Genomic DNA, 57,671 nt, shown 5'->3' on the forward strand with positions numbered 1-57,671 from the left:
TTACAAGGAACAGTTCAAGTGACTTCACAAGGACCTTATCTTTTCCTGCAGGGACCATCCTCGCCGCTCTTCGCAAAAATTGCTGGACACCTCACGCGGGCTGGACATGCGTGCTACCGCATCAATCTCAATGTCGGCGACCAGATCTTCTGGCGCAGGGGCGGGGCGGTCAATTATCGCTGCCGCTTTGAAAACTGGGGTACCTTTATCCGCCAGTTCCTTAGCGATCACCGTATCAGGACTATTATTCTGCTTGGTGAGGAGAGACCCTACCACAAGGAGGCGGTGAAGGCGGCCAAGGAGCATGGCGCAACTGTCGTCGTTATCGAAATGGGGTATCTGAGACCCGATTGGGTGACGGTTGAGCGGGATGGCATGTCATCCAACTCTCACTTTCCCAATGACCCCGAGGCAATCCTAAAAGCAGCAGAAAACCTTCCCGAGCCGGATTGGACGCGTAAGTTTACGCAGACATTTCTTGCCGAAGCGCTTTTCGATCTCGGCTATTATCTGCCGGCTTCTTTTCTATGGTTTCTGTTTCCCCATTATCGGTTTCACGGCATTTACCATCCCCTTGCTGAATATGCCGGATGGATTGGTCGCTTGGCGACTAAACGTCGGCGTGAAAACGGGGCGAAGCTCGTTCAGAACCAGTTGAGGTCGTCTCCGGGCTCCTGGTTCGTATATCCGTTGCAGCTCGAAACCGACTATCAACTGAGAGCGCATTCGCCGTTCAATTCGCAGAAAGAAGCAATAGCGCTCGTTCTGCGATCCTTTGCAGGAAACGCAGACAAAGCTGCACGGCTGGCGATCAAAGTTCATCCGCTCGACAATGGCCTTATATCGTGGCGGCGGGTTATCCAATCGAATGCCGAACAGTTAGGGATTGCCGACCGCGTTTTCTTTCTCGATGGAGGCGATCTTGGCGTTCTCTTGGAAGGCGCAGGGGGGATAGTTACGGTGAATTCGACTGCTGCACTCGCCGGTCTCACTCTCGGGATCCGGACAAAGGTACTTGGTTCAGCGATCTACGACATTCCGGGCTTGACGGAGCAACGATCCCTCAATGAATTTTGGCGGTCAGATATCGAGCCTGACAGCGCCTTGAGAGATGCGTTCTTCCGTTTGGTTGCGGCGTCTGTTCAAGAACGAGGAAATTTCTACGGGCGCGAAGGGGTGGATGCTGCGGCAAAAGGCATCGCGTCGCGTCTGATTGAGAACTGGCTGAACGGGAAAAGCAGAAGCTCCGGAGCGGGATTGTGATCACAACCAACCAAGTTCACCAGAAATTCGGTAGGCTGAGCCAACGTTCTTGCTTGTCCTTTACCGGGTGTCTGCTTAGGGATCACGTTTAAGGTGTATTGACATAGGGCCTTCAGGAAGGTCGATCATTTTACCTGTCGAGTAAAAGAGTCGGCTTTCTGATATAGCAAACTTTGGGGATCGTTGTCTGGTGTTGAAATTAAACGTTGTGCGGCATCTGTCCCAGTTACTCGTTCCCCGGAAGAACAGGAAATCTCACCTGGAACGGCAAGTTGCTCACCTGAAGAAGTTCGTAAGTTACGAACCGTCAGGCGGAGCACCACCAGAAACGGCATTTGACATAAACCGGATGGACATTACTTGGATTATCCCGGATTTCAAGCCAGGCGCCGGCGGCCATATGACGATCTTTCGGATCGCCAGCTATCTGGAAAAGTTCGGCCATAATGTGAGGTTTCTGATTCAAAACCCAAGCGTGCACAAGACCGGTGACGCCGCGCGCAACACGATTAATGCTCACTTCCAGCCTTTTTTTGGCACGGTGGAACTTTTTTCTGGAGAGACACCGACGGTGTCCGGTGATGCGCTGATTGCGACGGATCGGTACACCTGCTACGCCGTCAACGCGATGGAGCAGTTTAGAAGAAAGTTCTATTTCGTCCAGGATTATGAACCCTTATTCTATCCTGCCGGGACCGAGGCGTTACTGACTGAAGCAACCTATTCGTTTGATTTTGACTGCCTGTGCGCTGGGGAATGGTTGCATAATATCATGTCTGAGAAGTACGGACGGTGGTCGATGCATTGGCCCCTTGCTTTCGACAAAGCCGTCTATTCCCCTCGTCCTGATGATGGAGTTCGACCGAACAATCGGATCGCGTTGTATGCTCGTTGGGTAACACCTCGCCGTGCGGTTGAACTTGCATTCATGGCGCTCGAAATCCTTAGAAAGCGAGGTGTCGAGTTCGAGGTTGATTTCTTCGGCTGGAAGCTCGGTCCTCAGCAGGTCGGGTTCCCCTATCGGGACCACGGCATTCTAGATGGCCCCGAACTCGCCGAGCTTTATCGGCAAAGTACATTTGGTGTCGTCTTTTCCGCTACCAACCACTCTCTCGTGAATCGTGAGATGATGGCCTGCGGACTTCCCGTCATCGATCTTGATCTCGATACCGTGACCTCAATCTTCCCTGTCGGCACAATCGCTCTCGCAAAGCCCAACCCGGAAGGTATCGCGGACGTGATGGAGAGGCTTTTAAAGCGTCCGGAAGAGAGGGCGGCGCTTTCTCTCGCGGGCAAGAGTCATGTCTCTGATCTTTCTTGGGAAACGTCTGCCAGAATGGTTGAAAAAGCTGTTCAAGAGCGGGTTACTCTTGTGGTGGGGGAGCGTGCTTAATGGCGAGTTTTAAGTGTGCCGTGGTCATTCCCGTGAAGAATGCGATCTCGATAGTGCCGCAGGTTCTATCGCACGTGCTTGCACAGCGGACGGATTGGCCATTCGAGATCATTGTCATCGATTCTGGATCGCGCGACGGTACGGCAGAATATCTTCGCAGTCTTGACTCGATCCGATTGATCGAAATTCCTCCCTCTGAGTTTGGGCACGGAAAGACGAGAAACCTCGGTGCGAGTGCTGCAGAGGACACCGAATTTGTTGCGTTTTTAACTCATGATGCTGTGCCGAAAGACGAATATTGGTTGGCAAATCTTGTGGCCGTTGCAGAGATAGATAGCCACATTGCAGGTGTCTTCGGCCGCCACATTGCGCGTGACGACGCGTCGCCTTTCACCAAAATTGATCTGGACCAACACTTTGCCGGGTTTAGCGGCTTTCCTCAGGTCCTCAGCAAGGACCTGGATGAAGAACGTTACAAAAGCGATCAGGGGTGGCGCCAAGTTTTACATTTTTACTCTGACAATAACTCCTTGCTGCGGAGGTCGGTATGGCAGACCATTCCCTACCCGGACGTGGAATTTGCTGAAGATCAATTATGGGCAAAAGCAATCATCGAGGCGGGTTATAAGAAAGCCTATAGCGCCGACGCGGTCGTGATACATTCACATGACTATGGCGTCAGAGAACAATTCAAACGCGCATTTGATGAGTCAAGAAATTTTAAAAAATATTTCGGCTATCAGCTGACACCGAGTCCGTTCCATATGGTCGAAGCCATGGTCAGGTTTTCCATTGAAGCGTTTCGCGCAAAATTAGAACCCCGCTATGGAGAAGTCCGAACACGAGACAGGATGAAACGCGCATTGCTGAGATCTGCGCTCGTTGCGGGACATTGCGCTGGGACGAACCACAAATTCTTCCCGTCTTGGTTCGCCAAGCGGATGTCTCTTGATCAAAGGCTTTTTGATGCCTAGCAGGAAACTCTTGAAAAGGATTAGATTCCAGATGATAAAATCGTGGGCGCGGACAGTCGCATTGGATTGCTATCGGCGCCTCAAGGATTTGCGCGAGCGTCATATTCCTCAGCGCGAAATGACGCCTGAGGATGAGGAGAGTCTCCGCAAAACGCTCAATTTTTCCTTCATGGCCGATGCGGAGAATATCAGATTGATGTCCCGCTTCACCCCTGAAAGCCGAGAAACCTTTGCTCTCAAGACGGGTTCGCTTGTCCTTTACCCTCCCAATGAAGCGCTCATAATCAAGCACCAAGAAGAAGAGGCGGCCTTGCGTGCCGCTCCCTCTGGCTACCCATTAAAGGTGTTAAACGGTATTAATATTGGCTGTGGCGACAGGAGGATCAGCGAGTATCTCACCCCTGTTGATATTATGCGAGAAGATGAAGGTTCGAGCGGTGCGCATCATGCTTTCCTTAAAGATGCAATTTTGGCAAATCCGGAAAATCTTCCTTTTAAGGCCGAAAGTCTCGACTATATCGTAGCTCTTCATATGTTGGAGCATGTCTCCAATCCTGTTGAGGTGTTGCTGTACTGGGAAACAGTGCTCAAGCCTGGCGGAGGGATCGGTCTCATTCTCCCCGATTACCGCTACACGTGGAATGCCGCCGGTGATCAGAGCCAATTCGGCCACAAGTGGAACTCCAGTGCGGAAATTTTTGAGCGTCTTTTTCGTGTGCACCTCGCTGATTATTTTGAACTGGAAGCAATCGACACGCTCCCTCACAAGATTAGCTTTGACGTGGTTTTAAGAAAGCAGGGGAAATTTGAACCGTTTTCCATATCGAATGCAACAAGTATGAACTCCGGTGCTGAGCTCGCTGCTTCTGGAAAAATGGTGAGTAATTTCGAGGCTCTCGGTTGATGGCAGTGGCTGCGCGAGGCGTGATGAAATCGCCGAAATCTGTAAGGAAATGATCTGAATGTACTTCAACGTCTATTCCGACACAGGCGAGACGATCGAAGGATATTTGATCCCAGACGGCTTTTCGACGAAGCCTATGATTACCGTGACGTGCAATTCGGAGACATACGGTCCGTTTAACTGTGATGTGTTCCTGGAAGGACCGCTTAAACATGGGCATCACGACACGGGTGTGGTGGGCTTTCGCCTCGACAACAAGAACGTTCCTGCGCTATCGACGTCGCTTGATCTGGAGATCGTCGACGATGATACGGGCTTTGTCATCTATCGGCGCTATAACCCTGGCAAGCATGTCGCCAAAAAATTGTTTAGGCTTGAAACCCAGTTTGCGCCTCATAGAGAGTTGGACAATAGCCTGAAAGGCTATTTCCAGTTCCACGCGGGGAGTGCTGAGTTATATGGCGGCGAGACAGTCCGGCAAATGTTGGAGATCGTCAATCAGCCGTCCGCCTATGTGAGCGGGCGGGTACTTCTACGAACCGTCCATCGCTATTTTACGGATGACACGATCAGAATAGCGTCTCTGAGAGACCCGTTCTACGAGCTTGCTATTCGATTGCTAACGGTTGCGTCCCATAAGAAGCGTCCGCTTAATTTTATGTCAGAACGCGATGTCATTCTATTTGAGCCAGCCATGCAGCATTTCGTTGACACCAATTTCAGCGACCCGCAGAACATAAAAGCGAAAATCCTTAGTGCGCATAAGGATATCCTTGGGCTCTTCGAGTCGCCTTTCACGCATCAACTCGTCGCCACCAATCCAACAGAAAAAGTGTCGCGTGATGGCGTCTCAAGCGCTCTCGATGCTTTGTCGCAGTTCGCCGTATTCGATCCGCACGAGACGGGTAGCGATATTGCGGACGCCATCAGCGAAAGCACCGGCATCGCGCGCGACGAAATTGCGTTTTCGCCGGTACGCTCGCCGTTTCTTGAATTGGCAGATGTGTTGCGTGAGATAAAAATCATTGAGCGTGTGCTTGAGAATGATCTCATTCTGCTCCATTTCATCCGAAAAGCCGAGCAGCGCGCCAGTTCCTAACTAGCTCTAAAGCGTTGTTGCCGTTATACAACCACAGGCGGGTGCTGCCATTGATGTTACATTGCTCAGGCAGCTCTATGGGGGAGTGTGATTGAGTAGCGTGAAATGCAGTCTTGTCGACATAAACTCAGGATAGGCGTGAAGAATGAACGTTAAGGTAGGTCACCTTACTCAAGCTGACGGAAGGATCGATGTTCCTCCTGCGGGCGTGACCGACAACGAAGAGTTCGGCGGCAGAAGTCATTTTTTCAACAAAAAAACTTCGTTCCTGATCTTCGTCATCTTGCCGAGCCTGTTGGCAGGGATTTATTATCTTTTTTTTGCAAGTAGCCAGTATATTTCCGAAGCCCGAATGGTTGTGCGCACTATTGGCGTCAGTGAGCAATTCGATACATCCGAGAAGCGAGACGGTCGCTCTATCATCGGTGGCGATTCGTTGACGCAGGACTCCTACATTGTTGCGAACTACTTGCAGTCTCCACAACTTGTGCGCATCTTGAACGAGCGTATCAAACTGCATGACCTCTTCTCTAAAGCGGATATCGACTGGTTTTCTAGGCTGCCACCCGACGCAAAATTCGAAGATCTCCACAAATACTGGACGGGGCAAGTCGATACCTATGTCGATGGCCCGTCTGGCATCATCATTCTGACAATCAGAGCATTCTCACCAGCCGATGCCGTTACCATTTCGAGAGCTGCGATGCAGGCAGCCAATGAGATGATCGATACGATTTCCGAGAAGGCCAAACATGATCTCATAAAGCGCGGTGAGAACGACATGGATCTCGCCTTGGCCGAATACCGCAAAGCGCTTGATGGCCTGAGAGAGTATCAGAATAAGACCGGTATTCTTGATCCACTCGCTTCAGCTAAGATGTCGAACGCCATCATTACCAAGTTGACAGAGCAAAAGCTCGCCCTGACGGTGAACCTGAACTCACTCACGGCGGCTGGTGCCGACAATTCTGCGCGCGGCCGTGAATTGAACCGTACGATCGAGGCGATAGATGACCAAATTCGGTTGCGGCAGGATAGTGTTGCCGGTGCGGCACCCGCGAGCGGCGTGCAGCTTTCGTCAAGCATGACTGAGTTCTCAAAATTGGAAACCCAGCGCATCGTCACCCAAGCACTCTACGAATCAACAGTCAGAAACCTTGATACCGCCAAGTCGACGGCACTGAAACGCACCACGTTTATTTCAGTGTTTTCCGATGCTCATATTCCAGAAGAGTCCCGCTATCCGGAGCGCTTTTCCCAGTGGCTCATTATCTTCGGTGGGTTGCTGACCTTGTGGATGACAGCAACGCTGATTTGGATGTCCGTTGAAGATCATAGGGTTTGACCGTGATTACCCTCGATCGAGTTACGAAATATTATAAGACCGCCGCACATCGCCGCTACATCTTGCGGGACCAAACGATGCATTTTGAAGCAGGCCGTTCTTATGGCTTGTTGGGCGTGAACGGTGCGGGCAAGTCTACGACGATGAGGCTTATTTCCGGAGCTGAGTTGCCGAATTCTGGCAAAATTTCGCGTAAGGTACGCGTGTCGTGGCCTCTCGGCTTTTCAAATGGCCTGAATTATCAACTTAGTGGCAAAGAAAACCTCAAGTTTGTCGCAAGAGCTTATGGTGAAGATTTCCGTCGCGTTCTAAGATTTGTTGCCGATTTCGCCGAGATTGGTAGCTATCTTAATGAGCCGATCAGGACTTACTCTTCAGGTATGATGGCGCGATTTGCGTTTGGCCTGTCTATGGCAATTGAATTCGACTGTTATTTGGTTGATGAAATCACGGCTGTGGGTGACTCGAATTTTCAAAGACGGTGCCGAGAGGCTTTTCGTCAACGGCGTGAGAGATCGGATGTCATCATGATCTCCCACGATATGGATACAATCAAAGACTATTGCGATGTCGCAATTGTTCTGATTGACGGTCATATGGTGCAGTTTGATAGCGTGGAAGAAGGCATCGCCACCTATATGCGTCTAAATCGATGAGAGGTCGAGTGGCAGGGGAAACGCGTGACGGACAATAACCAAATCGTGCAACAGGGCGTGCTGCCTCCCGCAGAGCGACGGCAGAAGATGGCATCTGCCTTGAGCGCTTACGCACGTATGTTGACGTTCGAAAATCGCTCCAGACGTAACCTTTATCGTTTGGCGGGGCTTGCACCACACACGCGTGATAAGGTGTTCTCGATCCTTCTTCTTTTCTGTTTCGCGCTGACTTTCGTGCTACCGATGGTGGCAAGCTCGGTATATTATATTTTCATTGCAAGCCCGCGATATGCTTCGGAGGTGCGCTTTGTACTCCGATCGTCCGCGCCCATGCTGAGCCGCGATCGGTATGCGAGTTCCACGATCGAGCCAAAGGCCAAGATCGTTCAGGATACTGCCGTTCTGCTGAACTATATCGACAGTCCGGCGATGATTCAGGATTTGGAGAAAAACATTTCTCTCAAAGATTTTTTCGGCCGTGACGGAATCGACCGGCTTTCACGGCTGAAATCGGACGCCAATCAGGATGATGTTCTCAAATATTGGAGAAAGCACTATACAGTCTCTGTAAATCCCAAGAGCGGCATTGTTGAGCTTGAAGTCTCAGGTTACACCCCTCAGCAGGCACACGACCTGCTTCAGCTGGTTCTACATCTGTCGGAACAGCAGGTTAATAAGCTTAGTTCTGGTATGTGGGACGATCTCGTGCGCACGACGCAGCAGGATGTCGATCGTTCAATGCGCGAGGTGGGGGAGTTTCGTGGCAAACTGCGCGATATTCAAAATGCTACCGGGGTTTTTGATATCGATCTCTCAGCCGAGCGGTTGAGCACCGTTCTAACAGGTGTGGAGGCGAATATTGCTGATCTTGAGAGCCGCCGGACCGCCTTAATGCAGACAGTGGGGCGGGGCGCTCCGCAACTTTCCGAAATAGAAAGACGACTTAAGGGGTTGGAAGCGCAAGCTAAGGAGCTGCGAGAAAGTGCCACTGGTGGGCAAAAAGACAGCCTATCGGGCTACGCCACGGCTTTCGAGAACGCGCAACTCAACCTGAAACTCGGTGAAGACAAGTTGAAGTCCGCTATCACGGATCTGGAAAAAGTGAAGCTGGTTAGTTCTTTGCAGCTCGTATACGTGGATAATTTCACACAGCCGACGCTGCCTGATTATCCGAAGTATCCGAAACTTGCGGTAAATTTATTCCTCGCTTTGTTGATATTCGGATCAGTTGCCGCGGCGACTTGCGGCGCCATAGCGCTGATGCGGAACAAACTGGATTGAAGGCACATTTAGGGTGCAAGCAACGCAACAGTCACTTCAACCCTATTGTAATGAAGCGCTTCGGACGTAGAATAGGTTGGCATGGAAAGCACTTCCCATATTGTAAATCATCGTGATGAAAGTGTTTCGATTGGTGAGGCGCTTCAGCGAAAACTAAACGTGATGCACGCCGTAATTTTGCGTGATATTCGCAGCCGTTATTTTGATCACGGGTTGGGATTTTTAATTGTTCCCCTTTTTCCTGTGGGGCATATGGCGATGTTGCTTGCGATCTATAAAATCATTGATCGTCAAGCGGTGTTTGGGGATGATCTTGTTTTGTTTTTTGCTACGGGTCTCATACCGGTTTTGATGTTTAATTACGTTTCCAGGTTCATGTCTGTGTCTTTGATAGCAAACAAAGGGATGTTGGCGTTTCCTGCGGTTAAACTACTTGACATTATTTTAGCGAGGTCAGTCTTGGAACTGTTCGGGGTTGTTTTGGCCACACTGTTCGTCATCGCCATTATTTTGTCGGTTGGATCGAGTCCAATGCCCCGCTCAACTGTCGATGTTGTTTCGGTGCTTGCGCTCGTAGCGGTTTTGTCAGTCGGCGTAGGCATCGTCGTTAGTGTGATTTCTGCAATATGGCCATTTTTTGCAATGTTTTATGCGCTTTTTACCGCAGTCATATATCTTAGCTCGGGTGCGCCAATATACCTGCATTCGTTTCCTGATATCGTTGCCTACTACTGTTCATTTAATCCAACATTCCATGCCGTAGAATGGGTAAGATCTGCTTATTACCTCGGCTACCCTGCGTTTCAACTAAGTAAAACTTACTTGGTTGGTTGGGCATTTGGTAGCTTGGCGATTGGTCTTTTGATGGAGCGTTCTCTTCGGCGGCATCTCGCAAACTAGTGGCGTTTGCCACTGCATGTCGTCATACTTCGTGGCGTCGCTTGCAGAAGGCTGTATCGCCGTCTCTGAATTTGAGGCAGAATCAACGGAGAACTCTAAATCCCGATTTGAGTTTTGGTCTCAAAGCAAAGTTGGGAAAGCTCCAGATCCCGCTGGCTTACATTCGCGGCAAACTCACTCTGGAGAGCAGATTAATCTCAAAGAACGGACATTGCAGGAGCGGGTCGTTTTAGGGATTTCCTTCGCCCCAAAAGAGATTTTATGGGTTAATCGAGAATCTGTACCCAAATTCACAATGTTCCCGCTGATAATGGCTTTCCTTAAAAAGTCTGCCGAATTATTAAATATCCTATCCCTTCGTCAGGAAGGGAGAACCTCACCCCCAAAATTAGGGAGATTTCTAATAATACGATGAGGAAATGGCTGTGTCGTGCGCTCAAATTTCTAAAAATCACCAAAACTTTATATTTTGATACCTTTTTTTCGGGCTATTCCAGCGGCTTTTTCTCGACCGTAGGGGCTTGGGTTTATGGCAGGAGAACTGATAATTGGCGTTGCTCAACGTCGCCATTCTTTGATGGATTATATTACTACAAAGCTAATCCAGATGTCGCTGCTGCGGAGTTAGAGCCCATAGCGCATTACCTCGAATATGGACGGAAAGAGTTACGCTCTCCCTCTAGATATTTTGACGCAGAAGGTTTTGCGGAGGCGTATCCTGAATATAAGAACAAGAAACTCGACCTTGCTGAGGTTTGTTTACGACTTTATGGCTCGTATGCTTGGAAGGTTGATGGCCTGGTTGCGCCTACGCTGTCCGTTGATCGCGGTAATGCAACCAAGCCGTTCAGTTCATGTGAACTCAAATCATTGTTTAAACAGTGGAGAGTATATCAGGCGCATTTTGATGCTAAATTCTACCTTAGAGAATATCCTGAAGTAGCATCGAATCCGGTAGACGCTTTTGTACATTATATGCATAGAGGATTTACGGAAGATCGGCAGCCTCGCTCCGACCTTGATGGTTATATGTATAGAAAACATCATGGTTTGCCGCGAAACCAAAACCCTTTGCGACACTACGTCGATAACCTTAAAGACGGTGCGAAGCCTCGGACGCTAGAAGACCGATGGATATTGCCGCCCGCCTTAACGGCATGCGATAATGCATTGCGTCTTTGTATTCATCTCCACTGCTATCATTTGGAATTACTGGAAGAGGTAGCAATCAGGCTTTCTTATATTACTTTCCCGTTCTCACTTGTCGTGACGGTGTGCAGTGAAGATGACTTTTCTAAAGCCGAGGCTTTGCTTGGTAATCTCAACAATTCAAGATCAACTCGTATCCAAGTATGCCAAAATAGGGGGCGCGATATCGCGCCATTCCTAATCGATGCTAGCCAGATATGGCGAGACTACGATTTCGTGCTGCATATTCATACCAAGAAGAGCCCCCATATATCTTGGGGAGATAACTGGCGTAGATATTTACTTGATCAGACAATTGGACAGAATCAATTATTAGAGAGCATAGTCGAATATTTTCGACAGAACCCTGACGTCGGTTTTATGTATCCAGAGAATTATCCAATGATAAGGCATTTTACTGAAGAGGAGAGAAATATAAAAAAAATTAGGATGACCGCAAATTTGCTTCGTCTTTCCTCGGATTTTATTGGAATTACGGAGTTTCCGGCAGGCTCTATGGCATTTTATCGTGTGAGTGCGCTAAGCAGCTTACTGGATAGCGAAGTGATCGAACAAGTCTTTGAAGAGGAATGCGGACAGCTTGATGGCACGGGCGCGCATGCCTTAGAGCGACTAATCCCAGAAGCTGTTCGGCAGGCGGGATTTAGGGGGCGTTCCTACTTTTGGACTACGTGACCGACTCACAAGATCGCAATCAGATACGAATTGATGCGAGCTGGATGGAGGCGAGGAAGTTATCATCGCGCTTGTCGTATCGCGTTGTGACTGCGCGGAAGTGCCTGAGTTTGTTGAAAAACCTCTCGACTTCATTGCGCTTTTTGTAGAGGTACAGAGGTGGATCGGTTTGTCTGAACAGTTTCGGGCGTTTCTCCAAGTGGATTTCCGCCTCGATTATTCTGCCACCATCATTGGTGCCAGCGCGTTAAACTATGCCTGATCCGGCGTCTGCCGGTCAAGGGATGAATGTGGGCGTCGGCTATTGTAGAAGGTCAGATATCGGCTCATGCCGACGCGGGCCTCGGATACTGTTTTGTAGGCGTGGAGGTACACTTCCTCGTATTTGATCGAACGCCAGGGCTGTTCGACGAAGACGTTGTCCCGCCACGCACCCCTGCCATCCATCGAGATGGCAATCTCAGCCTTCTTCAGCACGGCGGTGAAGTCCATCGAGGTGAACTGCGATCCCTGGTCGGTATTGAATATGTCGCGTTTGCCATAACGGGCCAGCGCTTCCTCGACTGCTTCGATGCAGAAGGCTGCTTCCATCGTGATCGACAGTCGCCACGACAGAACCCTCCAGCTGAACCAGTCCACGATGGCGCAGAGGTAAACAAATCCGCGAGACATGGGGATATAGGTCAAGTCCATTGCCCACATCTGGTGGGGTCGGGTGACCTCCAGCTTGCGCAGGGGGTAGGGATAGATTTTGTGACCTAGCGCTGGTTTGGATGTGTTCGGGCGACGATAAATCGCCTCGATGCCCATCTTCTTCATCAGCGTGACGACGTGGAGCCGCCCGGTTTTCAGCCCTTCTCCTCTCAAGAGCCCTTGCAACATCCGACATCCGGCGAATGGGTAGTCGAGATGCAGTTCGTCGATCCGGCGCATCAAAGCCAGATCGCCGTCGGGCACTGGACGAGGCAGATAATAGACGCTGCCACAGCTAAAGCCGAGTAGCTTCGCCTGCCGTGCGACCGACAGTTTGTGTGCGCGGTCGATCATTTCTTTCCGCCCAGCAATCCCGCCTTGCCGAGCGCTCCGGCTAAAAAATCGTTCTCCAGTGTCAGTTCACCGATCTTGGCGTGCAGTGTTTTCACATCGACGGTTGGGCTCGTCGGTTCGGCCTTGGTTTCATCACCAAAAACGCCTGTCGCCCCCTCAAGGAGCTGGTCTTTCCACTGTTTGATCTGGTTGGCATGCACGTCAAACTGCTGGGACAATTCCACCAGCGTCTGCTTGCCTCGGATGGCGGCCAGCGCCACTTTTGCCTTGAAAGCCGGGCTATGGTTCCGGCGGTCGTCTCGTCAGGGTCACTCCTGTTCCCGGCATTCAAGCCGAAGTCAGGCAGAAATTCCACTTATCCCAGCTGTAGAGATTTCCTGAGCCAGCGCTCTGAGCCAGCCATGCCGTGATTACGTAATGTTCTGCAGAGTTATGTTTCGATGCTTGCATGATTCCCGTCGCGGTTCATTGGAGATAGGCGCGCCAGCGTTGCGAGTTCGCGCCTCGAAATCGAATTCTGTGATGCCGAGCGACAATGTTGATAGTCGCGTCGGTCTTATAGCTCTCTCGGATAATGGTGAGCCGGCCAGCTGTTGACTGACGCGGATGGGTCTGGAACTAGGAATGAATTCTATCTTGAATTGTGACTAGTCAAAATGGGCTCATTACCGCGTCATTCAATTTACGGGGGCCGTTTCGGGGAAATTATCGGCTACTACACGTTTATATACTTGCGTATGAGCCGCGAAGCTGCTTAACGAATTTTGTGCCTAGCCGATGACAAAGAATCGAACTAACGCTATGCGCGAAATATAGCTCACAACGCCGCGTAATGAATCATCGGAGTGATCAAGATGGTAGCGTCCCAGCAGAAACTTGTAGATGCTTTGAAAGATGCTGAGCTCGTGAATAAGAAAGCGATGAACCTAGCGCGGCGGCTATCGGAAATCCATCGAGAGATTGCAGAACTCAAAGGCGAGATTTTTCGGATTAAGGCGTCTTAATGACTGACATCCTTAAGATGGCGAATGTCGCAGTGGAAAAGTCTTGGCGCTCATGAAAATTGACCTCACCGAAATATCAATAGAGCAAGCGATTATAGATAGAAATATTGCTCGCGCTCGTATCGTCGAACTATCATGTAGGATTGATGTTGCCTCATGCGAGCTTTTGAAGCTCCGGGAGGAGCTTGATCTTTTGAGGGGGCATGACGCGCAAACTTCCCTAACGTTCAATTCCAGCGAAGAGATGGTTCGTTTAGAAAGAAGCTCTCAATTGCTTTCTAAAGTCAGTGCTTTGCCGACTGGCGTTATTGGCCGGTTGTCAGATCTTCGACGACCAACTGTTATCGCGCATACTGATACTATTTGTGGCAAATCTGTTGATGGGAGAAGGCAAGTACCGATAGTTCGGGCGGATCATCGGTATCTAACCATTTCCGGTTGGGTTGTTCCACGAAATCACCGCCAAGCCATCTCGGAAGTTGTGGTGTCACTGGTAACCTCTGACGAAGCACGTCGAGTTCACGAGAGAACTACATCGCGAGAGGATGTAGCCAAGCATTTTTCGAACCAGGCTTTCGTAAAAAGCGGCTTTCAGTGTGCTTTTCCTATGAAGGAAATTACGGCGGGGACATACACAGTCGAATTATCGGCTCAGATAGCGAGTAAGATTGCGAGGCGTCGGCTTTTTAGTGTTGTTTTGAAGTAGACTTTGTGCCTCATCAACCCGCGGGACGTTTGCACGCGTTAAAAGGTATGGTTTATGGCGGAAAGAACAATCTTGGAGTCGGCTCAAGCTATTACGTCACTTCATGACGTATCGTCGCCAATCATTTCAGGTCAATTTAGGGATGGCGGCATTCTGTGGGCCGCCATACAGACCGATAATCTTCAACACGAATTATCGATTAAAGCTGAGGCTAATTTTATCAAAACCGGTTCATGCTTGGTCGGTGACTGGCTTATCGAGAAAGGTTACATGGCGTGAACGATTTCGTAAAGCCGCCTTTGTGTCAAGAAAACAAGGCTATGGAATATAGAGCAGAATCAACGCGGATGACCGCTGCCTTTGTGTGGATCGATCGGTCCCCGCGGGCCTATAATGAAACTATTGTTTCGTTGCTTGGGATGGACGGTGTCGCCGCAATCTATGTTGGCTTCGCAAGGCACGTCAATTCTGTTTCGCTACAGATAACCGACTCCCGAATTCACGTTATCAAGGACGCAAGTCTGCTGGAGGCAGCGAAAATCGTTTTCGCAGGCAAGTGGCGACAGGTGCTATGTATCAGCTTCCCGATTAAAGCTTCGAGCAATACTCTCGAACTCGCGAATAAATGGATGGATGCCGATCCAAGAATAGCAACGTTGTCATTCCTATCGAACGCGGGAGGTTATCTAAGTTTTCCTTATCGCAATACGCAGACCCCGTTCTGTGTCGAAGGACATGATGAAGACACTCTCACTAGGCGTCTCCGCGCGGACAAACCCAAACATTGGGGGCCCGTTCCGTTGCCCGTAGCCGAAGGAGCAATGATAGCTGTCAATTCTAGTCTTGTCGAAGTTTGCGGTGACCTGAACGACGGAGGAACCGAGAATTTAGCATTCGCGATTGCAGAGTTGTCTTTGCGAGTGACGCGCCGAGGGTTTAATAACTATCTGGATCCTTACACATTCATAACCGTTCCGTTTGACGGCGTCGGCGCATTCCCAAGTGTGCTGGAAAACCCTGATGCGCGCCACGCACTTCATCAAATCCACCCGCAGTTTCCTGCAATCCATGACACCGAAAAGACTCGGGAAAATTCAATCTTGGGGCAAGCTCTGGACTACGCGCGAGCAAAAGCGCAAGGGCTGCGGGTTCTACTAGATGGATCGGCCCTTGGCCCGAAGGAGATGGGAACCCAAAGTCTGGTTGTCAACCTTGCCAAAACCTTGGCTCAAAGAGACGATATTCAATGGGTTGCATTGGGTGTTCCTGATGTCCAAAACATCCCGAGTTATGCCCGTGACCTTTTGAATTCACGAAAAATTCGCTTTGTGCCGTCAGGCAGCTCTGACTTTCCCGAAGGGCCGGTGGCTGATGTAATTCATCGTCCGTATCAACCAAGTAGTCCACTCCCTTGGGAGCGGTGGTCGTTACTCGCAAAGCGAAGTGTCATCACGGTACAAGATCTGATTGCATATCGTAACCCGTCGTATTTCGCGGAGTGGTCCGATTGGGATGATTATCGTGAAAATTTCAAACGGCAAATTGCAAATTGTGACGGCGTTTTCAGCATTAGTCATGATGTCGTAAATGTAATCCGCGAGGAGCGATTACCCATCGATGGCCAGCGAGTTTTTGTTGTGGAGAATGGAGCGGACGCCCGGTCCAAGGATCAGCCGACAAATATTCCGAGCGAAGTCATTAGGCGTGGTTGGACTACAAGCTCGTATTTGATGGTCTTAGGTGCTACCTACGCGCATAAAAATCGCGATCTTGCCATCAAAGTTTGGAAACGGTTAAGGCAAAGGGGGTTCAAACACAAACTTATACTCGCCGGCGCATCTGTTCCCTATGGCTCCACCCGATTCGAAGAGGCGCTTGAAGTCGATGCGGAAACGAGGGAAGACATGTTGGTTTTGCCTGATATCGGATCCGAAGAGCGTAATTGGCTCTTATTGAATTCTAGCTTGGTGATGTATCTCACGTCTGCTGAGGGGTTTGGTCTCGTGCCGTTTGAGGCAGCAAGAATGGACGTGCCTACGTTGTTTGTGTCATTTGGGCCTCTGCGCGAGCTCATCGACGATCCGAATTTGCCAACAAACTACGACTTGCAAGGATTAACGGAAAGAGCGGCTTTATTGTTGACTGATGATTCTGCCGCGATGCATGCAATCAAGAGTGCTCTGCAAAATCTCGAAACACTAAACTGGGAAGAAACTGCTCGAAAGTCCGTTGAGGCATATTTCGAGCTCATGAACCAGCCTAGTAAATTACCTAAGAATTGATTCGGTGTGAAAATGAAGCCCAGAGTTTTGCACGTTATTACAGTATACAATGGTCGGTCTTTCGTTCCCGCCGCGATCAAAAGTGCAGTCGAGATGGACCAAGCGCATGCGCTTATTGATGTACTCGTCTTGGATGACGCCAGTCCCGAGCCCGGTTGGAGCGAAGAACTATCGAGAATATGCGACGAGTTTGGTGCACTGTACTATTGCTCACCTCGAAACTTGGGTATACCGCGCAACGTTTCACTCGGGCTCCTGACTGCGATCAAGAAGAATTATGATTATGTGACCATTAATAACTCGGATGTCATTTTCCCAAAAAATCTCATCTCGATTATGGTCGAAGCATGTAAAGCTGATCGTGTTGGGTCGGTAACTGCTTGGTCTAATAACGTCTCGATATATTCGATACAGAACGCTGACCCCGATAGATATTTGGCAAATCAAGCCACTGTCGATTTTATTTGTGACAGCTTACATGGAAAATATGGAAGCTCGGTTTTTGACGCACCCGCTGGTATATCGTTCTGTATCATGATGCCGGTTGAGGTAGTTAAAAAAGTGGGATTGATGGATCCGATCTTTGGTCGCGGTTATTGCGAAGAGACAGATTGGAGTCTCAGAAGCCTCCAGATGGGGTATCGGGTGTGTTTATGCCCTGGGACGTTTGTATATCATCAGGGTAGAGGCTCTAATGTTGCTGCAGGACTTGTTAGCGGGGCGCATACCACGGTTCCGGAAAATGAAGTGATTATCGACACGCGATTCCCGGACTTCCGCAAACAATGTGATGTCTTCATCTCAAGCGGGCTTATGGACAAATATAGAGGTGAGGCTGTCGATCACATTTTGAACGAGGCGGCTAGGGCTTTTGGTTACTGTATCTTGCCCGGATGGGGTGATAATGCTTATGAGCAATATTCTTCTAAGATGCGTGTTGAAATACTTCCCGAAGGAGGTCGCGCTATAATGGCATTTACATTTGCTGGCTTTACGCAAACGTGGCCTCTTGATGGGATGCGATCAATTGACAGTGTTTTGGAGCGATTTGGACCGGAAAAGTTGATCTTCAATGGATTTGACAAAGCATCGCATGGCGCTCAGCTTTATCGACCGTATCCCGAACAGGTTTGGTAACCGCCGAGCTTGTTGTTAATCTGTGAGATTATATTTTTTGTGGGGACGTCCTTAAGCAAAGCCTATCCTGCGAAGTAGAATCGTAATCGCTCAATTTGGGTTGTTTGAGTTGCGAGATCGTGCAGCTCGGTATTGCGCGTTAGATTTTTTCACCTCGGTGCGGTCAAATTTAGCAATAATTGGCTTGATTGCGCTTCCCATTGAGTGTTTGGAGTGCACCCCATTTCACCGGACAAGTCGGCTAGATTGATTTAGCCCTGATGAACTGCCGAGGGGAAGCCATCTTGAGCGCGGAATGGGGATGGATTTCGTTGTAGTCCTCAATCCATCCGTCGATGAGCCGGAGCGCTGTTTGGGCGTCCGGTAGAGCTGATATCCGAATATAGTCCCGCTTCAACGTTTTGACGAAGGCTTCCGACATGCCGTTCGACTGCGGGCTGGCGACCGGCGTGAAGCAGGGCGTTAGATTGAGTGCTTGCGCAAACAGCCTCGTGTCCCGCGCCGTATAGGCTGAACCATTGTCAGACAGATGCTCGATAGCATTCGGGGCTCGGGTTGCATGGAAGCGTTTCTCGACCGCCTCCAGCATCATGTCGCGGACGTCCGAGCCGGATATTCCGGCATTGGCGAGCGCCGTCCAAGCGATGATCTCCCGGTCGAAGGCGTCGATGATGAAGGCGAGACGAATGACCTCGCCATTCCAGCAGGCGAACTCCAGGCCGTCCGAGCACCAGCGCAGGTTGGAGCGCATGACCATGACCTTGCCATCGTGGAGGCGGCCCTTGCGAACGGCTGTGTGCTTCTCCAGTAGCATGGCGTGGTTACCCATGATGCGATGGACCCGTTTGGCGTTGACGACAGGCTGATCGGCGGCTCGCCTTTCGCGATTGAGGAGCGCGGCGATCCGCCGATAGCCATAGGTTGGCCTTTGATCCACCAGCCTGCGGATGGCGGGCAGAAGCTCTGCATCCTCGGCCTTGTTGTATGGCCCACGCGGCTTTGATCTGCCTTTCAGCCGCTCGATGAGGTTGGAACGGGAGACGCCCAGCGTGTCTGCGACGGCCTTCATCGCGAACCGTCCTTCGGCAACAAGATCGGCCGCGATATCCGTTTTTTTGAGTCCGCTTTGGAAAGGGCTTCGCGGAGGATTTCGACCTCCATCGTCTTGCGACCGAGCATGCGCTCCAACTCCCGGACGCGATCCTCCAGTTTCTTCACTTCCGAATTTCCGACAACCGGCTCGTCAGAATCCACGGCTGCAGCACCTCCCTCGCTCAAGAGCCTGCGCCACCGATAAAGCAAATTGGGCGCGACGCCATGACGGCGAGCGGTCGAAGATACCGTCTCGCCGGGTTCGAAACTCTGCTCAATGATTGTCAGCTTTTGCTCGGTTGTCCACCGCCTGCGGCGAACATCACCCGTCAGCAATTCAACGTGTCGATAGTCGTTAGACATAAGCCTATACCCAAGCCTGTGCTTGAGCCTTTCTGCTTATGCCGACTGTCCGGTCGAAATGGGGGGCAGTTCAGTGTTGCTTGTATTTTTTGGGCCGCTGTGCTGAAGGTCCAAGCGTGGTGCAATAGAGATACGGTTGTGCCAGTCGATGGAGAAAACTGAGCTGAGCCTTCATAAACTCTGGTAGTGGTGCTGCTAGGCATGGACGCTTAAGTGAATATAGCGATCATTGGATTCGCTTGAACGCGGAGGTTAGGAATATCAATGCCAGGTAAGGCAGCTATTGTACTAGGGCACAGCCATCTTTCCTCGATCGTGCTCAATCTTAACGATCGGCCTGGCGAAGTTCACGGCGGAGACGACTCGATCGAATATTTCGTCTTTGATACTATCAGATTGGGTTCAGATTTCGTATTCTCCATAGATTCAGGTGGAGGTCACTATGTTTTGAATCCAACGATTATGGATATGGTGAACAGAAAAGTACCTAGCGACAAAGAGCGAATTTATGTCTCAATGTTCGGTGGTAATGCTCACAACGTCTTAACCTTGGAGGAGCATCCTGTTCCTTTTGATTTTATAATTCCAGATAAGTCGAGTTTGCCTTTCTTAGAAGATGCTGAGCTAGTAACGTATGATTACATTGACAGATTTGTGAGAAAGCTTGCGGAGCCGTATCTTTTGAATGCGACAACCTTGCGAAACGCGACAAGTAGCGACGTATATCATTTTGAGTCACCCCCGCCAGTAAGGGACAATGATTTTATAGTCAGAAATTTAGAAGATTGGTTTAAGAAACAGACCCCGATAAAAATAGCACCTCCTTATCTTCGTTATAAGATGTGGCACGTCCATTCAAAAATCATAAGAGATTTTTGCGATCAAATGGGAATCAATTTTCTATCGACGCCCGTTGAAACCCAAGACGAGCAAGGATTTCTACTTGAAGAGCACGGCCGCGATTCGACGCACGCTGGCCCTTCTTTCGGAAACGCGATCCTAAAGCAACTCGAGAGCCGCCTCGGGTTGAAATATGGCGGATGGAGTTGGCTTTATGACTGAGAAAACTGTGAAATCTCCCTATCATTCACTTCCGTCGTATACGCGTTGGAAGAAAGCGGTGGCGGACCCGCATCCTACCGAGGTTGATCCCGCTGTCAATTTTTCTATGACGATTACCTCGTCCGACAAAGTGGCGACAGCAGGGAGTTGTTTTGCGCAACACATAGCAAGGCATCTCAAAAAGTCCGGATTTCAATACTTCGTTGCTGAAACAGGGCATCCTCTCGCGGATGAAACGGAACGAGAATTTTTCAATTACGGAACTTATTCTGCTCGGTACGGCAACATCTATACCCCACGCCAATTGGTGCAGCTTTTTTTGCGTGCGTATGGCTTATTCAAGCCTATCGAATCTGTTTGGCTAAATAATCAAGGTTTATTTGTTGATCCTTTTCGGCCAAGTATAGAGCCAAGAGGATTTTCTAGCGAAGCAGAACTTCTAGCTGATCGACGTCAGCACCTAGCTAAAGTCCGACAAATGTTCGAGACACTTGACGTATTTGTATTTACGCTTGGGTTGACAGAAGCATGGAGATCAAGGGCTGATGGAGCCGTTTTTCCTGTTTGTCCTGGTGTAGCAGGTGGTGAGTTTAGTGATGAGATTTATGAGTTTCACAATTTTAGCGTGACAGAAATTGTCGCGGATATGGAACAGTTCCTAGAGATGCTCTCTAAGGTTAATCCAAATGCTAGGGTTATTTTGACTGTATCGCCAGTTCCGCTCATTGCTACAGCTGAAGATAGGCATGTGCTGGTTTCCACAACATATTCAAAGTCGGTGTTGCGAGTAGCGTGTGATCAATTAGAAAGATCTCATTCAAATGTTGCATATTTCCCGTCTTACGAAGTGATAATGGGTGCATTCAATCGCGGCGCTTATTTTGCAGAAGATGTCAGGAGCGTTAGCGAGGACGGTGTGTCGCACGTAATGCGATTGTTCCTGCGGCACGCAACGGATTTCGATCCAACTGCCATTCCCGTTCCACAAGAAGTTGAAACTCCCAGCTTTATTAAGAGAATGATGACTGTGGTTCAGACCACTTGTGATGAAGAACTTATAGAAGCTTCTCTATCAAAGAGAGAAGTTATACGGGGCGAGTCTGCCTAACATTCGACAAAGGCCTATAGTTACCCGCTATTGGAGCAACAAAAACGCGCAGGGTCTCCAAACTCGTTATAGTTTAATTTCTGTATGCGAAAAAATATAAGATGGTGATGAAGCGATGAAGTTAGTTCCGATAGGTAAATTTATTATAGAAGCGCCCTCGGATACTCCTTACAGTGATTTTCATAAAAATCACATTTTGTATGATCGGGCGTTTGGGGACCTCATTCAGGAGGTAAGTGGTGCCAATCCAGAGGGCGCATTCATTGATATCGGTGCCAATATTGGCGACTCTGCGGCGATGTTCTCAACGCACTGCATAAATCCGATTATTTGTGTCGAGGGGTCCGAAAAGTATACGGCCTATTTGAGGGCCAACATATCGTTGATCCATAACCCGGTGACAGTCGTTGAAAAGTTCGTTGTTCCGCAATCTCACGCGGAGGCCAGTCTTTCCTTTCAGCAGGATCGGGGCACCGGCGAGCTCCATGCAACTCCGGTAGAATCCGAAAGCCTAGTAAATATTGCAGACAGAATTACGGTTCGAGAGTTACATAATCTCGCAATCGAAAAGTACGGCTCGATTGCGCTATTTAAAAGTGATACGGACGGCATGGATGGCCAGATCATCGAGGAAGCTCTTAGTATATCCGATAAGATTTTTTTCTTTGAATGCGACTTGAAGTTAAATTTCGACCCTTCTGCCGTTAGCATCTGGCCGAAAGTTTTCGCCGAATTTGAAGCACGGCAGTATTCTGCGATCATATTCGACAATTTTGGCCTCCCCATAATTGCCCAAGATGTGTTGGATGCGCGGCAGTTGATGGATTTATGTGGTTACATCAGGGCGCAGTTCATGACTGCGGACGTCCGTTTATATTATCTAGATATATGGACGTTCCCGCCAGCATCAAAAGCAGTGTACGACGGAGCCATGAATCGGTTACGGAGACAATTGCTGAAGCCCTTTGCCTGATGCTCTACTTTGCAGATGCACTCAGTCAGTAGACTACGGGAACATCCTCAGTTCTGAATGGGTCCTCAGCAAAACAACACTTAAATTCGTTCCATAGGCCGAAAGATAGAGGTGGATCGGTTTGTCTGAACAGTTTCGGGCGTTTCTCTAAGTGGATTTCCGCCTCGATTATGCTGCCACCATCATTGGTGCCAGCGCGTTAAAGTAGGCTTGATCCGGCGTCTGCCGGTCAAGGGATGAATGTGGGCGTCGGCTATTGTAGAAGGTCAGATATCGGCTGATGCCGACGCGGGCTCCGGATACTGTTTTGTAGGCGTGGAGGTAGACTTCCTCGTATTTGATCGAACGCCAGAGCCGTTCGACGAAGACGTTGTCCCGCCACGCACCCCTGCAATCCATCGAGATGGCAATCTCAGCCTTCTTAAGCACGGCGGTGAAGTCCATCGAGGTGAACTGCGATCCCTGGTCGGTATTGAATATGTCGCGTTTGCCATAACGGGCCGTAAGCCCACGGTGAGGGTCGTCTTGCGAGGTTGATGCGAACATCGGGAGTCCTAGTGCAAACACTAGGAGTAGTCCTATGACCAAGCGTCCAATTTAAGTCATCACGTCCATAGAGCGCCGTCGGCGCTGGTCTCGCGAGGACAAAGAGCGGCTCGTCGCAGCCTGCCTTGAGCCCGGTGCGGTTCTGTCCGAGATTGCCCGTGCGGCCGCCATCCACGTCAGCCAGCTCTTTTGGTGGCCCAAAGAGCTTTGCCAAATCGAAGAGCCTAGGCTCGAGTCGGCGAGCACGTTGATGCCCGTGATCGTGCCGCGACGGCAATCCAGCCCACCGCCACGGAAACGCCGACCGAACCGCAACCCTGCCGGAAGCGTAGCGATGTGATGATTGAGCTGGACCGCTGTCGGCGTCTCCGTGTGGATAGCGACATTGACACGGAGGCGCTTGGCCGCATTCTCGATTGTGTGCTGGGTCGGCGATGATCCCGATTCCTGCTGGTGTGAAGGTCTGGTTGGCGACTGGAGTTGCCCCTTAAAAACCGGACAAGATCAGGTTTGTGTTTGACGGTTTAAGAACTCACGAGGCGAGCAATACCCCAATGCCTTATGCGGGTGAAGGGTGTTGTAGTGTTCGAACCATGAGGGCAGTTGCGCGATGACGGTCATGGCGTCTGGCAAGGGGTTGACCGAGACGTAATCGCGCTTGAAGGTTTTGACGAAGGCTTCGGCCATTCCGTTGGACTGGGGGCTGCGAACGGGCGTTGAACACGGCTCCATGCCGATATCGATGAGCAGCGACCTGGTATCCTTTGCGATGAAGCAGGAGCCGTTGTCCGTCAGCCATTCGATTGGCTTTGGAAGGGTGTTGATGAGACCAAAGCGGTTCTCAACAGCCGTGATGACAAGGTTCTGGACGTCCTCGCTCTTGATGCCCTCGGTGGTCGCGACATGGGCGATGGCCTCGCGATCACAGCAATCGAGAGCGAAGGCAACGCGCACCTTCTCCTTATTGTCGCATCCGATTTCGAAGCCGTCTGAACACCATCGCAGGTTCGATTGCTCAACAGACACGCGACCATCGTGACGGCGCGTATCGATTGCACCGGTGTGGCGCTGAAGGAGCATGCCGTGAACCTTCATCACGCGGTAGACGCGCTTGGCATTCGGCCAGGGACGGTTTTCGCTGCGGGCTTTACGGCGCAGGATCGCGTGGACCCGGCGATATCCGTAGGTCGGCATGTCATCGATGATCGTCTTGATCTCATCCATCAGTTCCTGATCGGCGAGCGGCGGCCGCCCCCGGGTTCTGGAAGGACGTTGCCTCACACGTTCCGCTATGTTGGATCGGGCGACACCCAAGGTCTCGCACACCGCCGTCATCGCGAACCGTCCTTCGGCAACGAGAGCGAGCGCAACAGGTGTTTTTTTGACCCTGATGCGATCTCAAGCGCTTCCTTCAGGATTTCGCCTTCCATCGTCTTTTTGCCGAGGAGGCGCTGCAACTCTTTCACCTGGTTCTGAAGTGCCCTGTATTCGGATGCCGGGACGACCTCTTCCTGCGATGCCGTCGCCGTCAATGCACCCTGCGCCGCTAGTTTGCGCCAAGCAAACAACTGGTTTGGCTGAATGCCGTGCCGTCGGGCAACGATGCTGACCGTGACATCAGGCTCGTAGGTCTCCTGGACTATCGCAAGCTTCTCCGCTGTCGACCAGCGACGGCGGCGCTCAGGGCCGGACAACACTTCTATCTTAGGTATGTGACTGGTCATAATGGGCACATTACTCCTAACACTTAACAAGTGGGAGATCGTGTCCGGGGATTTAGGGGGCCACTACAGCGACCGGCCATACGGACGTGCGCAAAGGCTTTTCCCGGTCTGTCGCTGATGGTGCAATAGACGCTGAAGCGCGATCCGATGTGCGGCCATCTGTTCGTCTTCCGCGGTCGTGGCGGTGGCTTGAAAGGTCATCTGGCATGATGGCCAGGGAGCCTGCCTGTCCACGAAGAAGCTGGAGCGGGGACGCTTCATATGGCGGTCGGCGGCCGATGGAACCGTCGTGATTATGCCTGGGCAGCTCGGTTATCTGCTGGAAGGCATCGAATGAATGATCACGCGCTGAGCAATGTTGTGCGTGAGGCACTCCTCCAGCTCGAAGCCGACGGCCACATTGTGATCGTGTCGACAACAATCGGGCCAATAGTCGATGCCATTGTCAACAAAGTTGCCGACGTTGTTGAGAGGACAGACCTCTCCCTTCGAGAGTTGTCAGCCACTCGGCTGCTAATTAATCAGGTCATCCACGATACTCGATTTTTCGACTGGGAAACGCCGACGCTGACTGGTTTGACTATCGAAGAGTTCAGCATCGTTGCAGGCAAATTACCGCGTGTATAGCCGGTAAAAAATGGCACGCGATATCATGTCCGCGGCCTTCACCGGAGGGGTACAACGGGCCAGCGCAGTCCTCGACTGCTTCGATGCCCATCTTCTTCATCGGCGTGGCGACGTGGAGTCGCCCGGTTTTCAGCCCTTCTCCTCTCAAGAGCCCTTGCAACATCCGACATCCGGCGAATGGGTAGTCGAGATGCAGTTCGTCGATCCGGCGCATCAAAGCCAGATCGCCGTCGGGCACTGGACGAGGCAGATAATAGACGCTGCCACAGCTAAAGCCGAGTAGCTTCGCCTGCCGTGCGACCGACAGTTTGTGTGCGCGGTCGATCATTTCTTTCCGCCCAGCAATCCCGCCTTGCCGAGCGCTCCGGCTAAAAAATCGTTCTCCAGTGTCAGTTCACCGATCTTGGCGTGCAGTGTTTTCACATCGACGGTTGGGCTCGTCGGTTCGGCCTTGGTTTCATCACCAAAAACGCCTGTCGCCCCCTCAAGGAGCTGGTCTTTCCACTGTTTGATCTGGTTGGCATGCACGTCAAACTGCTGGGACAATTCCACCAGCGTCTGCTTGCCTCGGATGGCGGCCAGCGCCACTTTTGCCTTGAAAGCTGGGCTATGGTTCCGGCGGTCGTCTCGTCAGGGTCACTCCTGTTCCCGGCATTTAAGCCGAAGTCAGGCAGAAATTCCACTTATCCCAGCTGTCGAGATTTCCCGAGCCAGCTCTGTTCTCAGAATTATCGACATCAACCATAACCTCACGCTTCAAAGTGTCTGAGAGCCGGAACGGGTTGGATCATAATGAGGTGGCTAAGAAAGCACGTCGGCATCGGTTATCGGAGAATGTACGCAGCTGCTTAACTTTATCTGAAAAATCACTTTTACCTTACAAGCCAACGAAATGCTAATAGGCACTCTGCGGGTAAGATACAACGGGTTCATCACATGTCAGCATTTTCGCACATGCAATCTGAGCCAGAGCCCGTGCAATAAAACCAGCCGGCCCGCATAACCGGACCAGCCTTTCTCGTATAGCGCAAACGCGGACCTACGACCCCCAATCACATCGCGGGAAGAACAGTCATATCGCGCAAGCCGTTGTCTGCGCCTGTGATCCCGCCGATTTCGCTTGCTGCGCCTGTTTCGAGGTTGATGGTGTAGAGCGTGTTGCCGGCGGCCAGGTATGCGGTGTTCTTGCCGCCTTCCTCGCCGTGGATATCGAATGCGTAGGTTGCCGGCATGTCCTTGAGGCCGAGCTTGCCGATTGCCTTCAGTGTGCCATCATTCGGCTTCGTCTGCTGAACCAGGGCGCCGATGGTCGCGTCGATATTGTACATCGCCGTCTTTTCCGGCTTGCCGATAGAGTTGGTATAGGCGGCGGCAACGATGTTTGGCGTTTCTCCCTTGTGCATGTCGCCATCTTCAAAAGCCAGTGTTCCATCAACCGTCACAGCGCCGGTATCGGGATGCACGCGATGATTGGTCGTGCCGGTCATGAAGCGAAGACGATCCGCTGCTGGGTTGAAATCGACCACAACAGGCGCTTCGGTCATGGTCAGCATCTTGTCCATCTTGGCCACATCGGTTGCAGCACCTGTCTCAAGGTTGATGGAGACGATGCGGTGGTCCGGCGTCACACCGATGACGGTCTTGTTCCCGGGGCGAAAATCGATACCAACGAGCTTGTCGACGCCGGTGACATCCATTGTCTTTGTGACGGCAGGCTTGTCAGTGTCGAACATGACGAGCGTCTTGTCGCCGGTCAGCCCGAGGACCGGTGCTGAAACCGCGATGCTTGCCGATGCTGCGAAAGCGGCGGAGGCGATCAGAGTGGAGCGGATGATATTCATGGTGTTTCTCCCGTGCGTTGAACCGTTCGGAAGGCGTCCAGCGGTTGGTTTTCGACGCTTCCACAGTTCAAGACACCGGGCAGGGTGCATTTGGATGCAGACAGCGAAAAAATATTTGCGAGATGCATCCATATGCCGCCACGATGGGTATTATGCCCAAGTCGACCATGCTGGCGATCAGACGTTGAAAGGTTTCAAATGCAGATGGGCTCCGTGCCGGACGATCTACACAGGGCGCTCACTGCCTGCGCAGAAGGGGACAAAAACGCATTGCGTGCGATTTTCGATCGCGAGGCAGGCCGGCTGATTGCAGTGGCAGAGCGCATCGTCAAGCGCAGGGAACTGGCGGAAGAGGTGGTACAGGAGAGCTTCGTGCGCATCTGGACCCATGCGCACCAGTATCGGGCAGATCAGGGTTCGGCGCGCGGCTGGATTTACGCGATCGTCAGAAACAGGGCGCTTAATCTTCTGCGCGACAGCAGGCGTGAACTCCCCGTGGAGGATGTTGAAACGCTCCGCGATGGCGCGCAGGCAGATGAAGTAATGGCCGCATGGCAGAAGCTCGATCGGAATTCACGCCTTTATGAATGTCTCGGCGGTCTTGAGGAGACAAAGAGACAGGGCATCCTGATGGCCTACGTGGCCGGATATTCCCACGGCGAAATCGCTGGTCGGTTGCGCATTCCGCTTGGAACGACGAAATCCTGGATCAGGCGCGGCCTTTCGGCGCTTCGGGAGTGCATGGCATGATGATGGAGCGCAAAGATATTCCCGCCATCGCCGATGACTTTGTATTGGGCTTGCTGGAGACCTCCGAAGCCAAGGCTGTTGAGGCGGCAATGGAAACGGATGGCGAATTGCGGGCGGCAATCGCGGCCAGCCGTGAGCGCTTTCTGCCGCTCGATACTGCCGTCGAGCCGGCAGCCATCAAGGGCGAATTGTGGAGCAACATCGAATCCCGCCTGCCGCTCCAGTCGAAATCCGCATCCCTCAAGCCCACCCACACGGCAAACGACAACAGCACAATCCGCTGGCGCGCCATTGCCGTGTCCGCCATTGCCGCAACCGTCGTGCTCGCCGCCGGCCTTACGCTTAGCCTGACACGGCCAACGGAGCCACTGGTGATCGCAGTCCTAGTCAACGAGACAGGTGAGGTTCAGGCCGTTGTTGAGGATTTTGGCAACGAAAGAGCAACCGTGCGGATGCTAGCCGACTTTGCAGTGCCTGGAGACAAGACGATTCAGGTATGGACATTGCCCTCCAAGGATGTTGGCCCGGTCTCGCTCGGCCTGATCGATGGCGTTCGTTCAGCGCGTCTCGATGGACCGGCTTTACCGACCCCCAGAAGCGACCAGCTCTACGAGATCACGCTTGAACAGGCAGGCGGATCACCAACAGGAAGGCCAACCGGCCCAATTCTGGCAAAGGGATTCGCCCGAATGCCGCGATAGATCGCCCAAAGGCAAAACCGATAAGATCGCGGCGAAATTTCCTTCGCCGCATTCTATCCGCCGGTTTCGGGCACCAGCATCTTGATGTCCCGAAACCGGCCGCAAACAATCAGGCAATCTATCAGGCGCCAAATGCGCCATCGATCGTGTGCATCGCGCCCGTCACAAAACCGGCTTCAGGCCCGGAAAGCCAGGCCACCATACCGGCCACTTCCTCCGGCCGTCCATGGCGCTTGAGTGCCATGAAGCTGTGCATCAGGTCTTTCATCGGCCCGTTTTCCGGGTTCGCGTCGGTGTCGATCGGGCCGGGCTGCACAACGTTGATGGTGATGCCGCGCGGCCCGAAGTCGCGTGCCAAACCGCGCGCCAGCCCCTGCAAGGCCGATTTGGAAACGGCGTAAGAGGCCATGCCCGGCACCGGCATCCGGTCTCCATTGACTGAGCCGATAACGATAATCCTGCCACCGTCAGGCATCTGCCGCGCCGCCTCCACAGAGGCGTGATAGGGCGTCTGGATGTTGATCTGAAACAGGCGGTCGATGGCATCAGGGTCCTGCTCGAGAGCATCGCCAAAAATGGCGATCCCGGAGTTCACGATCAATATGTCCAGAGGACCACTGTCACGCACGACGCGGATGACTTCGTCGCGGTTAGCACTGTCCGCCCGTATGGAAGTGCTGCCCGTCGCTTTCGCCAGCTCTTCCGCCGCACCTTGGGATGCGCCATAGGTGAACGTTACCTTTGCACCTTCGTCTGGAAACCGCCGCACGATGGCTGCGCCTATGCCACGGCTGCCGCCGAGAACCAGAACGGATTTTCCTTGAAACACGAGCACTCTCCATGACCTTGAAAATTAATTTAATGATCGATACATAAATACCGAATAACTCACTCGTCAAGATATTATGTAATGACCGATACAAAAAATATTCGCTCCCGCGGCCGTCCGCGCCGTTTTGATCCTGATCAGGCTGTGGCCACGGCCAAGCAGCTTTTCCACGCGCGTGGCTTTGATGCTGTGGGCGTCGCGGAGATTACCTCGGTGTTAGGCATCAACCCGCCAAGCTTTTATGCCGCTTTCGGCAGCAAGATGGGCCTCTACAAGCGGGTTCTTGATCTCTACGCCGGCACGGAAGCAATTCCTCTTGCCGATATCCTGCGGTTGGATCGTCCTGTTGGGGAATGCCTTGCGGCGTTGCTGGAAGATGCAGCAAGGCGTTATACCGCTCATTCCGCAGCCCCTGGCTGCCTCGTTCTGGAAGGCACGCGCTGCGACGATGAAGAGGCGCGTGCCGCAGCAAGCTTTTTTCACACGGCGGCAGAGGGCGTGATCCGCTCCTATATCGCCGCGCGCCATCCGGAAGAGGCTGAGCGTCTGGCGGATTTCGTAAGCTCAACCATGGTTGGTCTCTCCGGAATGGCACGGATTGGCCGCGATGTCGAGCGACTCCTGAGTATTGCGCGCGTTGCGGGGGGAGCGGTGAAGCAGGAGCTTTCCGAGGCTTGAATCTCGGAGCAGTCTCAATACTTCTTACTAGTGAAGGAAGCTGGCAGGTTTCGAAAACCTGGCTCATTCTCACCAGAGATCGATCAGGCCACCTGATGCTCCGTGCACGGGGTCGGTTGTCGGCTTTGGCAAAGACTTTATCTGTGCAAGCATCGCACTGGTTGGTGCAGACGTCTGAATATCGGCCTCCTGGCCGGGTGGATAAGCGCCGACAACCTGAAAATCCGCAGAGGATTTCAGCTTCATGTGGCCTGTGCCGGCTGGCAAGACCAGACAGTCACCTTGCGTAACGTGCAAGGGTTGCCCATCCGGCCCGCCAATCTGCAGCGTCGCTTCACCGCCCCCCACGCCCAGAACTTCATGCGCGCCGCTGTGGTAATGGTGATAGGCAAACACACCATTGCGCCAGATGCCGCGCCATCCGTTTCGTGCGAACAGTGCCTCGAAAGCAGCGGAATCGAATGGCGAGCTGACTTGCCGATAGATGATGACAGGGAAGGTCTGGTTATTGGGGATCCGACAGCTTGGATCGAAAGTGATTTTTTCAACTTTCATATGAATGTTCCTTGCGTATTTGGTCGGCTTAAGACCCTTTAAGCTAGCTACCACTTGTTCCGCCGCCAGAGCGAGGTTGGCCAGCCATTCGCGCTACGATTGGATAAACGTGCCGGCGCAGCAGTTCCATCAGTGACTATGATAACCCAAAAGTGGTCGCGGGAGCATATTCGCGGATGATGTTCAGGGTATGGGGCTATGGCGACACTGCTCAGCAATATGCACAGCTTAATATTGTACGAGGTTTTGCCGTCATCGGCTTGAGTTTTGTGGCGAGGGGCCCCTCGATAAATTTCTTATAGATTTCACCTCCTGCAACGATCACAACCGAAAGACGATGTGAATGGTGGTCGCAGCTCTAAATACTGAGCTACAAACAAGCTGCGGTTTTGGGGAAGAATCGTGACCAGGGCAGCGGACGCTGCAAGAATGAACAATACAATCCGCTCACTACTGCGGCATTTTTGTGCATGCGTCGTATTCAAAAAGAGGCCTGTCGCTCGCAATACAGCGACGAGGCCTCATGCCGCGGCCTGTTTCAGGGGACGCGCGGCGGCATTTTTTATCGCTTGCGACTGATATTTGCAATCTATCTAAAGTATCAATCAGGAGAACACCTTGCGACTGTTTGGGAGGGGCGGGCCAATTGAACCACAGCGGCGCGGCGACTTTCAATCTATCGACCCGGAACTAGCGAAATAGATCGAGGATGGTCTCCGAGCGGCTGTTTGCGATTTGTAGCGATTGAACACCGAGCTGCTGCTGGGTTTGAAGGGCCTTCAGCCTGATCGATTCCTCATTCATATCCGCATCCACCAGGCGGCCAATTCCCCTGCTAATCGAATCTGAGAGGCTTGCGGCGAAACCCGCTTGAAAATCAATGCGGGTTTGAATTGCTCCGAGCATAGCTGCGCCGTCAATCGAATTGGCTGTCACATTTTCAATATACGTTATGTAGGTATCGATCAGATCGTGGTTCTTTACGATGTCAAGGTCGAGTAAATTCAGGGTGGAGCGTGGTTCGTTGCTAACCCGGATATTATCAAAGTTGATTCTTGTTCCAGCACCCCATTGTCTATCCACATCTGGATTTGACTTGATGACAACCGACCCGGCGTCAGCTTGAATAATGAGATCTGGCCAGTCTGTGCCGAGTAAGGCTTGCATTAGAGTAGCCATGTCCTCTGGCGACGAGACCTTGCCGTCGTCGCGGTTCAGCACTTCATTCACGTAGTGCCGGTTAAACGAATAGGAAACAGGTGAAGAACCGTTCACTGAAAATGTGAAGCTAACATCGATGCCGGCTTCGTCCTTTCCATCCCTATGAACGATAAATGGCTCGAAGTTCAGCGCGACGCCTGAGCCACGAAATCCGAAATCGAGGTCTGGCTGAAGGCCGCCTGTACTGACGCCAACGCTGTTGACGGCGGAGATCTCGACATAGGAGCCGTATCCGTGCTGCTGAAGCGTCGTGATTGCTATCGCTTCTGGATCGTGGATCGGAGGGGAGCCTGTCAATCGGTTAGCCGATGCTGACGCACCAAGTGACACGAGCTTTGCGTTGAGCACCCCGGCAAACTGGGTATTCGTAGAGACGATCCCGCCTAGCCCGACATTGTAGGCATCGACATCTGCTTTGGTAATGGTGACGGTTGCGGGGTAACCACCATAATAGGGTCCGGGAAGTTCCTGGATGTTGCCAGTAGCCCCGGCATGACCATCTGGATTGGAAGCCTCCTTGTCCAGGATGATTGTAAAGCTGATCTCAGCTCCTGGCTGATTGAAGTCCAAAGGTGTTGCAGCCGGGAACTTCAGAAAAACAGTGCCTGCGCTTCCCAATTCATATCGGGGAACCATATATCCCGAAGATCCATCAACGCCGTCATACGCTGTATAGTCGCTCACGATAGCCTCAGGATTCGACGTGGATATCAAGGATCGAAGTCCGCCGATTGTTTTTATGTCCCGCGCGTCTGCCTGAAGCAGCCCGCCGCCCGTGCTGTTAAAGAGCGATATCTTCGAAAGATCGATACCTATCGTTTTGACGGAGACGTCGGACGCCGAGCGCACGAACGAAGAAGCGACCGACGATCTATTCAACGCGCTGTCATATATGTCGATGATGTTGGTATTCAGCCAATTTTGACCGCTGAAACTCGCGGATTCTGCGGTGCTGACAATCTGCTTTTTTAGTTGATCCAACTCCGTCTGGATTTTCGTCTTATCCACACCTTCGTCGGTTGCAGCGACAAGCTTTGATTTGAACTTGTCCAGCACGGCGATAACTGAATCGATACCCGCGTAAGCAACATCAACCTTTGCCGCGCCAAGACCAAGTGTGTCTTGAACCGCAGAGAGTGCACCCTTGTCGGAGCGCATGGTTGTTGAAATTGACCAATATGCCGCGTTGTCGGAAGCCGTTACCACCCGTAGCCCAGATGACACAGCTTTTTGGGAACTCTCCAAGCTGGAAGATATTGAGCGAAGGGTTTGCAGCGCAGAGATGGCTGCACTGTTGGTCAGGATTGATGCCATGTACAAGCTCAGAATTTGCTAGAATCGGGCTCTTCATGAGCAATTTTTAATGTACTAATACAAGCATTTGGATGGTTAACGAAACGTTGTCAATGTGTTATCAGGACTAGCAGCCTCCTCCCGTTTTCGCTCTCAGGATGTATGCTGCCGCCATCATTGCTGTCATCGCGCGTTGGAGTAAGCCTGATCCTGCCGTTTTCATGGAAGGGATGAATGTGGGCTTAGGGTTTGTCAAAAGTCAGCGATCGACCGATACAAACGCGGACATCAAACCAGGTTTTGTAGGCGTGGAGGTACACCTTATCGTATCTGATCGGCCGCCAGAGGCGCTCGACGAAGACGTTGCCGCGCCACTCTCCCTCGGCGTCTAGTGAGGTAGCGCTCTCAGCATTCCTTTATTCAAAATTTAAATCGAATTCCATCGGAACGTCTTCAGACGCCAAGAAGGCCGGCTAGGTCTACGGCACCGCTGTGGTTGCCGAGGAGGACTTCGCGCGTCGGTAGGGCGTCGCAGGATGTTTCCTTCTGTGGCTGAAACCTAATTACCTCCATGAGATCGCGGCGATGTCCGACCCGGAATTCAAGCGCGAGGATGACCGCTGGTCGTATTCCTGCGCCATGCTGAGGGAGCTGATTTACCGCGCGGGCAGATCATAGAGCCTGAGTGACGTCCGCGATGGATAACGCCGGTTGTTAGGGATAGCATTTTTCGCTGATATAGAGATAGCGATCCACGAGGGTACCGCGGAGCCGTTTCTGATAGATTTCTTTCCTGTCGTGCACGCGTTGCGCAACCTTTTGCGAGGGTATGTTGTCCGAGCTGGTGATACTGACCACTCTGCGCAGACCAAGATTTTGAAAAGCATAGTCGCGGCAGGCGATCGCCGCCTCGGTTGCAAAACCCTGTCCCCAGAATTCGCGCCATAAATGATACCCGATTTCAGGCTCGAACCCCGCAGGGGTTTGCTGTAGCGTAATCCCGCAATCACCGATGACCTCGTTCGATGTTGCATCGACAACGGCCCATAGACCGAAGCCATGGCGATTGTAGCTGTCGAACGCGAGTTGCTCAAACCATGCGCGCGTCTCTAAATGCGACTTGATGCCAGCATAATATTGCATACAGACGGCGTCGCTATAAATCCTGGCGAGAAAAGCGAGATCGGCCTCCACGATTTCGCGTATGTGCAGCCGTTCGGTCGTTGTAATGAGGGGCACGTGACACTCCAGTGTGTTCAGGAATTTTTGCGATCGGGTATCAGGCCGTAACCAAAAATCAGGAGGTGACATGATGTCAATTAACCCGGGTCATGCACGATATCTTGGAGGCCCCACACCGTTTGTAACTGACCCGATTGAACAAGGAAAACGACGCGTCGTAATGCTGCCTCATGGTTGGCTGTTTCTCGCGCCTGTGAGAATGCTGTTACCTGAGAACTGATGACAGGAACTCGCGGGTCCTTTCTTCCTTTGGTGCGCCGAAGATTTCTTCTGGCGTTCCTTGCTCACAAATACGCCCTTTGTCGAAGAAGCAGACCCGGTCCGACACTTCCCGAGCGAAACGCATCTCGTGGGTAACAAGTAACATGGTCAAATCGTGCTCGTGGGCCAGGCCACGGATGACGGAAAGCACTTCGCCGACCAGCTGGGGGTCTAGGGCGGAGGTTGGTTCGTCAAAAAGCAGGACACGCGGGCGCATGGCAAGAGAGCGGGCAATGGCGACACGCTGCTGCTGGCCGCCAGAAAGCTGCACTGGATAGTGATCCTTCTTATCAGCCAGGCCGACCATCTTCAGGAGTTCGATTGCCCGTGTTTCTGCCTCCGGCCGGGCAATGCCCAGTACACGCACCGGCGCCTCCACGATGTTGCGCAGCACCGTCATATGAGGGAAAAGGTTGAAGCTCTGAAAAACCATGCCGACGTGGTTACGGATCTGGCGCAGGTGTTTTTCCGAGGCTTGGAAGGGGCCTTTGCCGCCGGCCTGATGGTAGGAAATGTCCGCCAGCGTCAGCTTTCCCTCCTGGAACGGTTCCAGCGTCATGAGAATGCGCAGAACCGTCGACTTACCGGAGCCGGAAGGACCGATGAGAGTGACTTTTTCGCCTTTTGCCACGGTGAAATTGAACTGGTCGAGGACCGTCAAAATGCCGAACCGCTTTGTGACATCGGAAAATTCGATCAGAGGCTGATTGGTGTTGTTTGTCATCGCAAGGGTATTCCTGCTTTTGGAAGCGCCCTTTGCAGGCGGCTGAGGCCTGCTGAGCAGATTATGGTCAGAAGAAGGAAGATCAGGCCGACAAGCGTCAGCGGCACCAGATATTCGAAGGTGCGCTCGCCGATCATGTTTGCCAGCCCCATCATCTCTAGAACCGTGACGACGGAAAGCACCGGCGTTTCCTTGATCATGGCGACAAGATAGTTGCCCATGGCCGGAACTATGCGCGGGATGGCCTGCGGGATGATGATATCCCGATACGTCTGCATGCGCGTCAGATTAAGCGCAGTCGCGGCTTCCCACTGGCCATGATGCACCGCCTCCATGCCGCCGCGATAGACCTCAGACGTATAGGCGGCATATTGAAGGCCGAGCGCCAGCGCGCCGGTGAGAAACGCCGGCAGAACGATGCCGAATTCCGGAAGAACGTAGTAGAGGAAGAAAAGCTGCACCAGAAGCGGAGTGTCGCGAAGGAATTCGACAACAACTGCGGTCGGCCAGGAAATCAATTTCACCCGACTGCGGCGCAGCAGCGCAAAAACCAGCCCCAGAATAAGCGCGATGGCAAAGCCGGCGGCGGCTGCTTTCAGCGTTACCGTCAGGCCGATCAAAATGATGGGCAGGATCGAGGTCGTGTAGGTGATCCAGGTGGTCGTGTCCCATTCGTAACCATACATCATGACTGAATATCCTTACGAATGGCGAGTGCGCGGAAACACATTGCCGCGCCGCACGACATGTTCGATCACCCGGATGATGGCCATCAGGATCAGCGACATCGCGAAATAACAGAGGAGTGTGATCGAATAGATGCTGGTGCTATCCAGCGTCAGGTTGCGGATCGACTGTGCCGCGAAGGTGAGGTCGGCAATCGAGATCAGCGATACGAGTGAGGAAAGCTTCAGCGTTTCGATGGCCAGATTGCCGAAGGACGGCATCATCTCGACGATCGCCTGCGGCAAGGAAATGCGAAACAGCGTCTGCATCCGCGTGAAGTTCAGCGCTCGTGCGGCTTCCAGCTGCTGCACCGAAACGGAAGATAACGCGCCGCGAACGATCTCGGCGCCATATCCACCCGCATGGGCGGCGAGCACCATGACGCCGGTGGTGACGGGATCGAAACTCAGACCGACGAGCGGCAGCGCGTAATAGAACCAGAAAAGCTGGACCAGCAGCGAGGTGCCGCGAAACACCTCCGTGTAGCACAATGCGACAGTCGAGAGGATTGGTCCACCCTCGACGCGAAGAATGCCGAAGAAAAAGGCGAGTACCGTGCCAACAACAAGGGCTGCGAGCGTAATCGTCATGGTGACGACGGCGCCTTGCCACAACATCGGCAGGTAGGCGGTCATGTCCATCTGGAGTGTTCCCGAGTTCATGGTAATCGGCGCCCGGTAATGCCCGGGCGCCGGCTGGCGTCATTTTCCGGCGCAGAGATCGGCGACCTTCTTTTCGGCCGCTGCCGCGATACTCTGTTCGGAGAGGCCGTATTTTGCGAGGATTTTCTTGTAGTCGTCGGTCTTGCGGAATTCGACGAGCGCGGCGTTGAAGGCGTCACGCAATTCTTTGTCCTCCGGCCGGAAAGCGAAACCGCCGTAGTTGCGCACAGGCGCATCCTTCACGACAGGATCAACGAAGGGCTTCACCTGCTCGACATTGGCCTGGCCCTTGGCCAGTTCTGACACTGTCAGTTCCGTGGCGGCATAGGCATCGGCGCGGCTCTGGACAGTGGGGATGGCATCTGCATTGGCCGGGATGAAGACGATCTGATCTTCCTTGACGCCGACGGCGCGCAGGAAGTCTACATTGTTGGCGCCAGATACGACGGCGACCTTCAATGCAGGATCCTTGGCAATATCGGCATAGGTGGTCAGCTTTTTAGGATTTCCTTTCTTCACCAGCAGGCCTTCGCCATAGGACGAGTTCGGTTCGGTGAAGGCCACCTGCTTGCAGCGCTCGGGCGAAATGTTCTGTTCGGCGGCTGCGAAATCGAAGCGACGCGCCTTCAGCCCGGGGATCAGCGTGCCGAATGGGGTCACCGTCCAGTTGACCTCTTCGATGCCCATCGATTTCAGAACTGCATTTGCGACATCGGGGCCGATGCCGGCAGAGGTGCCGTCGGGCTGCATGTATGAATAGGGCACTTCATTGGCAGTCGCTGCGCGAATGTAGCCTTGCTTCTTCACCTCCTCGAGGGTGAGTGCGCTGACCGCTGTCACGCTAATGGAAAGAGCAAGGGCGGAAAGCCCGGCGAGTTTTGTCATATTCATGTTCTAACTCCTCTGGTTGGGTTGCGTGGTCCGTTTTCGGATCTCACTTCATTCTTCGGACTAGTTATTCTCCGTGACCGTGGCGATGACGGAAAGGCAGTCGCCGGCCTTGATGAGGCCGGGAACGTGGCGCGCTGCGAGCACGCCACTGATAGAGGCGCGGTATTCGACCGGCGCAAGACCGGTTTTTCCAACAGGGTAGACCCTGGCGATGGTTTCACCTGCCGTGACCGTGTCTCCGAGATCGCGGACGAAGACGACGAGCCCGTCATCTTCGGCAAAGGTGAAGCAATCGTTGGAGGGCATATCCAGCCAGCGGCTCGGCGTCGGCACCGCGGCGCCGGTCAGGATGCCTGCATGGCGCAGCAGGTTGATGGTACCTTTGCGGGCGATGTCGATCGATTTTGCACTGGCCGTGCCCGCGCCGCCAAGCTCGGTGGTGACAAAGACCCTTCCCAGTTCCTCGGCCGTCGTGTCCAGCATGCCGACGGCGTCAATCTCCAGCATCTTCATCGAATAGGGGGCAGCAAAAGCTGCCACCGCCTCAAAGCACCGGGCTTCCTGTATCTTGTCGGGTAATTCGTGAGCGGCAGCGTAAGGCAGGAAATCAAGCGTCCTGCCGCCTGAATGAAAATCAAGAACGATATCCGCAAGCGGTAACAGATGGCGGGTCACGTAATCGGCGATCTTCTCCGTCACGGAACCGTCCGGACGACCGGGAAAGCTGCGATTGAGGTTCCCGCGGTCGATCGGCGAGGTGCGTGTTCCCGCGCGAAAGGCCGGATAGTTGAGTGCCGGCACGATGATGATACGCCCGCTGACGTCATCTGGATCGAGTGTGTGGGCAAGTTCGAAGAGTGCGGCCGGCCCCTCATATTCGTCGCCGTGATTGGCGCCGGTCAAAAGGGCTGTCGGCCCCTCGCCGTTGGCGATCACGCAGATCGGGATCATTACCGACCCCCATGCACTGTCATCGCGGCTGTATGGTAGCCGCAGATGACCGTGCTGCACGCCTTTCTTGTCAAAATCGACCGACGACGTGATAGGTGAGGGGCGTAGCGCGGTGCTTAACATCTCTCAGCCTTTCACGAACAGTTGCCGCGGCACATTGGAGAGGCATTCGACACCCGTTTCGGTAATGGCGATACTCTCGGTGATTTCGAGCCCCATGTCGTCTAGCCACAAACCGGTCATGAAATGGAACGTCATACCGGGCTTCAGCTCCGTGCGGTCGCCGGGGCGCAGGCTCATGGTGCGCTCGCCCCAGTCCGGCGGATAAGAGAGGCCGATGGGATAACCGGTTCGGTTGTCCTTGATGATCCCGTATTTTTTCAGCACCGCAAAAAACCCATTGGCGATATCTTCGCAGGTATTGCCGGGTTTGGCAGCCGCAAGACCGGCCTCCATGCCCTCAAGCGTGGCCTTCTCCGCATCAAGGAACGCCTTCGTCGGCTTGCCGAGAAAGACAGTGCGAGAGAGCGGGCAATGATAACGGCGATAAGCGCCGGCGATTTCAAAGAAGGTGCCTTCGCCCAAGCGCATCGGCTTGTCGTCCCATGTCAGATGCGGAGCAGAAGCATCGGCACCCGACGGGAGCAACGGTACAATCGCGGGATAATCCCCGCCGAATTCCGCGGTGCCACGAATGCCGGCATCGTAGATCTCGGCGACGAGATCGCATTTGCGCATGCCCGGCTCGACTACGTCAACGATACGTTTGTGCATCAGCTCAACGATCTTGCCGGCCTTGCGCATATAGTCGAGTTCGGTCGGGCTTTTGACCGCTCGCTGCCAGTTTACAAGACCGGCGGCATCCTTGAAGCGGGCGTTCGGCAGATGTTTCTGTAAGGATGCAAAGGCAGCAGCCGAGAAATAGTAATTGTCCATCTCGACGCCGATCGACAGGCCTGACCAGCCCCGGTCATCGACGATCTTCGACAACAGATCCATTGGATGCCGTTCGGTCGATTGAACGTAGTGGTCAGGATAACCGATGATGTTGTCCTGGGCGAGGTAGGCGGTGCGCTTGGCGCCATTGGCATCCTGCTTGCGGCCATACCAGATCGGCTCGCCTTGCGGCGGCACCAGCACGCATTGGTGGACATAGAAGGACCAGCCGTCATAGCCCGTCAGCCAATGCATGTTGGATGGGTCGGTGACGACAAGCAGGTCGATGCCTGCCTTTTCCATGGCGTCGCGGGTTTTGGACAGGCGCGCGGCATATTCCTCGCGCGTAAAGTTCAGCGTTACGCTCACGCTGCGTCTCCCATTTTCACACTGTTTTCGATGATTTGGCCGCTGCCGCCGTCTTTTGCGCGGGTAAACGCGAGATTGGCGATGGCGGTGTCCTGCACTCCGGTGCCGGTCAGATCGGCAAAGGTGATGTCGCCCCTCGATACGCGACCGCGTGCCTTGCCAGCGATGACAGCACCGAGCTCGGCGAATTCTTGATCCAGCGTGACAGGCCCCGCGGCGATAGCGTGGTGCAATTCACCGAGGATTCGGGTCTGCGAAAGCCGGTCTGCGATATAGCGTGCCCTGGAAAATACGGCCGGATCGATCTCGTTCTTGTGTTCGGCATCCGATCCCATGGCCGTCAGATGCTGGCCTTCTTCAAGCCAGCCGGCAAACAGTATCGGCTTTTCGGCTGGCGTCGTGGTCACGACGATGTCGGCGCCCCGGACAGCGGTCTGCGGATCGGCCGTGGCGATGACCTCGATACCGTGTTGGCGGGCCAGATCGCCTGCGAGCCCCTCGGCCTTTTGATGGTCACGAGCCCAGATGCGTGCGGATTGAATGGGTCGCACCAGTTTCAGCGCATCGAACTGCAGACGGGCTTGCATGCCCGCTCCGAAAATTGCTGCGACGGAAGCATCTTCACGGGCGAGATACCGTGCTGCGACCGCCCCGGCTGCGGCGGTACGCACATCTGTGAGATAGCCGTTATCGAGAAGAAGGGCCTCCACCAGTCCGGTCCTTGCGCTGAAGAGGATCATCAGCCCGTTGAGGCTCGGCAGACCGAGCTTGGGATTGTCGAAAAAGCCGGGGCTGACCTTGATGGCGAAACCGTCAAAACCCGGCACATAAGCCGTCTTTACATCCACCTCGCCACGAAACTCTGGTATATCGAGCCGCAAGATCGGCGGCATGGCGACCGCTTCGGTTGCGAGCGCTGCAAAGGCCTGCTCCACGCACTCGACTGCCGACAGGTCGAGCTTCACGACAGCGCGCAGATCTTTTTCGGTTAGGATGGTGATTTGGCTCATGCAGCAGGCCCTTCGATGATCGTCTTGTGAACCGCCGGATCGATATTTCCACCCGACACGATGATCGCGGTTGGGCCGGTGATGTCCACCTTGCCGAAGAGGATCGCCGCGAAACCGACTGCGCCGGCACCCTCGACCGTCAGACCTTCTTCATGCGTCGCATGGCGGATGCCGGCTGCGATCTCTTCCTCGGATACCAGCACGATCTCGTCGAGAAGAGATTGGCAGAGCGCAAATGTGATCCGGTTTTTCAATCCAATCCCCCCTCCCAGCGAATCCGCCAGCGTTTCTTCTTCCTGGACGGTGACGGGCCGCCCGGCAGTGACTGACGCATGCATGGCCGCGCCCCGCTGCATGGAAACGCCGATGACACGTGCCTCCGGCTTCAGCGCCTTCACCGCAACGGCGATACCGCCCGCAAGGCCACCGCCCGATAGAGGAACGAGAATTGTCGCCAGTTCAGGCATGTCTTCGACGACCTCGAGGCCGATAGTGCCCTGGCCAGCCACGACGTCGGCGTGATCGAAAGGCGGGATAGCGGTCAAGCCTCTGCTTTTGGTCAGGCGCTCCACTTCCTCCTGCGCATCATCCTGTGATCTGCCGACAATCCGGATTTCCGCGCCGAGCGCGCGGATCGCCTCCACCTTGTTTGCCGGCACCAGCGCCGACATGCAGATTGTGGCGGGGATGCCGAGTTTGTCTGCGGCATAGGCCACGGCCCGGCCATGATTGCCCGTCGAGGCGGTGACGAGGCCACGCTGGCGCGTCGTATCGTCTAGCGAGAGAATGGCGTTCATCGCGCCGCGCAGTTTGAAGGCGCCGATGGGCTGAAGGGTTTCAAGTTTGAGATGAACGGGATGACCACAGCGCTCAGTGAGAAAGTCCGAGCGAACCAGCGGTGTGCGCTCCACCTGTCCCGCAAGCCGCGCCGCCGCTCGCTTTATCGCGGTCAGTGAGACTGGGAGCAAGTTGTCGGCGGCGGATATGGACAGGTTTTCGCTCTTCATGATTGTCATGTTGAGAGCGAAATAAAATCATGTCAATTATTATATTGTAATGATTCAATGATTTTCGGCTGGCAACTTCAGCCGATTGACCCGATATCGTAGACCGGCGGCAGTTGCTCGAATGTCTGCCGCACGATGGTCAAAGCCCTGGCGAGGCTTGCATGATTGAGGCGGCCGCCGAGGCATATGCGAATGCCGCCGCCATGGCTAGGACCGGCAATAAATGGTTCTGACGGGGTTACCGCGACGTTCTGGTTCGTGAGCGCGCGCACCAGTCCGTCCTCCGTCCAGCGCCGCGGAACCTTCAGCCAGGCGCAGAGGGAGAGGGGGTGGGTCGACCCTATATGGTGGCCCAGTATGTCCATGGCGATTTTCTGCCGCGCACGGGCCTCGGTGCGCTGGACATCCAGCAGCAGCCGTGCCGTTCCGTTTTCGACCCAACGGGTAGCGATCTCGGCCGTGAGATATGTCCCGCTCCAGCTCGACACTCGCAGAATGGAGGCGGCGCGGATGGAATAGGCGGGTGGCACGACGAGATAACCGACGCGCAGCCCTGTCAACACTGTCTTGGTGAAGCTGGTGACGAAGAAGCCCAGATCAGGCAGCATTTCGGTGATGGATGGCAGATCATCCTCGATCATCGGACGGTAGACCTCGTCCTCGATGACAAAAATGCCGTACCGCTCGGCAATTGCGGCGATGGCCTGCCTTCGCGCTGCGCCCGACACATGCCCGGTCGGGTTGTTAAGCGTGGGAATGAGCACCAGAGCGCGGACACCTCCGGCTGCGCAGGCGGCCTCCAGCGCTTCGGGCAAAATGCCTTCTTCGTCGGTGGGTAAGCCCTTTAGGCTGAAGCCGAGAATATTAGACAGGCCGATAATGCCGTGGTCGGTCAGGTTTTCACAGAGCACCACGTCATTAGAGCGGATAATGCAGCTCAGAGCGAGAAAAATGCCGTGCGCCGCGCCATTGGTGACAAGAATGCGTTCCGGACCGGCGGTCACGCCCATCATGCCAAGCCATGTTCTGGCCGTTTCGCGATGGCTCTCGAGCCCCGCGACCGGCCGGCAGGGGCGCATGAAGCCAGAATTGTCACCATCGGCCATCTCGCGAAGAATGGCGCGCGAGGCATTTTCATGGTCATCGAGATAAACGCCGCGGATGATGGATAGATCGAGCACCTCGGTTGGGCTGTGATCAAGCATCATGCGACCTGCCCGCTCCGTCACCCGCGTCTTCACGAAGGTTCCACGGCCAATTTCGCCGCTGAGATAACCAAGCCGCTCCGCCTCCTTGTAGGAAAGGCTGACCGTCTGGACAGAAAGGCCGAGTTCGCGGGCCAGATCGCGGTGTGTCGGCATGCGGTCCATCGGCTTCAGAACGCCGGCGTCGATATCAGCAATGAGGCGTTCCGTCAGTGCGGAATGTTTCGTTTCGCCTTTCTGCTTGGCTAGCGTCGGTCGCCATGCCACCGGTCTCGTTGGGGAAACTGGATCTGGGCTGGGTGAATTGGCTTGACGACGCATGAAATTGTCTCGTTTTCGACGAAGGTAATTTCATGACATTATGCATGCTTCTATGAAAAGATGAAGCCTTATGCAGCGCAGACAGCAACTGCGCTGCAAAGAGGCGCAGTTGCCGTCGAAATGAGCAGCATTTGCGACGTTGAAAACTGAAGCTGCCGATCAGATTTTCTCGCCGGCCTGGACCAGATCATCCATGACACTGCGGACAGCGGCTTCAGCAATGGCGATGATCTCGTCGACTTCCTCCCGGGTCGTAACGAGCGGCGGTGCAAAGCCCAGAATATCGCCATGCGGCATGGCGCGTGCTATGAGACCGCCGTTGCGCGCTGCCTTGGAAACGCGTGCACCCACCGTGAGTTGAGGGGCAAAACGCGTCTTTTTTTCCCGGTCCGCCACGAATTCGATAGCGCCCATCAGTCCCACGCCGCGCACCTCGCCGACGATCGGAAGCTGGGCGAACTTCGCCTTCAGTTGTTCCTGGAAATAGCTGCCAACGGCTCGTGCATTGCCTGGCAGGTCTTCCTTTTCGACGATGTCGAGCACGGCGTTTGCAGCCGCCGCTCCGATAGGATGGCCGGAATAGGTGTAGCCGTGGGAGAAGGCGCCGACGCGATCCGCGCCTTCTTCCATCACCTTGTAGACTTTCTCCCCGACGATAGCGCCGGAAAGCGGGAAATAGGCCGAGGTCAGGCCTTTAGCGACGGTGATCAGATCCGGCTCAATGCCATAATGCTGTGAACCAAACATCGAACCCGTGCGGCCGAAGCCGGTAATAACCTCATCGGCAATCAACAGGATATCGTATTTTTTGAGAACCTCCTGAATGGCCGGCCAGTAACCTTCCGGCGGCGGTGTGATACCGCCCGTTCCGAGCACCGGCTCGGCGATGAATGCACCAATCGTGTCCGGTCCTTCGCGCAGAATAAGCGCGTCCAGCTCTTCCGCGCGCCGCCTCGAAAATTCCAGCTCCGTCTCACCGGCTTCTGCGCCCCAATAGTGATGCGGAACGCCTGTATGCAGGATGCCGGCCCGTGGAAGGTCCATATGGTCGTGATAAAAACTCATGCCGGTCATTGAGCCGGAAACCACGCTGCAGCCGTGATATCCCCGTTCGCGGGAGATGATTTTCTTCTTTTGCGGCTTGCCGCGCAGATTGTTGTAATACCAAACGAGCTTGGCCTGTGTCTCGTTGGCGTCTGACCCTGACATGCCGTAGAAGACCTTGCTCATTTTGCCTGGTGCCATTCTGACGAGGCGATCGGAAAGGATGGCCAGCTCATCCGTCGTGTGGGCGGCATAGGAATGATAATAGGCAAGGCGGTAGGCCTGGCGTGAAATCGCCTCAGCCACCTCGGTACGTCCATAACCGACATTAACGCAATAAAGACCGGCGAAACCGTCGATCAACTGCTTGCCGTGCGCGTCCTGAATGCGGATGCCCTTGCCGGTTTCGACAATGGTGGGCTCGCCGAGTTTGCCGCTGGCAAAATCCTTGAGCTGCGTGAAAGGGTGCAAAACGGCGTTTCGATCCATTTCCGCAATATTCTTGACGTCGATTGTCATAGGCGAGTTCCTTTTCACGCAGCTAAGTTGCCGAAGCAGACATATTTGGGTTCGAGATATTCCATGAGACCATGACGCGAGCCCTCACGACCAAGGCCGGACTGTTTCCAGCCGCCGAAGGGAACGGGCGCGCCGGTAAATTTCGGCGTGTTGACGGCTACCATGCCATATTCCAGTTGATGCGTCAGACGCATCGCCCGGCCGAGATCGTTGGTGTAGAGATAGGCCGCAAGCCCCATCTCCGTCGAGTTGGCGCGTCGCACGACCTCCCGCTCGTCATCGAATGGCAAGATCGCGGCCACAGGACCGAAGGTCTCCTCCCGCGCGATCAGCATGTCGTCTGTGACATCGGCCAGCACGGTCGGGGTGACAAAATTGCCGCCGAGCGGACTGTCCTGCCCGCCGCAGATGAGCTGTGCACCGGCAGAGAGGGCCTGCGCGATTTGCTTGCGGCACTTTTCAGCGACGGAGGGGCGTGTCATCGGCCCTATATCGATGCCAGCCTCGAAACCGTGGCCGACCTTGAGTTCGGCACTTGCCTTGCCGAACTGACTGACGAAGCGGTCATAAATACCTCGCTGGACGTAAATCCGGTTGGCAGCGAGGCAGTCCTGCCCCGATGTTGCGAATTTCGCCCCGATGCAACCTTTTACGGCTTTGGAGACATCGGCGTCGTCGAACAGGATGAAGGGCGCGTGACCTCCAAGTTCCAGCGAGGCCTTCTTGATGGTCGCCGCCGATTGCGCCAGCAAAATACGACCGATTTCAGTCGAGCCGGTAAAGGAAAATGCGCGCACATCGGTGTGTTGCAACAGGCGATGCGCAAGTGGTGCGGCGTGACCAGTGATGACCTGGAATACGCCGGCGGGCATTTCAGCTTCCTCAGCGAGCTTTGCCAAAGCGAGCGCCGAGAGGGGTGTTTCAGGCGCCGGTTTGACGATCATTGTGCAGCCAGCGGCAAGCGCTGCGCCCGCTTTGCGGGTGATCATAGCAGAGGGAAAGTTCCACGGCGTGATGGCCACGGTGACGCCTAGCGGCTGCATCTGGACCGAGACACGGCTGTCGGGCAAATGGCTCGGTATCGTCTCGCCGTAGGCGCGCTCGCCTTCGCCGGCAAACCAATCAAGGAAATTGGCAGCGTAAGCAATTTCACCAAGCGATTCCGAGAGTGGTTTGCCCTGTTCGGCCGTCATTATGACGGCGAGATCATGCGCGTTGTTGCGCATCAACTTGCCCCATTCGCGCAAGATCTGCCCGCGTTCGGTTGGAAGTTTGTCGCGCCAATCTGGAAAGGCATTTTTCGCGGTACTGACGGCATCATCCGCATCCTCAAGCGAACATGCCGCCACACCGATGAGATCTTCTCCGGTCGCCGGATCAATGACACTGAGCGTTTCATCGCGAGCAGCCCAACTGCCATGGAGAAAAGCGCGTCGCTCGATCAAATCGGGCCGCCGCAGGTTTTTTAATGCAGTGCTTGCAATACTTCTCATATGGAGCTCCCGGTAGATTTACAGGGAGACTAATCAAGCGCATTGAGCGGTTGACTGCGTTAATTATATCGTTCAAGCCGGAATTTCGCTTATTTTAGGTTCCGTACGCAGGATTTGTGCATGAATACTCTCGATAGAGCGGACAAGGCGTTGCTTGAGGCCGTTCAAAAAAACAATCGCCTTACGTCGGAAGAGCTGGCGCAACTCGTCAATCTTTCACCGACCGCATGCCAGCGGCGCCTCAAACGTCTGCGCGAAGATGGCGTCATCGAAGCGGATGTCGCCATCGTGTCGCCGAAGGCCGTTGGGCGCGGCATTACCATGATCGTGCTCGTTTCACTGGAGCGCGAACGCGCCGATATTGTCGATCGCTTCAAGGCGGCCATCCGCGCGACCCGGGAAGTGATGATCGGATATTATGTGACGGGAGATGCCGACTTCATTCTGGTCATCACCGCCAAGGACATGGAGGACTATGAGGCCTTTACCCGGCGGTTCTTTTACGAAAACCACGATATCAAGGGCTTCAAGACCATGGTCGTCATGGACCGGGTAAAGGCCGGATTTTCCTTTCCGATCGAGGTTTGACGACTTGCGGTTCACAGATCTCGCCACTAGACGTCCGGGGTGGTTGAAAAGGCTGATGAGTGTTTCCTGAGACCTCTCTACCCATCCAGACCTCGCAGTTAACCCTTCGCCGTTTTGAGCCTACGGATTTCGACGCCTATGCCACGTATCACAGGCGCGGCGACGTCTATCGTTTCCTGTACGCCTCGCGGAAAAATTGACCCTGGTTGGGGCAGGTTAACACGCTGATCAATTTGCCGTTTCTTCGGCGTGGCGGGGGTCAGCCTCTCGCGCCATGGAGGGGTCAAATCCCACGCTGAAACACATTTCAGGCTGTTAAAGAGCGTAGCCGCTTGACCGTAACGGAGCGGCTTTCCTCGCTGGCGGAGGATATGCGCGATGGCTATCAACAAGGTTTCAGTGCCGGTCTCAGCAATCTGGCCAGCGTGGCCGGGCGAACCATGGTGCTGGAGCGAACGATGAAGGTGCCGCGAAACATCGTCTGGAAAGCCTGGATGAACAAAGAGGCGCTGCCACAATGGCGGGGTCCTGACGGCTTTTCCCGCCGCATGAAGAGCATTGACCGGCGGACCGGCGGCGCATGGGTCTTTGACATGATCGGCCCTGGCGGAACAGTCTTTCCGAACCATCATCGTTATGTCGAGGTCCGGTCCGAAGAGAGGATCGCCTATACGCTGCTATGGGGCGAAAACGGGCCACAACATGCCGATGCGTGGGCCTGAAGATCAGGATGGCACGACGAAAGTTGTGCTGGGCATGGTGTTCAGCACGGAAGCCGAGTTCCAGCGAGCGAAGGGTTTCGGTGCCGTGGAACTGGGTCAGCAAACGCTGGCCAGGCTGGAGCGCTTTGACTCCTCAGCAGCGATCCTATCGCCTTGAAAAAGTTGTTCCGCGCTGTACACAGCAACTGGACCCGTTTGAGCCGCGCCAGGGAAGCTCGATAAAATCATCAGAACCAGTGCGGGGTGGCGGAGATCGTGGGAAAGCCACACGAACGCCAAAACAAGCGGCTGCAATTAGAGGCGAGTTCCTTGATAAGGAAACGGCTTCCATCGGCTCAACGGGTTTTTGTCAACTGTGTATATGGGAGCAAGTTTGCTGCGGCAGACAGTCTTTTTCTGTCGGTGATGGCATTCCAACGATGTAAACAGGAAACAAGTGCTCGGGATCGTTTTGAGGGCGGGCTGATTTCGGCGCTGCGGGATTGTTGAAAGCCTTGGCTCCTGCATGCGGTTTGGAGAAGCCAATTGCCGCCACCGGAGTCGTTGTCCTGCTTATTTCTCATCGGTGCATTCTAGGAGTTTGCTTCGGCCGGATCCAAAAAGGTTGCGGAATGGTCACACCCTTTCTTTCGACAGAAGGTTTTCCATAAATTGCAACCGCTAAAGTTGTTGCGATGACGTGTCGGGATGATATCTCTGCGTCAGGTTGAATCATTGAGGGGACGAGGGATGAAAAAGTTGGGGGCGATTTTGCTGATGGCTCTTTTGAGCGCATGTGCAAAGCCATCTGACGGACCGACCGCAGGCAATATCCGGTCTGCGACTTTACCGCGAACCAACGAGAAAATCCCCGTCATCGAGCTGGCTAACGCATCGGCAGCCACGGTTTCCGCCGCAAGCACACAGAACGCCTCCGGGCCCGGCCTTACCGCGCTTCGCAACACCGGTTACAACTCCCAGAGATTGCGGCGCGGCGACGTTATCGACATTACCGTGCTGGATACGGGAGAAGACGGACTTTTCTCCCCGACACAGAGCAAGACGCTTAATCTCGGCCGCTTTACAGTGGATCAGAGCGGCTCGGTGAATATTCCCTTTGTTGGCAAACAGAGGGTTGTTGATTCCACACCGGAAGGGCTGCAATCGCAGGTCGTTGCCGGCCTCAAGGGGTCGGCCGTGAATCCGCAGGCCGTCGTTACTGTCGTTGATAAGCCGACGAGCGCCGTCATGCTCAGCGGCGCGGTGAAAAATCCCGGAAAGATCGTGCTCACCGCCCGGCAGGAGCGGGTGCTCGATGCGCTCAATCAAGCAGGTGGCCCTACTGTCGCTGCGGGAGCGGCCACGGTCACTGTCGTTCGCGGCTCGCAAAGGGCCAGCGTGCCTCTTGACCGCGTCATGCGGGAAGACCGTCAGAACATCCGCCTGTCACCGGATGATCAGATCATGATCGATGGCGACGCGGCGAGCTACACCGCACTCGGTGCCTTCAAGAGTGCCGGTGAATTCCAGTTTGAAGCCGGAAAGCTGACCCTTGCGCAGGCCGTCGGCCGCGCCGGTGGCTTGCTGGATGACCGCGCAGACGCGCGCAATGTCTATGTCTTCCGCAATGAGATTGTTCAGGTTCCAGCCGCAAGGATACCGGGCGCGAAAGGCCCGGTCGCTACGGCCACGACCATGCGGCCTGTGATATATCACGTCAACATGCGCGACGCTTCCAGCATCGCACTCATGCAGCTCTTCCAGATGCAGAAGGGCGATGTGCTCTATGCCAGCAACGCGCCGCTGGTGGATTCGGCCAAGCTGCTGACCGTGTTCCAGAAGAGTGTGCCGACTGCGGCGGCGCCGCTTCCCGGCGGCGGCAACTGACCAATGAGGCGTTACAGAAGCTGTAAAGCTTCCATTGCCGATTGTGGGCGCAAAGCGGGATCATAATGGCAACAGGCGTCCGCAAGATCTGCGAGGCATTGCGGTGATTGTGCCTTATCCGTCTCGATTAGCCGCCTGGCGAGCCGTCCCACGGCATATATATCCTGATCCGGCTTTGCAGGTGCGCCTTGCATCTGTTCCGGCGGCGAAAATTCAGTTGAGGCAGCAAAGCGCAGGCCCTGTCCGGCGTGTTTACGACCAATCTGCAGGGCGATGCCGAAGTCGCCCAGTCTTGCCGTTTCGAACTTACCATCAGACAGCAGAATATTGGCGGGCGTGACGTCGCAGTGCACATATCCAAATGCATGCACTGCACTCAGCGCTTGCAGCACGCGGCGAAGGATCACGATCGCCTCCGAGGCGGCAATCGGTTGCGCAGATATGATTGATGCCAGTGAGTGCGCAAACCACGGCTGCAACAGACCCGGCCGACCATCGGGTAACCGCAAAAGGGCGGACGTTTCCACAAGGCAGGGATGGCGCAGCGCGAGCCCGATCTCGGCCTCGTCCCATAAACGGTGCAGCAAAACGGTGTCGTCCCTGCGGGCAGGCGGCACGGTTTTAAGCGCGTGCAGCGAGCCGAGATCGCGGTGGCGCAATTGGAGCAAAAGTGTCGTCTCGCTCTGGTAAGCTGTGAAATTCACGGCAAAGCTGTCCGCAATCCAGTCCGGTTTTTCGCCAGAAATATCTGGTAATTTTCGATCCAGCGCATTTCGGATCTGGTCGATCAGGTCTTGCTGCTCCTGATAGCTTCTTTCCCGCGTGCCCTCATGGCGGATGCTTCGCCAAAGGTCGGAAAAGCGTGCGGCTACCTCTGGATATGCAAGTTCATTGTTCACGCCGGTTTCCAATCACAATAGCGCTTATATTCTCGCGGGCGTTTTCGATGAGCGCTTCCTGGACCAGGGCATTGGCGCAATCCTTGACTGGGGTGTTGAAGACGATCTCGGCGATGGCGCGGTCCCGGAGGATCTGCACAAGCGGGTAACTGCACAGCAGGACCCTGTCCTGCAAACCCCACTCCTCGAAAACGATGTCCGGCCGGAACTGCTGGGAAAGCCCGACACATTGCGAGAGTTGCTTTTTCATGCCGACAACGACGTGATCGCGCGAAAGCTGGTGCATGGTGCCGTTTTTCAGGAGATAGGCGCGCGCATCACCAGACCACAGGACGCTCAGCCTGCGCGAGATGATCGAAGCTATGACGACGCTGGCCATCGGCCTGACATCGGCACCGGTCGTCTGGCGGGAGAGGAGCAGGCTGTTGATGGTGCCAAGCCTTCCCCTGATCTGTTGCGCCATCATCTCCGGGTTTTCGGCATCTGGCGTTTCCGCAAGTATATTCGTGGCGAGACGGGCGGCCTCTGCAGCGCTGTGCGAATCACCTTGGCCATCCGCTATGGCGAAGAGGGAAGGTGTCTGGGAAACGAAAAGAGCATCCGCATTCAGGGAAAGCCGCGTTCCAGGGTGTGTGGCATAGCTGTAGGTCACAGATGACGGCTGTTCCGCTGCCGGCGCAGGCGCTGGCGCCACGGGCGGCATTTGCTGTTTTGTTTTCTCCGGCGCCGTTGCTGGAATTGGCGCTGGCGTTGAACGGTCCTCGCCGCCTTTGCCCGGCATGTCGCTAAAGAGGCGCACGAAATCGGAGGCTTTGGGTTTGCCGTCAAATTTGAGGCCGCGGGCACGACGGCTGATGGGATCGATATACCACCAGAGGCTCGTCGGCATACGGCCGCGCACCATTTCCGGCACATCCTCCTCTTCCCGCGATTTTGGCAGACGTAGTTTTTTGATCGAAGTAATAAACCGGGAGATGTCGAATTCGCGGGTCATCGATGTCTCCGCCAGCGCCTCCGCGGCCATGAACCAGGTATCGTCGAGATAGAGGCTTCGTGGATGTTCGCGGAAGCCATTGAGCTGCGCGATGATGGCGAGCGGATATTTGCGTCCCACCCGGTCCGCACTCGGCACCAGTACACCGACATAGGCGCAGTTTCCCCATATGCCGCGCTCAATGATGAAGCGTATGGGTGGCGACGAAGAGAATATTTCGGGCCATCGGCCCGTAAACATATCCGCACCGGCGTACATGCCGGATCGCATCCAGCCGTCAAAGGTACCGATCAATTCCCGCTCGAGCCCATCGGAGATGAAATCGCCATGACTTGGGACCTTGCCGAAGAAACCGATGCGATCGCTTTCCGTCGTCGTTTGCGTGGACCTTGATGCCTGATCGGCCATCAGTTGCGATGACCCGCTGTCTTTATCGTGCCTGCCTTCATTCTAATCCCCTCCTTTGAAAAATCAGCATTCCGGTCCGTCACTAGAACTGCGCGGGGCAGGCGAAGCTGGCAATTGCATCCAGCTTGAACGGATTGAGAACCGAGCCGAACTGAATATCGAATTCGGCAGCCTGTCCGCCATTCTCAAACCGCACCCTCAGCAGATCATCCGACTGGTTCTCGATATCGGCACCGTCAAACAGCCGGAAGGGCGACCAGTCGCCATTTTCGGTTTTGGCCTGCTGCCAGCCGCCGGGCTGGAAGGCGATGCGCGACAGGCTTGCCGTGTTTTCGCGCGAGGGCCAGGTGATCGATTTCGCCTGGACCGGACCATGATAATAAACGACCCGCTCGCCCTCAATCTCCAGCATTACCGCGCTGGATGCATTGGTAAGGGAGACGGGTTTGACATTGATCGAAACCGCCGGCGTTTCGCTACCATTCGGGAAAAAGGCGCGCGAGATCTTGTCGGCATTTTCGAACTGGGCGACGGCGCTGCTGGGAAGGCCGGCCGCGCCAAAGGTACCCTTCCAGCTCCATGGGGTCGTCGTCTTGTCGACAAACGGTTCCATGCGCTGTTTGAAGAAACTCTGGAAAACCCCTGCCGGCCCGAAGAGACGCGTGAAATCCGCAATGGCGACATCGCGCGCGGAAGTCCGGTCGAAGGGATAACGACCGGTGACGATCGAAGAGCACAGGGAGGCTGAATCTGATGCCCAGAGTTCGGCAATGCGGCTGCGAGCGGACTTCACCGCGAGCGAGCCGACATCCGCTGCCACGCCTGCCACCCAGACGTCGAGCGGTGCCGGCAGTTCGCGGGCCTGCTGCAGCAGGTCCTGATTGGCCTTGGTGAGCTGGCTGTCCACGTCGAACACCTTGGCGACTTCATCGGAGGTTGTTGCCGAGCGGGCAAGCTGTTCGTTCAGCAGCTTGAAATGCGCGAGCAACTGTTCCGATGGCGAACCACCGGTCTTGTCGCCATTGGCCTGCTCGCCCGTTGTGGCTGCGCCTTTTGTCGCCAGCATGTCGCGCAGTCTCGCATAGGGATCGGACGCATTCACCGAGGCCGCCAGAACGGCTGTGGTTGCGTCGCCTTCCGCAGCGGAGGCGAGGGTGGCGGGGTTTGCTCCGGGGCGGAGATCGGTCGCCTTCGCGATCGATCTGGCAGCCTCCATCACGATATTGCGCTCATTGGCAAGCGCGCGGGTCGTTTCCACTGCGTCGCCGAGGGTCTGGGACGGTTTGACCCGAAGGTCGGCCAGCATATCAACCCATTTTTTCTCAAAACGGTCGAAATAGATTTGTAGCGTGGCCTTCGCCACCTGCTCCACAGTCGCGCCCTTGATGGCATCATCAGAACCACGCACCCAGCCTTCGGAAAGTGCGATGCGGGCGGCATGAGCGACTTGCGGAATGACGACACGGTGATATCCATCCGCAGTGAATAGGCCCTCTATGCCCTCCACCATAGGCGCTTTGCTGCGACGCTCGAAAGCACGCTCTCCAAGAGGACCGAAAGCCGTCGCGGGTGTCCATTCCATCAGTTCGCGCACCTGTGGAAGACCGGCGAGAATATCATAGGCGCGTGTGCCGATCGCTTGATCGCGGATCGTTTCGCGGGCGGTAGCGATGAGCCGCGCATCGAGTTCGATCGGGGCAAGCACGCCGTCGGCCAGTGCCATTGCGTGCTGGTCAAGCGCTTCTCGCACCGCTGCCCTTCCATCACCAGGGTAAAGCGATGCGAACATCAGATGCGTCTGCACGGTCAGGAAATCGCGGTCCAGTGCACCCATCCCGCCCAGCATTCCATAGAGTTTCAGCGAATTGAACGTGCGGGTGACATCCTTTTCTTCCTTTAGCTGCTTTTGCAGCTGCACGATCATGCGCGGCAGCAGCAGGGCGTTGAGCGCGCGCTGATAGGCATCACGCTGGCGCCCGGCAATCTTGTCTTCCTGATCGAGACCGAGGCTGACATTCCACATGCGTTCGCGGGCAAAGCCGGAATTGGCATCGCGCAGATTGTCGAGCGCGGGGAGGATGCGCAGGAAATCGGCATCTGCGACCTCTCGTACGGGAATTCCCTGAACGAGTTGCTCATAAGCGCCAAGTTTGCGATCCGCTTCGGCGAGCGCCTGTGTATTGGCGAAATAGGTGAAAATCCAGCCAGTAAAGACAATGGCGACCGCGGCGGCGGATGCGCCATAGGCAATGCGCCGCACCAGCAATTGCCGCCCGGAAAGGCGTTTGTCGCGCATCACCAGTGCGGCTTCGGGGAAGATGACGTCCTTGAACAGCCGCGAGAGGAAGTAGCTCCGGCGGGTTCTGGGGGATGCGGGAGATCTTTCCGTTTCCGGCTGCGTTCCCGACGCTAAATAAACGCCGCGCAGAAGCGGCGCCTCAATGAGCGGCGAACTTGCGCAAAGCTCGGCAAGGGCTTCGTGCAGCCGGTCTTTCAGCCGCGCCAGCTCGGCCGGAAAACGGAAGATGCGTCCGCGTATCTCCGCATTCTGTTCCTGCTGCAGGCGTTCAATCAGCATGGCATCGACCCGCTGCTGCAGCAGCTCGAATTCTTCCGTCAGGCGCTGCGGCAGGTTCTCGGCGGAGTAGCTCTCATCCAGCTTGAAGGTTGTGCCCCAAACCTGCTGGCGATCGGTCTTGTTGAAACCGTCGAAAAACTCCACGAAACCATGCAGCAGGTCGGCCTTCGTCAGAACGATATAGACCGGGACCCGAGCGCGCAGATATTCGTCGAGTTCCGAAAGCCGCTGACGGATGGAGCGCAGTTCCTGCCGCTGTTCTTCGGAATCACGGTTGAGCAGATCGGGGATGGAGAGGGTAACCAATGCGCCGTTGATCGGCTGCGAACGGCGATATCGCCTCAGGAGGCTGAGAAAACCTTCCCAGCCGGCCTTTGAGGATCCGTCGAGATCGTCCTGCGTGGTATAGCGGCCGGCGGTGTCTATCAGGATCGCCTCATCGGCGAACCACCAGTTGCAGTTGCGCGTGCCGCCAATGCCCTTCACCGCATTTTCGCCGAGCGCATCGCCAAGCGGAAATTGCAGGCCGGAATTGGTGAGTGCCGTCGTCTTGCCGGAACCGGGGGCGCCGAAGATCACATACCAGGGCAGGTCGTAAATATAACCGAAGCGCTTTTTCGTGACGCGTCGCAAGAGAGCGAGCGCTTCCTTCAGGCGTGTCTGGATTTCGCCGATTTCCGCCTGCCGATTGGCCAGCGCCTCGCGCTCGATACTGTCGACGAGTTCCTTGTCCTGCTTGCGTCCGCGGTAGATCGTGACGACGATGTAGACCAGCCAGATGGCGACGATGATGCCGATGGCGATGAGCCGGGCCTGCACCGTTCCAAGCGGCTTGAAATCGCCGAGCGCAATCAGATAGCCGTAGAACCAGATGACGACGCAGAGCGCTATCACCCATAAAAGCGACAGGAAACGTCGTCCGACGAGGGCCGCATAGCTCTCGACATAGGAGCGGATCGTATAAAAATAGCTCAATGGATTCATGGCTGGGTCTCTCCCGGCTGCTGTCCCGGACTGTTCTGTATGGGCGGCGAGAGAATGCCGGCATCGCTCAGTTTTTCATCGGGATTGGTCAGGACCATGATTTCTGTTCTGCGGTTTATCTGACGGCCTTCTTCCGTCTTGTTGTCGGCGATCGGGTCGCTGTCGGCCCGGCCTTCGGTCAGGATTGCCTCAGGACCGGTGAATTGGGAAAGAATGTCTCCAACGGCCTTGGCGCGCGCCTCGGAAAGGTGCCAGTTCGATGGAAACTCCACCGTCTTGATCGGCACGGTGTCGGTATAACCGATGACCACCGCACGAAATTTCTCAGCCGCAAGCGCGCCGCCGATACGCTGGATGAGATCGCGGAACTGCGGGCTGACATCGGCGCTGCCTGTCGTGAACAGGCCCGAATTGTTGATGCGAACCCGCAGCCGCCCGTTCACATCCGCAAGGGTCACGAGCTTCCTGTCGACTTCTGGCTGCAGGAAGGCCATCAGCTTTTCAAGCCGGGAGGGTTGTCTCGGCTCCACGATTTTGGGTGGATCAACGACGCGGGGAGTTTCCACTTCAATTGGCGGCGGCGTTGGTGCAGGAGGGCTTGCGATCAACACGCTCGGTGTTTCGTTCGGCGGCAGATGAGCAAGTCTTTCGAAGGTGACATCGGATGCGCTGTTGAGCGACAGCGTGAAGAAGAGATAACCGAGCGCGAAGGCGAGCGCCATCAGCGACAGCAGGGTCCAGAGCGCCGCCATCGCGCGCAATGGCGTATGTCGGGCATCGACACCTTTCCAATGCGGAGAAAGCTCCCGTTCGAAGGCGCCATATTGGCCGATCAGCGTTTTGTAGAGGCTGTCGCGGATGCGTGAAAGCTCGAGCGCTCCTTTCGGTGAAACGCGGGTTCGTCCCTCGAAAGCCAGCGACAAGCACAGATAGATCAGAAGCAGCAGATCCTTGTTGGCGCCGGGCGACTGGTGGAAATGGTCGAGAATGTCGAAAACCCGGTCGCCGCCAGTGACGTCATTGTGGAACGTGGAAACGAGCCCGGAGCGCGCCCAGCCTGCCCGCACACCCCAAGGCTTGCTGAGAACGACGTCATCGACCGTCGCGCAGACGACATAATGCGCAGCCCTTGCCCGCTCGGGGCTGATGCGGGCGGAGGCGAGGTCGCGTTCATAGCGTGTAATTGCTTCAACGCAGGCGCGGCGAAGCTGGTCGGGATCCGGCTCGGCATCGCTGAAGCGCAGCAGATGTGCGAGGTTGAGAAGGGGAGCTGCCGATTGCACAAGTGTCGGAACCTCCTCGCCGCCGAAGTGGAAACCGGTCAGCAGCTGTTCGACCGGCATGGTGGCTTCTGTCCTTCTGGCGTGACGGGCCGGTTCGTCGGCCTCGACGATGTCTTCGAGGATTGCCGCCATGTTGCGGGCGTTCTGGTTGCGCCGGCGACTTTCCTCGGTGATCTCGACCACCGTTGGCAAGTCTTGCCAGGAAGAGGGGTTTTCCGTGCTCATTCGCGTAACGCCCACATTTCCATTTCAAGCCCAGGGAATTCGCCCGCTAGATGCAGGGCAATCGCCCCTGAACTATCGAGCTGTTTCCAGAGCGGCGACTGCGTGTCGATCTCGAAATAAACGGTGCCGGATCGATAGGGCAGTTGCCTTGGCAGAACCGGCAGAGACCGCACGGGAATACCCGGCAGTGCCACATTAACCAGTTCGGAAATCCGTTCCACCGGACCGACCTTGATCTGTGCCGGCAGGCGGCGGCGAATATCCTCGGCAGCCATATCCGCCCGCACGGCAAGCACGAAGCCGGCGTCGCGCAGAAGTGTGCGGTCGTGGATAGTGCCGACGCGGACGCCATGACGGCGTTCCACCAGTTCGATTGCGACGGCCGCCTGTTCTAGAACCGCAGACAGCGAGGTACGCAGATCATCAAACACAGCGCCGAAGGTGGCTTTCAGATCGTCGTGTCGATAGGGCGGGAAATCTGTCGCCCGCTTTCTATCCGTGGTGAAGGTGGCGAGCTCGCCGGCA

Annotated in this window: 49 protein-coding genes and 5 pseudogenes (2 of these 54 only partly in view); 26 read left to right on the plus strand and 28 right to left on the minus strand. The window is 54.6% G+C overall.

Annotated features, from left to right (window positions below; translation table 11 throughout):
* The 11 genes from J5276_RS23830 to J5276_RS23880 form a co-directional block, all read left to right on the plus strand.
* A protein-coding gene (locus J5276_RS23830) for a sulfatase-like hydrolase/transferase (protein ID WP_236761588.1) crosses the window boundary here: on the plus strand, positions 1 to 22 show its 3' portion. 1,586 nt of this gene lie to the left of the window's left edge; 22 of the gene's 1,608 nt are visible here — the last part of the coding sequence; its start codon lies beyond the left edge, outside the window; the stop codon is at positions 20 to 22.
* The gene (locus J5276_RS23835) at positions 19 to 1,263 is read left to right on the plus strand and encodes a capsule biosynthesis protein (protein ID WP_111796545.1); all 1,245 of its coding nucleotides are present in this window, start codon (positions 19 to 21) and stop codon (positions 1,261 to 1,263) included. Before J5276_RS23830 ends, J5276_RS23835 begins: the two co-directional genes overlap by 4 nt.
* Before the next feature lie 190 nt (positions 1,264 to 1,453).
* On the plus strand, positions 1,454 to 2,656 hold the full coding sequence (locus J5276_RS23840; RefSeq protein WP_174012450.1) for a glycosyltransferase family 4 protein: 1,203 nt from the start codon (positions 1,454 to 1,456) through the stop codon (positions 2,654 to 2,656).
* On the plus strand, positions 2,656 to 3,630 hold the full coding sequence (locus J5276_RS23845; RefSeq protein ID WP_209159671.1) for a glycosyltransferase family 2 protein: 975 nt from the start codon (positions 2,656 to 2,658) through the stop codon (positions 3,628 to 3,630). Before J5276_RS23840 ends, J5276_RS23845 begins: the two co-directional genes overlap by 1 nt.
* A gap of 31 nt (positions 3,631 to 3,661) precedes the next feature.
* On the plus strand, positions 3,662 to 4,534 hold the full coding sequence (locus J5276_RS23850; RefSeq protein WP_158008466.1) for a methyltransferase domain-containing protein: 873 nt from the start codon (positions 3,662 to 3,664) through the stop codon (positions 4,532 to 4,534).
* A 58-nt stretch (positions 4,535 to 4,592) separates the two neighbouring features.
* The gene (locus J5276_RS23855; RefSeq protein WP_065661962.1) at positions 4,593 to 5,633 is read left to right on the plus strand and encodes a hypothetical protein; all 1,041 of its coding nucleotides are present in this window, start codon (positions 4,593 to 4,595) and stop codon (positions 5,631 to 5,633) included.
* 145 nt (positions 5,634 to 5,778) lie between these two features.
* A complete protein-coding gene (locus tag J5276_RS23860) occupies positions 5,779 to 6,978 on the plus strand; it encodes a hypothetical protein (protein WP_162694928.1) in 1,200 nt (399 codons plus the stop codon).
* A gap of 2 nt (positions 6,979 to 6,980) precedes the next feature.
* Complete coding sequence (locus J5276_RS23865; RefSeq protein ID WP_065661972.1) at positions 6,981 to 7,634, plus strand: ABC transporter ATP-binding protein; 654 nt, start codon at positions 6,981 to 6,983, stop codon at positions 7,632 to 7,634.
* 24 nt (positions 7,635 to 7,658) lie between these two features.
* Positions 7,659 to 8,915 (plus strand): hypothetical protein, encoded by a 1,257-nt coding sequence (locus J5276_RS23870; RefSeq protein ID WP_209159673.1) that lies wholly within the window; start codon positions 7,659 to 7,661, stop codon positions 8,913 to 8,915.
* A gap of 81 nt (positions 8,916 to 8,996) precedes the next feature.
* Positions 8,997 to 9,815 (plus strand): ABC transporter permease, encoded by an 819-nt coding sequence (locus tag J5276_RS23875; protein WP_081307354.1) that lies wholly within the window; start codon positions 8,997 to 8,999, stop codon positions 9,813 to 9,815.
* Positions 9,816 to 10,226: 411 nt separating this feature from the next.
* On the plus strand, positions 10,227 to 11,699 hold the full coding sequence (locus J5276_RS23880; RefSeq protein WP_111796550.1) for a rhamnan synthesis F family protein: 1,473 nt from the start codon (positions 10,227 to 10,229) through the stop codon (positions 11,697 to 11,699).
* 19 nt (positions 11,700 to 11,718) lie between these two features.
* On the opposite strand, the pseudogene J5276_RS30450 reads toward J5276_RS23880, so the two are convergent.
* Positions 11,719 to 11,850, minus strand: a pseudogene (locus J5276_RS30450) (IS5/IS1182 family transposase); the annotation flags it as partial.
* Positions 11,851 to 11,951: 101 nt separating this feature from the next.
* Positions 11,952 to 13,006 (minus strand): IS3 family transposase gene (locus tag J5276_RS23885; RefSeq protein WP_174012451.1). Its coding sequence is split into 2 segments (ribosomal slippage): positions 11,952 to 12,787 and positions 12,787 to 13,006, totalling 1,056 coding nucleotides; the frame shifts between segments, so codons are not numbered across the junction.
* Positions 13,007 to 14,510: 1,504 nt separating this feature from the next.
* Between J5276_RS23885 and J5276_RS23890 the strand changes: the two genes are divergently transcribed.
* Genes J5276_RS23890 through J5276_RS23900 form a run of 3 tightly spaced genes read left to right on the plus strand, consistent with a single transcriptional unit; the run spans position 14,511 to position 17,875 of the window.
* The gene (locus tag J5276_RS23890) at positions 14,511 to 14,735 is read left to right on the plus strand and encodes a hypothetical protein (protein WP_162694941.1); all 225 of its coding nucleotides are present in this window, start codon (positions 14,511 to 14,513) and stop codon (positions 14,733 to 14,735) included.
* Entirely contained in the window at positions 14,732 to 16,738 is a 2,007-nt protein-coding gene (locus tag J5276_RS23895) for a glycosyltransferase (protein WP_111796809.1), read from the plus strand. The genes J5276_RS23890 and J5276_RS23895 overlap by 4 nt, the downstream gene beginning before the upstream one ends.
* A 12-nt stretch (positions 16,739 to 16,750) precedes the next feature.
* Entirely contained in the window at positions 16,751 to 17,875 is a 1,125-nt protein-coding gene (locus J5276_RS23900) for a glycosyltransferase family 2 protein (protein ID WP_111796810.1), read from the plus strand.
* Between the two features lie 241 nt (positions 17,876 to 18,116).
* Here J5276_RS23900 and J5276_RS23905 read toward each other — a convergent pair.
* Positions 18,117 to 19,330 (minus strand): IS3-like element IS426 family transposase gene (locus J5276_RS23905; RefSeq protein ID WP_112354636.1). Its coding sequence is split into 2 segments (ribosomal slippage): positions 18,117 to 18,994 and positions 18,994 to 19,330, totalling 1,215 coding nucleotides; the frame shifts between segments, so codons are not numbered across the junction.
* 264 nt (positions 19,331 to 19,594) lie between these two features.
* On the opposite strand from J5276_RS23905, the gene J5276_RS23910 reads away from it, so the two are divergent.
* The 3 genes from J5276_RS23910 to J5276_RS23920 all read left to right on the plus strand — a co-directional run bounded on the left by J5276_RS23910 (position 19,595) and on the right by J5276_RS23920 (position 22,473).
* Entirely contained in the window at positions 19,595 to 20,392 is a 798-nt protein-coding gene (locus tag J5276_RS23910) for a hypothetical protein (RefSeq protein WP_111796811.1), read from the plus strand.
* Positions 20,385 to 21,500 (plus strand): GSCFA domain-containing protein, encoded by a 1,116-nt coding sequence (locus J5276_RS23915; RefSeq protein ID WP_111796812.1) that lies wholly within the window; start codon positions 20,385 to 20,387, stop codon positions 21,498 to 21,500. Before J5276_RS23910 ends, J5276_RS23915 begins: the two co-directional genes overlap by 8 nt.
* A gap of 115 nt (positions 21,501 to 21,615) precedes the next feature.
* Positions 21,616 to 22,473 (plus strand): FkbM family methyltransferase, encoded by an 858-nt coding sequence (locus J5276_RS23920; RefSeq protein WP_111796813.1) that lies wholly within the window; start codon positions 21,616 to 21,618, stop codon positions 22,471 to 22,473.
* A gap of 168 nt (positions 22,474 to 22,641) precedes the next feature.
* On the opposite strand, the pseudogene J5276_RS23925 reads toward J5276_RS23920, so the two are convergent.
* Positions 22,642 to 22,974, minus strand: a pseudogene (locus J5276_RS23925) (transposase); the annotation flags it as partial.
* A 112-nt stretch (positions 22,975 to 23,086) separates the two neighbouring features.
* Between J5276_RS23925 and J5276_RS30815 the strand changes: the two are divergent.
* Positions 23,087 to 23,359 (plus strand): transposase, encoded by a 273-nt coding sequence (locus J5276_RS30815; RefSeq protein ID WP_370647639.1) that lies wholly within the window; start codon positions 23,087 to 23,089, stop codon positions 23,357 to 23,359.
* Between the two features lie 164 nt (positions 23,360 to 23,523).
* Here J5276_RS30815 and J5276_RS23935 read toward each other — a convergent pair.
* Positions 23,524 to 24,743 (minus strand): IS3 family transposase gene (locus J5276_RS23935; RefSeq protein ID WP_111784165.1). Its coding sequence is split into 2 segments (ribosomal slippage): positions 23,524 to 24,404 and positions 24,404 to 24,743, totalling 1,221 coding nucleotides; the frame shifts between segments, so codons are not numbered across the junction.
* A gap of 241 nt (positions 24,744 to 24,984) precedes the next feature.
* On the opposite strand from J5276_RS23935, the gene J5276_RS30455 reads away from it, so the two are divergent.
* A complete protein-coding gene (locus tag J5276_RS30455; RefSeq protein WP_236761605.1) occupies positions 24,985 to 25,080 on the plus strand; it encodes a hypothetical protein in 96 nt (31 codons plus the stop codon).
* Complete coding sequence (locus J5276_RS23945) at positions 25,077 to 25,370, plus strand: hypothetical protein (RefSeq protein WP_111796814.1); 294 nt, start codon at positions 25,077 to 25,079, stop codon at positions 25,368 to 25,370. The genes J5276_RS30455 and J5276_RS23945 overlap by 4 nt, the downstream gene beginning before the upstream one ends.
* Positions 25,371 to 25,443: 73 nt before the next feature.
* Here the strand turns inward: J5276_RS23945 and J5276_RS23950 are convergent.
* Both J5276_RS23950 and J5276_RS23955 read right to left on the minus strand, forming a co-directional pair.
* Positions 25,444 to 25,958 (minus strand): annotated as a pseudogene (locus J5276_RS23950) (IS3 family transposase); the annotation flags it as partial.
* A gap of 464 nt (positions 25,959 to 26,422) precedes the next feature.
* A complete protein-coding gene (locus J5276_RS23955) occupies positions 26,423 to 27,211 on the minus strand; it encodes a DUF4394 domain-containing protein (protein WP_111796503.1) in 789 nt (262 codons plus the stop codon).
* 204 nt (positions 27,212 to 27,415) lie between these two features.
* On the opposite strand from J5276_RS23955, the gene J5276_RS23960 reads away from it, so the two are divergent.
* Entirely contained in the window at positions 27,416 to 27,961 is a 546-nt protein-coding gene (locus tag J5276_RS23960) for a sigma-70 family RNA polymerase sigma factor (RefSeq protein WP_065659391.1), read from the plus strand.
* Positions 27,958 to 28,662 (plus strand): anti-sigma factor domain-containing protein, encoded by a 705-nt coding sequence (locus J5276_RS23965; protein ID WP_111796502.1) that lies wholly within the window; start codon positions 27,958 to 27,960, stop codon positions 28,660 to 28,662. The genes J5276_RS23960 and J5276_RS23965 overlap by 4 nt, the downstream gene beginning before the upstream one ends.
* 121 nt (positions 28,663 to 28,783) lie before the next feature.
* Here the strand turns inward: J5276_RS23965 and bdcA are convergent, their stop codons facing one another.
* On the minus strand, positions 28,784 to 29,491 hold the full coding sequence (gene bdcA, locus J5276_RS23970; RefSeq protein WP_209159679.1) for an SDR family oxidoreductase: 708 nt from the start codon (positions 29,489 to 29,491) through the stop codon (positions 28,784 to 28,786).
* Positions 29,492 to 29,572: 81 nt separating this feature from the next.
* On the opposite strand from bdcA, the gene J5276_RS23975 reads away from it, so the two are divergent.
* Positions 29,573 to 30,169 carry a TetR/AcrR family transcriptional regulator gene (locus J5276_RS23975; protein ID WP_111796500.1) on the plus strand — a complete coding sequence of 199 codons (597 nt, stop codon included), beginning with the start codon at positions 29,573 to 29,575 and terminating at the stop codon, positions 30,167 to 30,169.
* Between the two features lie 69 nt (positions 30,170 to 30,238).
* On the opposite strand, the gene J5276_RS23980 is transcribed toward J5276_RS23975, so the two are convergent.
* From J5276_RS23980 to J5276_RS24045, 15 genes and pseudogenes are all read right to left on the minus strand, one after another.
* Positions 30,239 to 30,724 (minus strand): cupin, encoded by a 486-nt coding sequence (locus J5276_RS23980; RefSeq protein ID WP_111796499.1) that lies wholly within the window; start codon positions 30,722 to 30,724, stop codon positions 30,239 to 30,241.
* Between the two features lie 690 nt (positions 30,725 to 31,414).
* Complete coding sequence (locus J5276_RS30745) at positions 31,415 to 33,259, minus strand: flagellin (protein ID WP_111796498.1); 1,845 nt, start codon at positions 33,257 to 33,259, stop codon at positions 31,415 to 31,417.
* A gap of 233 nt (positions 33,260 to 33,492) precedes the next feature.
* Positions 33,493 to 33,639: pseudogene (locus J5276_RS30820) on the minus strand (IS3 family transposase); the annotation flags it as partial.
* Between the two features lie 313 nt (positions 33,640 to 33,952).
* Complete coding sequence (locus tag J5276_RS23990; protein ID WP_111796496.1) at positions 33,953 to 34,477, minus strand: GNAT family N-acetyltransferase; 525 nt, start codon at positions 34,475 to 34,477, stop codon at positions 33,953 to 33,955.
* A 208-nt stretch (positions 34,478 to 34,685) separates the two neighbouring features.
* Positions 34,686 to 35,465, minus strand: coding sequence for an ectoine/hydroxyectoine ABC transporter ATP-binding protein EhuA (gene ehuA / locus J5276_RS23995; RefSeq protein ID WP_111796495.1), 780 nt, complete (start codon positions 35,463 to 35,465; stop codon positions 34,686 to 34,688).
* The gene (ehuD, locus tag J5276_RS24000) at positions 35,462 to 36,154 is read right to left on the minus strand and encodes an ectoine/hydroxyectoine ABC transporter permease subunit EhuD (protein WP_004431448.1); all 693 of its coding nucleotides are present in this window, start codon (positions 36,152 to 36,154) and stop codon (positions 35,462 to 35,464) included. The genes ehuA and ehuD overlap by 4 nt, the downstream gene beginning before the upstream one ends.
* Positions 36,155 to 36,166: 12 nt before the next feature.
* Positions 36,167 to 36,832, minus strand: coding sequence for an ectoine/hydroxyectoine ABC transporter permease subunit EhuC (gene ehuC / locus J5276_RS24005; RefSeq protein WP_019566767.1), 666 nt, complete (start codon positions 36,830 to 36,832; stop codon positions 36,167 to 36,169).
* A 60-nt stretch (positions 36,833 to 36,892) separates the two neighbouring features.
* Positions 36,893 to 37,744: an ectoine/hydroxyectoine ABC transporter substrate-binding protein EhuB gene (gene ehuB / locus J5276_RS24010; protein WP_004431450.1), complete on the minus strand. Its 852-nt coding sequence runs from the start codon at positions 37,742 to 37,744 to the stop codon at positions 36,893 to 36,895.
* Between the two features lie 60 nt (positions 37,745 to 37,804).
* Positions 37,805 to 38,818 carry a N(2)-acetyl-L-2,4-diaminobutanoate deacetylase DoeB gene (gene doeB / locus J5276_RS24015; RefSeq protein WP_111796494.1) on the minus strand — a complete coding sequence of 338 codons (1,014 nt, stop codon included), beginning with the start codon at positions 38,816 to 38,818 and terminating at the stop codon, positions 37,805 to 37,807.
* Between the two features lie 3 nt (positions 38,819 to 38,821).
* A complete protein-coding gene (gene doeA / locus J5276_RS24020) occupies positions 38,822 to 40,000 on the minus strand; it encodes an ectoine hydrolase DoeA (RefSeq protein WP_111796493.1) in 1,179 nt (392 codons plus the stop codon).
* A complete protein-coding gene (gene eutC / locus J5276_RS24025; RefSeq protein WP_111796492.1) occupies positions 39,997 to 41,010 on the minus strand; it encodes an ectoine utilization protein EutC in 1,014 nt (337 codons plus the stop codon). Before eutC ends, doeA begins: the two co-directional genes overlap by 4 nt.
* Entirely contained in the window at positions 41,007 to 42,026 is a 1,020-nt protein-coding gene (gene eutB / locus J5276_RS24030; protein ID WP_162694926.1) for a hydroxyectoine utilization dehydratase EutB, read from the minus strand. Before eutB ends, eutC begins: the two co-directional genes overlap by 4 nt.
* A gap of 68 nt (positions 42,027 to 42,094) precedes the next feature.
* Positions 42,095 to 43,543, minus strand: a complete 1,449-nt coding sequence (locus J5276_RS24035) for a PLP-dependent aminotransferase family protein (protein ID WP_209159681.1) — start codon at positions 43,541 to 43,543, stop codon at positions 42,095 to 42,097.
* A 159-nt stretch (positions 43,544 to 43,702) separates the two neighbouring features.
* Positions 43,703 to 45,106, minus strand: coding sequence for an aspartate aminotransferase family protein (locus tag J5276_RS24040; RefSeq protein ID WP_035200479.1), 1,404 nt, complete (start codon positions 45,104 to 45,106; stop codon positions 43,703 to 43,705).
* A 14-nt stretch (positions 45,107 to 45,120) separates the two neighbouring features.
* Entirely contained in the window at positions 45,121 to 46,599 is a 1,479-nt protein-coding gene (locus tag J5276_RS24045) for an NAD-dependent succinate-semialdehyde dehydrogenase (protein WP_025594823.1), read from the minus strand.
* Between the two features lie 120 nt (positions 46,600 to 46,719).
* Between J5276_RS24045 and J5276_RS24050 the strand changes: the two genes are divergently transcribed.
* The 3 genes and pseudogenes from J5276_RS24050 (at position 46,720) to J5276_RS24060 (ending at position 49,775) form a co-directional block, all read left to right on the plus strand.
* Positions 46,720 to 47,187: an Lrp/AsnC family transcriptional regulator gene (locus tag J5276_RS24050; RefSeq protein WP_019566776.1), complete on the plus strand. Its 468-nt coding sequence runs from the start codon at positions 46,720 to 46,722 to the stop codon at positions 47,185 to 47,187.
* 305 nt (positions 47,188 to 47,492) lie between these two features.
* Positions 47,493 to 48,066 (plus strand): annotated as a pseudogene (locus J5276_RS24055) (SRPBCC domain-containing protein); the annotation flags it as partial.
* 572 nt (positions 48,067 to 48,638) lie between these two features.
* Complete coding sequence (locus tag J5276_RS24060; RefSeq protein ID WP_013761001.1) at positions 48,639 to 49,775, plus strand: polysaccharide biosynthesis/export family protein; 1,137 nt, start codon at positions 48,639 to 48,641, stop codon at positions 49,773 to 49,775.
* Between the two features lie 11 nt (positions 49,776 to 49,786).
* On the opposite strand, the gene J5276_RS24065 is transcribed toward J5276_RS24060, so the two are convergent.
* The 5 genes from J5276_RS24065 to tssK form a co-directional block, all read right to left on the minus strand.
* A complete protein-coding gene (locus J5276_RS24065) occupies positions 49,787 to 50,674 on the minus strand; it encodes a protein kinase (protein ID WP_013761000.1) in 888 nt (295 codons plus the stop codon).
* Positions 50,664 to 52,076, minus strand: coding sequence for a type VI secretion system-associated protein TagF (gene tagF / locus J5276_RS24070; protein WP_111796490.1), 1,413 nt, complete (start codon positions 52,074 to 52,076; stop codon positions 50,664 to 50,666). The genes J5276_RS24065 and tagF overlap by 11 nt, the downstream gene beginning before the upstream one ends.
* A gap of 82 nt (positions 52,077 to 52,158) precedes the next feature.
* Positions 52,159 to 55,638 (minus strand): type VI secretion system membrane subunit TssM, encoded by a 3,480-nt coding sequence (gene tssM / locus J5276_RS24075; RefSeq protein WP_174012469.1) that lies wholly within the window; start codon positions 55,636 to 55,638, stop codon positions 52,159 to 52,161.
* Positions 55,635 to 57,146 carry a type VI secretion system protein TssL, long form gene (tssL, locus tag J5276_RS24080; protein ID WP_111796488.1) on the minus strand — a complete coding sequence of 504 codons (1,512 nt, stop codon included), beginning with the start codon at positions 57,144 to 57,146 and terminating at the stop codon, positions 55,635 to 55,637. Before tssL ends, tssM begins: the two co-directional genes overlap by 4 nt.
* On the minus strand, positions 57,143 to 57,671 hold the final stretch of the coding sequence (gene tssK, locus J5276_RS24085) for a type VI secretion system baseplate subunit TssK (RefSeq protein ID WP_111796504.1). The gene runs 812 nt beyond the window's last position; the window shows 529 of its 1,341 coding nt (coding positions 813-1,341); its start codon lies off the right edge, out of view; its stop codon occupies positions 57,143 to 57,145. The genes tssL and tssK overlap by 4 nt, the downstream gene beginning before the upstream one ends.

It is taken from the genome of Agrobacterium sp. S7/73 (assembly GCF_019355535.1).
GTDB lineage: Bacteria > Pseudomonadota > Alphaproteobacteria > Rhizobiales > Rhizobiaceae > Agrobacterium > Agrobacterium tumefaciens.

Bases quoted from the DNA above. Each gene is read 5' to 3' on its own strand.
- J5276_RS23945 (WP_111796814.1), top strand. From the start codon at position 25,077: ATGAATGATCACGCGCTGAGCAATGTTGTGCGTGAGGCACTCCTCCAG.
- tagF (WP_111796490.1), bottom strand. From the start codon at position 52,076: ATGGCCGATCAGGCATCAAGGTCCACGCAAACGACGACGGAAAGCGAT.
- J5276_RS23980 (WP_111796499.1), bottom strand. From the start codon at position 30,724: ATGAAAGTTGAAAAAATCACTTTCGATCCAAGCTGTCGGATCCCCAAT.
- J5276_RS23845 (WP_209159671.1), top strand. From the start codon at position 2,656: ATGGCGAGTTTTAAGTGTGCCGTGGTCATTCCCGTGAAGAATGCGATC.
- J5276_RS24040 (WP_035200479.1), bottom strand. From the start codon at position 45,106: ATGACAATCGACGTCAAGAATATTGCGGAAATGGATCGAAACGCCGTT.
- J5276_RS23920 (WP_111796813.1), top strand. From the start codon at position 21,616: ATGAAGTTAGTTCCGATAGGTAAATTTATTATAGAAGCGCCCTCGGAT.
- J5276_RS23880 (WP_111796550.1), top strand. From the start codon at position 10,227: ATGAGGAAATGGCTGTGTCGTGCGCTCAAATTTCTAAAAATCACCAAA.
- J5276_RS23965 (WP_111796502.1), top strand. From the start codon at position 27,958: ATGATGATGGAGCGCAAAGATATTCCCGCCATCGCCGATGACTTTGTA.
- J5276_RS23850 (WP_158008466.1), top strand. From the start codon at position 3,662: ATGATAAAATCGTGGGCGCGGACAGTCGCATTGGATTGCTATCGGCGC.
- J5276_RS23860 (WP_162694928.1), top strand. From the start codon at position 5,779: ATGAACGTTAAGGTAGGTCACCTTACTCAAGCTGACGGAAGGATCGAT.
- J5276_RS23915 (WP_111796812.1), top strand. From the start codon at position 20,385: ATGACTGAGAAAACTGTGAAATCTCCCTATCATTCACTTCCGTCGTAT.
- J5276_RS24060 (WP_013761001.1), top strand. From the start codon at position 48,639: ATGAAAAAGTTGGGGGCGATTTTGCTGATGGCTCTTTTGAGCGCATGT.
- J5276_RS23875 (WP_081307354.1), top strand. From the start codon at position 8,997: ATGGAAAGCACTTCCCATATTGTAAATCATCGTGATGAAAGTGTTTCG.
- J5276_RS23955 (WP_111796503.1), bottom strand. From the start codon at position 27,211: ATGAATATCATCCGCTCCACTCTGATCGCCTCCGCCGCTTTCGCAGCA.
- tssM (WP_174012469.1), bottom strand. From the start codon at position 55,638: ATGAATCCATTGAGCTATTTTTATACGATCCGCTCCTATGTCGAGAGC.
- ehuC (WP_019566767.1), bottom strand. From the start codon at position 36,832: ATGGACATGACCGCCTACCTGCCGATGTTGTGGCAAGGCGCCGTCGTC.
- ehuD (WP_004431448.1), bottom strand. From the start codon at position 36,154: ATGATGTATGGTTACGAATGGGACACGACCACCTGGATCACCTACACG.
- J5276_RS23890 (WP_162694941.1), top strand. From the start codon at position 14,511: ATGGCGGAAAGAACAATCTTGGAGTCGGCTCAAGCTATTACGTCACTT.
- eutC (WP_111796492.1), bottom strand. From the start codon at position 41,010: ATGAGCCAAATCACCATCCTAACCGAAAAAGATCTGCGCGCTGTCGTG.
- J5276_RS24050 (WP_019566776.1), top strand. From the start codon at position 46,720: ATGAATACTCTCGATAGAGCGGACAAGGCGTTGCTTGAGGCCGTTCAA.
- ehuA (WP_111796495.1), bottom strand. From the start codon at position 35,465: ATGACAAACAACACCAATCAGCCTCTGATCGAATTTTCCGATGTCACA.
- doeB (WP_111796494.1), bottom strand. From the start codon at position 38,818: ATGTTAAGCACCGCGCTACGCCCCTCACCTATCACGTCGTCGGTCGAT.
- J5276_RS24035 (WP_209159681.1), bottom strand. From the start codon at position 43,543: ATGCGTCGTCAAGCCAATTCACCCAGCCCAGATCCAGTTTCCCCAACG.
- J5276_RS23960 (WP_065659391.1), top strand. From the start codon at position 27,416: ATGGGCTCCGTGCCGGACGATCTACACAGGGCGCTCACTGCCTGCGCA.
- ehuB (WP_004431450.1), bottom strand. From the start codon at position 37,744: ATGAATATGACAAAACTCGCCGGGCTTTCCGCCCTTGCTCTTTCCATT.
- J5276_RS23910 (WP_111796811.1), top strand. From the start codon at position 19,595: ATGCCAGGTAAGGCAGCTATTGTACTAGGGCACAGCCATCTTTCCTCG.
- J5276_RS23900 (WP_111796810.1), top strand. From the start codon at position 16,751: ATGAAGCCCAGAGTTTTGCACGTTATTACAGTATACAATGGTCGGTCT.
- J5276_RS23855 (WP_065661962.1), top strand. From the start codon at position 4,593: ATGTACTTCAACGTCTATTCCGACACAGGCGAGACGATCGAAGGATAT.
- eutB (WP_162694926.1), bottom strand. From the start codon at position 42,026: ATGACAATCATGAAGAGCGAAAACCTGTCCATATCCGCCGCCGACAAC.
- tssL (WP_111796488.1), bottom strand. From the start codon at position 57,146: ATGAGCACGGAAAACCCCTCTTCCTGGCAAGACTTGCCAACGGTGGTC.
- J5276_RS23975 (WP_111796500.1), top strand. From the start codon at position 29,573: ATGACCGATACAAAAAATATTCGCTCCCGCGGCCGTCCGCGCCGTTTT.
- J5276_RS24045 (WP_025594823.1), bottom strand. From the start codon at position 46,599: ATGAGAAGTATTGCAAGCACTGCATTAAAAAACCTGCGGCGGCCCGAT.
- J5276_RS30745 (WP_111796498.1), bottom strand. From the start codon at position 33,259: ATGGCATCAATCCTGACCAACAGTGCAGCCATCTCTGCGCTGCAAACC.